46 protein-coding genes and 2 pseudogenes (2 of these 48 cut by a window edge) are annotated in these 57,671 nt (G+C 40.7%); 30 read left to right on the top strand and 18 right to left on the bottom strand.

Annotated elements, in window-relative coordinates; translation table 11 throughout:
- Window positions 1–1,235, bottom strand: partial view of a helix-turn-helix domain-containing protein gene (locus IQ244_RS11235; protein WP_193893598.1) — the 5' portion only. It extends 355 nt beyond the left edge of the window; 1,235 of the gene's 1,590 nt are visible here — the first part of the coding sequence; its start codon is at window positions 1,233–1,235; its stop codon lies beyond the left edge, outside the window.
- Window positions 1,236–2,123: 888 nt separating this feature from the next.
- On the opposite strand from IQ244_RS11235, the gene fdxB reads away from it, so the two are divergent.
- From fdxB to IQ244_RS11210, 5 genes are all read left to right on the top strand, one after another.
- Window positions 2,124–2,417: a ferredoxin III, nif-specific gene (fdxB, locus tag IQ244_RS11230; RefSeq protein WP_193893595.1), complete on the top strand. Its 294-nt coding sequence runs from the start codon at window positions 2,124–2,126 to the stop codon at window positions 2,415–2,417.
- A gap of 624 nt (window positions 2,418–3,041) precedes the next feature.
- Window positions 3,042–4,019 (top strand): cytochrome c oxidase subunit II, encoded by a 978-nt coding sequence (locus IQ244_RS11225; protein ID WP_193893592.1) that lies wholly within the window; start codon window positions 3,042–3,044, stop codon window positions 4,017–4,019.
- A 45-nt stretch (window positions 4,020–4,064) separates the two neighbouring features.
- A complete protein-coding gene (gene ctaD, locus IQ244_RS11220; protein WP_193893588.1) occupies window positions 4,065–5,744 on the top strand; it encodes a cytochrome c oxidase subunit I in 1,680 nt (559 codons plus the stop codon).
- Between the two features lie 347 nt (window positions 5,745–6,091).
- Window positions 6,092–6,682 carry a cytochrome c oxidase subunit 3 gene (locus IQ244_RS11215; RefSeq protein ID WP_193893655.1) on the top strand — a complete coding sequence of 197 codons (591 nt, stop codon included), beginning with the start codon at window positions 6,092–6,094 and terminating at the stop codon, window positions 6,680–6,682.
- Between the two features lie 285 nt (window positions 6,683–6,967).
- Window positions 6,968–7,453: a hypothetical protein gene (locus tag IQ244_RS11210; protein WP_193893586.1), complete on the top strand. Its 486-nt coding sequence runs from the start codon at window positions 6,968–6,970 to the stop codon at window positions 7,451–7,453.
- Between the two features lie 60 nt (window positions 7,454–7,513).
- On the opposite strand, the gene IQ244_RS11205 is transcribed toward IQ244_RS11210, so the two are convergent.
- Complete coding sequence (locus IQ244_RS11205) at window positions 7,514–7,669, bottom strand: hypothetical protein (RefSeq protein WP_193893583.1); 156 nt, start codon at window positions 7,667–7,669, stop codon at window positions 7,514–7,516.
- A 34-nt stretch (window positions 7,670–7,703) separates the two neighbouring features.
- Between IQ244_RS11205 and IQ244_RS11200 the strand changes: the two genes are divergently transcribed.
- Both IQ244_RS11200 and IQ244_RS11195 read left to right on the top strand, forming a co-directional pair.
- Window positions 7,704–8,315 (top strand): cupin, encoded by a 612-nt coding sequence (locus IQ244_RS11200; protein ID WP_193893580.1) that lies wholly within the window; start codon window positions 7,704–7,706, stop codon window positions 8,313–8,315.
- Window positions 8,316–8,502: 187 nt separating this feature from the next.
- A complete protein-coding gene (locus IQ244_RS11195; protein WP_193893577.1) occupies window positions 8,503–8,979 on the top strand; it encodes an ArsC/Spx/MgsR family protein in 477 nt (158 codons plus the stop codon).
- A 99-nt stretch (window positions 8,980–9,078) separates the two neighbouring features.
- Here the strand turns inward: IQ244_RS11195 and cysK are convergent, their stop codons facing one another.
- Window positions 9,079–10,023, bottom strand: a complete 945-nt coding sequence (gene cysK / locus IQ244_RS11190; protein ID WP_193893574.1) for a cysteine synthase A — start codon at window positions 10,021–10,023, stop codon at window positions 9,079–9,081.
- Window positions 10,024–11,208: 1,185 nt separating this feature from the next.
- Between cysK and IQ244_RS11185 the strand changes: the two genes are divergently transcribed.
- From IQ244_RS11185 to IQ244_RS11155, 7 genes are all read left to right on the top strand, one after another.
- Window positions 11,209–11,613 carry a hypothetical protein gene (locus tag IQ244_RS11185; RefSeq protein ID WP_193893571.1) on the top strand — a complete coding sequence of 135 codons (405 nt, stop codon included), beginning with the start codon at window positions 11,209–11,211 and terminating at the stop codon, window positions 11,611–11,613.
- A gap of 30 nt (window positions 11,614–11,643) precedes the next feature.
- On the top strand, window positions 11,644–11,925 hold the full coding sequence (locus IQ244_RS11180) for a hypothetical protein (RefSeq protein ID WP_193893568.1): 282 nt from the start codon (window positions 11,644–11,646) through the stop codon (window positions 11,923–11,925).
- Window positions 11,926–11,927: 2 nt separating this feature from the next.
- Window positions 11,928–12,239, top strand: coding sequence for a hypothetical protein (locus tag IQ244_RS11175; protein ID WP_193893565.1), 312 nt, complete (start codon window positions 11,928–11,930; stop codon window positions 12,237–12,239).
- Window positions 12,240–12,469: 230 nt separating this feature from the next.
- Window positions 12,470–12,805: a hypothetical protein gene (locus tag IQ244_RS11170; RefSeq protein ID WP_193893652.1), complete on the top strand. Its 336-nt coding sequence runs from the start codon at window positions 12,470–12,472 to the stop codon at window positions 12,803–12,805.
- Between the two features lie 12 nt (window positions 12,806–12,817).
- Entirely contained in the window at window positions 12,818–13,819 is a 1,002-nt protein-coding gene (locus tag IQ244_RS11165) for an LLM class flavin-dependent oxidoreductase (RefSeq protein ID WP_193893563.1), read from the top strand.
- Complete coding sequence (locus IQ244_RS11160; RefSeq protein WP_193893560.1) at window positions 13,812–14,183, top strand: hypothetical protein; 372 nt, start codon at window positions 13,812–13,814, stop codon at window positions 14,181–14,183. Before IQ244_RS11165 ends, IQ244_RS11160 begins: the two co-directional genes overlap by 8 nt.
- Window positions 14,184–14,275: 92 nt before the next feature.
- Complete coding sequence (locus IQ244_RS11155) at window positions 14,276–14,959, top strand: Uma2 family endonuclease (RefSeq protein WP_193893557.1); 684 nt, start codon at window positions 14,276–14,278, stop codon at window positions 14,957–14,959.
- Between the two features lie 86 nt (window positions 14,960–15,045).
- Here the strand turns inward: IQ244_RS11155 and IQ244_RS11150 are convergent, their stop codons facing one another.
- From IQ244_RS11150 to dnaK, 4 genes are all read right to left on the bottom strand, one after another.
- Window positions 15,046–16,137, bottom strand: coding sequence for an ATP-binding protein (locus IQ244_RS11150; RefSeq protein ID WP_322746051.1), 1,092 nt, complete (start codon window positions 16,135–16,137; stop codon window positions 15,046–15,048).
- 3 nt (window positions 16,138–16,140) lie between these two features.
- Window positions 16,141–17,298 carry an FIST signal transduction protein gene (locus IQ244_RS11145; protein WP_193893554.1) on the bottom strand — a complete coding sequence of 386 codons (1,158 nt, stop codon included), beginning with the start codon at window positions 17,296–17,298 and terminating at the stop codon, window positions 16,141–16,143.
- A gap of 156 nt (window positions 17,299–17,454) precedes the next feature.
- Complete coding sequence (locus IQ244_RS11140) at window positions 17,455–18,105, bottom strand: acetoacetate decarboxylase family protein (RefSeq protein WP_193893551.1); 651 nt, start codon at window positions 18,103–18,105, stop codon at window positions 17,455–17,457.
- Window positions 18,106–18,306: 201 nt separating this feature from the next.
- Window positions 18,307–20,214 carry a molecular chaperone DnaK gene (dnaK, locus tag IQ244_RS11135; protein WP_193893548.1) on the bottom strand — a complete coding sequence of 636 codons (1,908 nt, stop codon included), beginning with the start codon at window positions 20,212–20,214 and terminating at the stop codon, window positions 18,307–18,309.
- A 616-nt stretch (window positions 20,215–20,830) separates the two neighbouring features.
- Between dnaK and IQ244_RS11130 the strand changes: the two genes are divergently transcribed.
- The gene (locus IQ244_RS11130) at window positions 20,831–21,823 is read left to right on the top strand and encodes an ADP-ribosylglycohydrolase family protein (protein WP_193893532.1); all 993 of its coding nucleotides are present in this window, start codon (window positions 20,831–20,833) and stop codon (window positions 21,821–21,823) included.
- A gap of 188 nt (window positions 21,824–22,011) precedes the next feature.
- Here IQ244_RS11130 and IQ244_RS11125 read toward each other — a convergent pair whose 3' ends face one another.
- Complete coding sequence (locus IQ244_RS11125; RefSeq protein WP_193893529.1) at window positions 22,012–23,508, bottom strand: HlyD family efflux transporter periplasmic adaptor subunit; 1,497 nt, start codon at window positions 23,506–23,508, stop codon at window positions 22,012–22,014.
- Between the two features lie 88 nt (window positions 23,509–23,596).
- The gene (locus IQ244_RS11120) at window positions 23,597–24,472 is read right to left on the bottom strand and encodes an SDR family oxidoreductase (RefSeq protein ID WP_193893527.1); all 876 of its coding nucleotides are present in this window, start codon (window positions 24,470–24,472) and stop codon (window positions 23,597–23,599) included.
- A gap of 228 nt (window positions 24,473–24,700) precedes the next feature.
- Here IQ244_RS11120 and IQ244_RS11115 point away from each other — a divergent pair.
- Window positions 24,701–25,117, top strand: a pseudogene (locus IQ244_RS11115) (XisH family protein).
- Entirely contained in the window at window positions 25,105–25,446 is a 342-nt protein-coding gene (locus IQ244_RS11110; RefSeq protein WP_193893525.1) for a XisI protein, read from the top strand. Before IQ244_RS11115 ends, IQ244_RS11110 begins: the two are co-directional and overlap by 13 nt.
- A 172-nt stretch (window positions 25,447–25,618) precedes the next feature.
- Here the strand turns inward: IQ244_RS11110 and IQ244_RS32440 are convergent.
- The 5 genes and pseudogenes from IQ244_RS32440 to IQ244_RS11080 all read right to left on the bottom strand — a co-directional run bounded on the left by IQ244_RS32440 (window position 25,619) and on the right by IQ244_RS11080 (window position 32,049).
- Window positions 25,619–26,709: pseudogene (locus IQ244_RS32440) on the bottom strand (ISAs1 family transposase).
- A 603-nt stretch (window positions 26,710–27,312) separates the two neighbouring features.
- Window positions 27,313–28,581, bottom strand: a complete 1,269-nt coding sequence (locus IQ244_RS11095) for a glycosyltransferase (protein WP_193893520.1) — start codon at window positions 28,579–28,581, stop codon at window positions 27,313–27,315.
- A 145-nt stretch (window positions 28,582–28,726) separates the two neighbouring features.
- Complete coding sequence (locus IQ244_RS11090) at window positions 28,727–29,986, bottom strand: glycosyltransferase (RefSeq protein WP_193893518.1); 1,260 nt, start codon at window positions 29,984–29,986, stop codon at window positions 28,727–28,729.
- Between the two features lie 246 nt (window positions 29,987–30,232).
- On the bottom strand, window positions 30,233–31,492 hold the full coding sequence (locus IQ244_RS11085; RefSeq protein ID WP_193893516.1) for a glycosyltransferase: 1,260 nt from the start codon (window positions 31,490–31,492) through the stop codon (window positions 30,233–30,235).
- Window positions 31,493–31,581: 89 nt separating this feature from the next.
- Window positions 31,582–32,049 (bottom strand): DUF2141 domain-containing protein, encoded by a 468-nt coding sequence (locus tag IQ244_RS11080; protein WP_193893514.1) that lies wholly within the window; start codon window positions 32,047–32,049, stop codon window positions 31,582–31,584.
- Between IQ244_RS11080 and IQ244_RS32975 the strand changes: the two genes are divergently transcribed.
- The gene (locus IQ244_RS32975; protein ID WP_265578915.1) at window positions 32,048–32,176 is read left to right on the top strand and encodes a hypothetical protein; all 129 of its coding nucleotides are present in this window, start codon (window positions 32,048–32,050) and stop codon (window positions 32,174–32,176) included. The two genes, IQ244_RS11080 and IQ244_RS32975, sit on opposite strands and share 2 nt — an antisense overlap.
- Window positions 32,177–32,217: 41 nt before the next feature.
- On the opposite strand, the gene IQ244_RS11075 is transcribed toward IQ244_RS32975, so the two are convergent.
- The 3 genes from IQ244_RS11075 to IQ244_RS11065 all read right to left on the bottom strand — a co-directional run bounded on the left by IQ244_RS11075 (window position 32,218) and on the right by IQ244_RS11065 (window position 35,823).
- Window positions 32,218–33,219 (bottom strand): NAD-dependent epimerase/dehydratase family protein, encoded by a 1,002-nt coding sequence (locus IQ244_RS11075; protein WP_193893512.1) that lies wholly within the window; start codon window positions 33,217–33,219, stop codon window positions 32,218–32,220.
- A 145-nt stretch (window positions 33,220–33,364) separates the two neighbouring features.
- Entirely contained in the window at window positions 33,365–34,543 is a 1,179-nt protein-coding gene (devC, locus tag IQ244_RS11070; RefSeq protein ID WP_193893510.1) for an ABC transporter permease DevC, read from the bottom strand.
- 74 nt (window positions 34,544–34,617) lie between these two features.
- Complete coding sequence (locus IQ244_RS11065; RefSeq protein WP_193893509.1) at window positions 34,618–35,823, bottom strand: ABC exporter membrane fusion protein; 1,206 nt, start codon at window positions 35,821–35,823, stop codon at window positions 34,618–34,620.
- Between the two features lie 677 nt (window positions 35,824–36,500).
- On the opposite strand from IQ244_RS11065, the gene IQ244_RS11060 reads away from it, so the two are divergent.
- From IQ244_RS11060 to IQ244_RS11045, 5 genes are all read left to right on the top strand, one after another.
- Complete coding sequence (locus IQ244_RS11060) at window positions 36,501–37,841, top strand: ParB N-terminal domain-containing protein (RefSeq protein WP_193893508.1); 1,341 nt, start codon at window positions 36,501–36,503, stop codon at window positions 37,839–37,841.
- A 300-nt stretch (window positions 37,842–38,141) separates the two neighbouring features.
- Entirely contained in the window at window positions 38,142–38,270 is a 129-nt protein-coding gene (locus tag IQ244_RS32970) for a hypothetical protein (protein WP_265578914.1), read from the top strand.
- Window positions 38,271–38,610: 340 nt separating this feature from the next.
- Window positions 38,611–38,889 carry a hypothetical protein gene (locus IQ244_RS11055; protein WP_193893507.1) on the top strand — a complete coding sequence of 93 codons (279 nt, stop codon included), beginning with the start codon at window positions 38,611–38,613 and terminating at the stop codon, window positions 38,887–38,889.
- A gap of 263 nt (window positions 38,890–39,152) precedes the next feature.
- A complete protein-coding gene (locus tag IQ244_RS11050) occupies window positions 39,153–44,540 on the top strand; it encodes a type I polyketide synthase (RefSeq protein ID WP_193893506.1) in 5,388 nt (1,795 codons plus the stop codon).
- A 137-nt stretch (window positions 44,541–44,677) separates the two neighbouring features.
- Window positions 44,678–46,408 (top strand): SDR family NAD(P)-dependent oxidoreductase, encoded by a 1,731-nt coding sequence (locus IQ244_RS11045; RefSeq protein WP_193893505.1) that lies wholly within the window; start codon window positions 44,678–44,680, stop codon window positions 46,406–46,408.
- Window positions 46,409–46,448: 40 nt separating this feature from the next.
- Here the strand turns inward: IQ244_RS11045 and IQ244_RS11040 are convergent, their stop codons facing one another.
- A complete protein-coding gene (locus IQ244_RS11040) occupies window positions 46,449–46,715 on the bottom strand; it encodes a hypothetical protein (RefSeq protein ID WP_193893504.1) in 267 nt (88 codons plus the stop codon).
- Here IQ244_RS11040 and IQ244_RS11035 point away from each other — a divergent pair.
- The 7 genes from IQ244_RS11035 to IQ244_RS11005 all read left to right on the top strand — a co-directional run.
- Window positions 46,696–48,075 (top strand): polyketide synthase, encoded by a 1,380-nt coding sequence (locus IQ244_RS11035; protein WP_193893503.1) that lies wholly within the window; start codon window positions 46,696–46,698, stop codon window positions 48,073–48,075. The two genes, IQ244_RS11040 and IQ244_RS11035, sit on opposite strands and share 20 nt — an antisense overlap.
- A 154-nt stretch (window positions 48,076–48,229) precedes the next feature.
- The gene (locus IQ244_RS11030) at window positions 48,230–51,526 is read left to right on the top strand and encodes a PfaB family protein (protein ID WP_193893502.1); all 3,297 of its coding nucleotides are present in this window, start codon (window positions 48,230–48,232) and stop codon (window positions 51,524–51,526) included.
- A 238-nt stretch (window positions 51,527–51,764) separates the two neighbouring features.
- Window positions 51,765–53,411, top strand: coding sequence for a PfaD family polyunsaturated fatty acid/polyketide biosynthesis protein (locus IQ244_RS11025; protein WP_228058855.1), 1,647 nt, complete (start codon window positions 51,765–51,767; stop codon window positions 53,409–53,411).
- A 15-nt stretch (window positions 53,412–53,426) separates the two neighbouring features.
- Window positions 53,427–54,941: a thioester reductase domain-containing protein gene (locus tag IQ244_RS11020; protein ID WP_193893501.1), complete on the top strand. Its 1,515-nt coding sequence runs from the start codon at window positions 53,427–53,429 to the stop codon at window positions 54,939–54,941.
- A 444-nt stretch (window positions 54,942–55,385) separates the two neighbouring features.
- On the top strand, window positions 55,386–56,267 hold the full coding sequence (locus IQ244_RS11015) for a hypothetical protein (protein WP_193893500.1): 882 nt from the start codon (window positions 55,386–55,388) through the stop codon (window positions 56,265–56,267).
- Between the two features lie 43 nt (window positions 56,268–56,310).
- Window positions 56,311–57,330: a fatty acid desaturase gene (locus IQ244_RS11010; protein ID WP_193893499.1), complete on the top strand. Its 1,020-nt coding sequence runs from the start codon at window positions 56,311–56,313 to the stop codon at window positions 57,328–57,330.
- Window positions 57,331–57,384: 54 nt separating this feature from the next.
- On the top strand, window positions 57,385–57,671 hold the start of the coding sequence (locus tag IQ244_RS11005) for a hypothetical protein (RefSeq protein ID WP_193893498.1). 346 nt of this gene lie beyond the right edge of the window; 287 of the gene's 633 nt are visible here — the first part of the coding sequence; the start codon lies at window positions 57,385–57,387; the stop codon falls past the right edge of the window.

The following is a 57,671-nucleotide window of genomic DNA, read 5'->3' as shown; positions in this document are numbered from 1 at the left end:
ATCCAGAATTCTAAGGCTTCGTCAGGATCTTCAGGAATCCCCATTAACTTTGCCCACAGTGGTTGAATTTCTATTGGGTAAGTTACAGGGTCAAACATAGGTTTAACTCCCAAATGATTTAGCACTTCTAAATCACTTTCAAATGTCCGCAGTAGTCGTTTGCGTTCTTCTCGCTGGCGGGAAGCTAAGGTAACTTTTTCCCCTCCATAAGCAATGCGTAGCAAGGTAGGAACAGTGATGCGTTGTTCTCTACCCATCTTGGTTTTAAAGAGTAACCACAGCATGAGTCTGACTGCGCCTTCGTGTTGTTGCCAAATACTCATAACGGTGGTTAGCACTGTTTTTGGCAAACTACCGTATTGATAAAAGGCGATGCGTTCTTTACAGGCTTGTTTGTTTAAGAAATACTGCGCCCAGACTCCGGCTCGAATTTTGAAGGTTAGCCCAACTAAGTATTTACAGCCTCTGTCGTCTTCTTGAAAGTGATGCTGGATATGGACTAAGTGCCACAAGCGAGATTTCGTAACTGAAAATCCTTTGACGCGGCCTTGTTGAGGCCAGTCGATGGAAATCAGCAGTGAACAAGCTTGTTGGACAAGATTTTTCATTAAGGTGAGTTTGGCGGTTTTACTTAGGTCTTTGCGTTTTTCTAGCCCTAAGTATTTTTCTATTTGCCGTTCATCTAGCGAAAATTCTTGCTCCCAAGGTTGTTCTGAGGTTGTGGCGTAGGCGGCAAATATCAAATGCAGACAAGCCGCGCGGATATCCATTGTCTCAAGTGCTTCTAAATTAGTGATTAAATCACTAACTTTAAAAGGATCTTGGATGTGAAAGGCGATCGCACCTTTGCCTTGGCTGACTTGTCGGCTGTAACATAGATATCCTTCTGCGTCTTGTTCCCAATTTAAGGATGTGCGTTGAGCCAATACATTACACGCTTCCCAAATTGCGATCGCGGAAGCAAAAGGGTTATTCCTCCCATTAGAAAATAAGTCCTGACTGGTAGCATCCCTTGGTTCGACTTTGCATCTCCCCTTTTTCGCCTGCCAGGGTATGGGAGCATTTGTAGGACAAGCTATTACACACTGGGGTTCAGGATAAAAGCCCTCACAATTGTTACACAGACAAGGATCAATCCAATATTCATCATCTTCTAACTGAATCGCACCCGTAGGACATTGGGGACGGCAGTTATCACATCCAACGCAACTGTTGTTAGGAATTGTATAAGGCATAAAACAACTTCTTCCCACTTAATCGTTGAGATGTCTGGCTCAAGTCTCCCCCTGGATGTGTCCTGTTTATTCATTACTCACAACCACACTAATTACCTAGCAAGAAGCAGATTTTCTTGCCTCATCATTGCCCACATCCATATTTAGACCTCGCATCCAATTGGAGGCTATATCAGGCTTTTAAGCCGAGCCGAATATTAGTTCGTCATTAACTATAAATTTCATAAATAGTTAGATGATTTTGTTCATCATGAGCCTAGGAAATTTTCTTAAGCTTTCATATTTTTTTAATTCTCAACCTTTGATGTTTGGCAGGAAGAACTTAACCCAAGGTTTTTACCGAATATTTATACACAGAATGATTTATAAGAATAGCATTTATTAATAATTTTAATATTTAATATCAAGCTAACTGCTGCTATAAAAGTTACATTTTTACTGGAGATGCTCAAATTACCACCTGTTCTGATATTCCGGCATCTTTAGAGCTAATTAACAATACTTTAGTAATACAAATTAAAAATTTATTTATGTAACTGAATAACATATCTTTTGTATAGCCAATTACTATATTTCTCAACCTGCAAAAGAATTTCATTATTAATAGAGATAGCTATTGTTTATCAGTAATTTATTTAGCTTAGTATGTGTGTCTCGAAACCTTGATTTCTTTAACAATCAGGATTATTGCTCTTAACTAATCTAAGAATTTTATTGCTATAAGCTCTCATTTATTAATCAAAATAAAATTCAAAATTAGCATAAAAGTCATCAAACTTTAATGAAAGAAAAATTAATCGTTTGACAACAAAACAAAACAATTAGATTAAGTTAGTATGAAATTAAGTACAAACAATTTAGATAGGCAGAATCGCCGAAGGTTTATTCATGGCAGCACTAACAGGATTGACATTTGGAGGTAAAACCTGGACACCTAAATTTGCCCAGGAGATTGACAAAGATAAATGTATCGGCTGTGGCAGATGTATTAAAGTGTGTGGGTATAGTGTGCTTGATTTAAAAGCACTCAATGAAGAAGGCGAATTTGTCGAAGATGAAGATGATGATGAAATCGAGCGCAAAGTAATGGTGGTTGCTAACCCAGATAACTGCATTGGTTGTGAAGCTTGCGCCCGGATTTGTCCGAAAAACTGCTACAAACACGCAGCATTAAACAACTAAATATTTAGCGACTGTTAAGAGTTGTTGTTTTGATTAGGGGGTACAAAGCAAGGTATCTAGAGGGGAATTTATATACAGCAGAATTCAGGAGTCAGAAGTCAGAGTGAGAATAGGCTCTGTAGCTTTGATAACTTAATTATGTACTTCACTCACTTGAAATTTGCTGCAATTACTTGAACTGAGTAAAAAGTTCATGGTAAACAAATGCGTAAATTCAAAATTGTTAATTATTAACTAAATCATACTTGCTGCTAATTTTATTGTTCAATATGAGAACTAATAGTACCCTCTGAAAACAACTAACTCTTGTAGAAGTAGAAGGTACTCTTGTTGTAGTCGTGAGAAATATTTTTAAGTTTTTGGGGGAAGGATCTGAAGAGATCTGGAAAATTCCCCCAAATTTTATAGGATCTAAGATACAAAGTTAATAAGTAGAACTCAAAAGTCAAAAATCAAAGACTAGAAAATTTTGATGATGAGCTTTTGTGCGGTTTTAGATAATGGGGTTGTTGATGCCACTGAAGTATAAAAGATGAAGCCTCAAGGATAACATTTCATACTTCATACTAGCCTACGGCAAGCCACCAAAGGGTGTCTACATACTTCATACTTACAGGATCTTTTATGCAACAAATTCCTGTTTCACTATGGACGCTAGTCGCTGGCATAGTAGTTACAGCGGCTAGTGTTTGGATTGGTCACAATCACACGCTATTACCAGAACAAGCATCACTACAAGCACCTTTGGTAGACGGATTTTTCAATATCATGTTTACCATTGCGATCGCGTTGTTTCTGGTTGTAGAAGGAACAATTCTCGTTTTTTTAGTCAAGTATCGTCGCCGTCGTGGTGATGATACTGATGGTATACCCGTAGAAGGGAATGTTCCCTTAGAAATTTTTTGGACAGCCATCCCATCGGTAATTGTCATTGGTTTAGGCATCTATAGCGTAGATGTTTTTAACCAAATGGGAGGTTTTGAGCCTGGAAATCACCCTCATTCTGTGGCTCATGTTGCTCACGCTTCGGGAACTGCGATGGCGGCTACCCTCAATGATACCGCCGAAGCAACTTCAGCCCCCAGCATTGGGATTGGTGCAAAAAACAGCGACAGCAAACCCGCTGACTTGGTAGTGAACGTCAAAGGGATACAGTTTGCTTGGATATTCGACTATCCCAACAGTGGCGTTACCACTGGTGAATTACACGTTCCCGTCGGTGCTGATGTGCAGTTGAATTTGTCAGCACAGGATGTAATTCATTCTTTTTGGGTTCCTCAATTTCGATTGAAGCAAGACGCGCTTCCTGGTATCCCCACTGAACTGCGATTCACCGCCACTAAAACCGGGACATATCCGGTAGTTTGTGCGGAACTGTGCGGTGGTTATCATGGTTCCATGCGATCGCAAGTCATCGTCCATACACCTGAAGAATACGATCGCTGGTTGACAGAAAGCAAACTTGCTCAAACACCAGATTTGCAGCAAGCTGTTGCAGTTAATCCCGCCGATTTATCTACCTCTGAATTTCTTGCACCCCACATCCACAACATGGGTATAAGTGCAGCAACTATCAAGTCATTAGTCAATAGTCATGAGTAGCTGACAAATGACAAGCACAAATGACAAAAGACCAAGGACTAATTTATGACACAAGTAGAATTTCCCCCCAACACGCCACCAGATAAGAATTCATCCCCAAAAGTTAGCCACGCTGCACATCCCCAGGCGTGGAAATGGTATGACTACTTTACCTTCAACGTAGATCATAAAGTAATTGGGATTCAATACCTAGTCACGGCGTTTCTGTTTTACATCATCGGTGGATTGATGGCGATCGCAATTCGCGTCGAACTAGCCACCCCCGATGCAGACGTACTAGATCCCAATCTGTATAACGCCTTCATGACCAACCACGGAACAATCATGATTTTCCTCTGGATTGTTCCCAGTGCCATTGGGGGATTTGGTAATTATCTCATCCCGTTGATGCTTGGTGCTAGGGATATGGCATTCCCCAAGCTGAATGCAGTCGCCTTTTGGTTAAACCCACCAGCAGGATTATTACTGTTAGCCAGTTTCTTCTTTGGTGGTTCCCAATCTGGTTGGACAGCATACCCACCCCTAAGTTTAGTCACCGCGCCAATTGCCCAATCTTTGTGGATTTTGGCGATTGTGTTAGTTGGAACCTCCTCAATTTTGGGTTCCCTAAACTTTGTGATCACCATCTTGATGATGAAAGTCCCTAGCATGAAATGGGATCAACTACCCTTATTTTGCTGGGCAATTTTAGCCACCTCCGTACTAGCACTTCTCTCCACACCTGTGTTAGCTGCGGGTTTAGTGTTGCTATTATTTGACATCAACTTTGGCACATCATTCTTTAAACCAGATGCAGGCGGTAACGTTGTAATTTACCAACATTTATTCTGGTTCTATTCTCACCCGGCAGTTTACTTAATGATTCTGCCCATCTTCGGCATCATGTCTGAAGTCATCCCCGTTCATGCCCGTAAGCCCATTTTCGGATATAAAGCGATCGCATATTCCAGCGTGGCAATTTGCGTTGTCGGTTTGTTCGTGTGGGTACACCATATGTTTACCAGTGGTACACCTCCTTGGATGCGGATGTTCTTCACCATCTCCACCCTCATCGTTGCGGTTCCCACTGGCGTAAAAATATTTGCCTGGGTGGCTACCCTCTGGGGTGGTAAGATTCGCTTCACCAGCGCCATGTTATTTGCGATCGGCTTGTTGTCGATGTTCGTCATGGGTGGTTTAAGCGGCGTAACAATGGGGACAGCCCCCTTTGATGTTCACGTCCACGATACCTATTATGTAGTTGGACACTTCCACTACGTCTTATTTGGCGGTTCCGTATTTGGTATTTACGCAGGTATATATCACTGGTTCCCCAAAATGACCGGACGCAAACTAAACGAAGGCTGGGGACGCGTTCACTTTGCCCTCACCTTCATCGGCACTAACCTTACCTTCTTACCTATGCACGAATTGGGTTTACAAGGTATGCCTCGACGAGTCGCCATGTATGACCCCCAATTCATTAGCTTGAATCAACTTTGTACCATTGGCGCATTTATCTTAGGCTTATCAGTCATCCCCTTCGCCCTCAATATTCTATGGAGTTGGAGTAAAGGAGAAGTCGCAGGTGATAATCCTTGGCGGGCTTTAACCCTGGAATGGACAACCAGTTCACCCCCCATTATTGAAAACTGGGAAGTCTTACCAGTAGTCACCCACGGCCCCTACGACTACGGTCACAACATCGAAATAGCACCAACAGCCACACCAGAAGTCAGCGCGTAGTTAGAAACCTAACCCCCCAACCCCCTTCCCTACCAGGGAAAGGGGCGTAATATAGATTCCCCTCTCCTCATAGGCTACGGTGTACACACAAGTCAAAAATTTTCATGTTCAACTACATTCCGCCTTGAACTAAAGTTTCAGGCTTATAGCCAAAGTCTACTAAAGTAGACTGAAATCAATTTTTCTTTGAGTCATCTTCAGATGACTTGCGCTATGAGACTCGGAATTCATTCCGAGGCGGGACAGATGCACTCAACGAATATTTATGTGTACACGGTAGCCTCATAGGAGAGGGGTTAGGGGAGAGGTCAAATCTCACCCTTGTTAGAAATTCAGATGGTAAAAATATGACAGTCGCCACACCCAGCGAACATCACGGGGAAGAACATCATCCTGATTTGCGAGTTCCAGGACTATTAACCTTCCTCATTTCCGAATCCCTGATGTTTGGGGGATTCTTTGCTACTTACTTATTCTTTCGCGGAACCACAGCAGTCTGGCCGCCCGAAGGAACAGAAGTAGAATTACTCGTACCCACAATTAACACCATCATTCTGGTATCTAGCAGCTTCGTCATTCACTTTGGTGATGTAGCGATTAAAAAGAATGATCTTGCAGGAATGCAACGATGGTACAAAATTACCGCCATCATGGGCGCAATTTTCTTGTTAGGTCAAGTTTATGAGTACCTAACTTTGGGATATGGCATGACAGCCAACGTCTTCGCCAACTGCTTTTATCTGATAACAGGCTTCCACGGTTTGCACGTTTTTGTGGGACTGTTATTAATTTTAGGAGTATTAAAGCGATCGCAGCGTCCCGGACATTACTCCGCCAGCAAACACACCGGCATCGAAATGGCAGAAATTTACTGGCACTTCGTAGACATCATTTGGATTGTTCTTTTTTCTTTGTTATACATTCTCAATCAGTTTTAAAGATTGAGTAGGGGAGGCAAAAAGCAGTGTGGATGTTCCTCCTGCTTTATTGCCGTTGTGTTACGGCACAAAGTAATTCAATGTATAGCAATTTCCAAGCACATAAAATACACCCCACCCGCGCTGTCGCGCACCCTCCCCTTGCCAAGGGGAGGATCGGGGAGGGGTAATTTTGTACCTCACCAGAGTCGGAAAGGCTATAAAAGAAATAATTATTTTGCCGTAACGCACCATTTATTTTGATGCGTTACTCAGTGTTTTCTTCACACTTCATACTTTAAATGTATGCAAATCGATACCAATAGATTTTCTTGGTTTCAAGTACCAGAAAATGTCAAAAAGTTACTCATATTAGCAGCAGATACTTGGCATAATAATTCTGAATCCGAGAATTATATGCAACAAGCTATCACTGAAGCCGGAGACAACCCAGACATTTTAATTTCCGCCTATAGATATTTTTACTATAAAAATAATTATGTTCTCGCCTTGCAAACAACAACTAAATTATTAGATAAAATTAAAAAAGCAGAAAATTTTCCTGAAAATTGGGAACAGCTAAAACTCATACTCATAAATCGGAGGGAAGAAAGTCAAATCAGGTTGTACTTAAATGCCTACTCTGCTACTGGTTTGGTTTTGGCTAAATTAGGAAACATAGAACAAGCTAAAGAAATCAGCATCAGGGTTCAAGAAATTGACCCCAAAAATGATTATGGTGCTGGTATCCTCCTGGATATTTTGACACGTCCAGCCGAGGAAGATGATTGAATAGTCAAAAGTCAAGAGTCAAGAGTTATTTGACAAATGACACATACCAACACTCAACGGTCAAAATTTACAAACCATGATGAAGAGTTTTTCTTTTTCTCTACCCTTATCCACATTTAACCTGCCAGAAAATCCCCTTCCTAATACTGTTCCCTTATCTCCTGTTAGTCTGCCTAGTAATAATTCCCCTTGGTATGCAGCACCAGTAATTGTCATGCCTTCAACTTCTCAATTTAGATTCTAAAAAGTTATGCAAGGTAGGGATTGGCTACTTACTGGAGACGGTCAATATCAAATCTGTAAAGCTGTAAGAGCCTGGGATTTATTGCGAGAAAATTATCGCCTCTATCGTTTTTTGACTGAGGTGGAAGATGTTCTCAATGGTGTTGAGGATGAATCTAGCCGTCTACCAGAAATTAGGATGTTGGTGAGGCGCTTAATTGCCAATTCCTACTGGGTGAGAAGTCAACATTTAGAACCTTGTCCCAAAACAGGAATTTCTGTACTTCTCTTATACGATGAATTGGGTTTTCCGTTGACAGTCCAAACAGTAACTTTTGCACCAGGGACAACTTCAACGATTCATAATCATGGAACTTGGGGAGTTGTGGCGGTGTTAAAAGGTGAAGAAAAAAACACCTTTTGGCGGCGTAGTGACAACTCAAAATCTCCAGATCAAATTGAACAAACGGGAGAAATAACTTTATCCCCAGGTGATATTGTGAGTTTCACTCCCGATGCAATTCACAGCGTGCAAGCAGTCGGTGATGAACCAACTGTGACTTTTAATATTTATGGGGAAACTGATCCAAAACAACGATTTGAGTTTGATTTAGTTACCCAAACTGCACGAAAGTTTTAAGAAAGGCAGGAGGTGAAGCAGTGCGGTCTTGGGGGTTTCCCCCATGAGCAACTGCTGAACCCGAAGGGCAGAGGGCAGGAGGCAAGATAATATTTACTTACTCAGCACTCAGCACTCAATACTTAGCACTTTCTAGAGGGTTCTTTGCGTAAGTCCTAAACCATAAAGTGGATTAGGAGCGGGTACAATGGCAAGAGTAATTTTTTATGAAAAACCAGGCTGTAAAAATGGCACTAGACAAAAAGTGTTACTAACAGCTGCTGGTCATGAAGTGATTGCATATAACTTATTAACCGAGCCTTGGACAGTTCAGGGTTTACGGTCGTTTTTTGGTGATCGCCCTGTAGCTGAATGGTTTAATCGGGCTGCACCCAAGGTAAAATCTGGGGAAATTGTCCCCGAAAACATCGACGCAGAAACCGCCTTGGTATTGATGTTGCGCGACCCGCTATTAATTCGCCGCCCCCTAATTCAAGTAGGCGATCGCCGCGAAGTCGGTTTTGAAGTCGAAAAGCTTGACGCGTGGATTGGCTTAAAGCCTGTAGATGAATCCTTCCAAGCTATGAGTGAAGACTTGATGAGTAAGGATTTGCAAGGTTGCGCCCACGGTGGTCATCACCATGACCATGAACATGGCCACGGTCATGGTAATTGTAAACATTAAATTAAGTAAAAAGTAAAAGGGCAAAAGGTAAAACAGTTGATTTTATATTTTTACCGTTTACTCTTCACTTTTTACTTTTTCCTTTTAACTTTTGACTTCTTAACTAATGCTCAAATCTTGAAACATTGCTGTGCTGAGGTAACGTTCACCGAAGGAAGGCTGAATCATCACAATCAAACGACCAGCATTTTCTGGTCGTTTGGCAACTTGCAGCGCCGCACACAAAGCCGCACCGGAAGAAATTCCCGATAGTAAACCTTCTTCTTTGGCTAACCGCCGTCCATAAATCATTGCTTGGTCGTCACTAACTCTGATGACTTCATCAACCAATTCCAAGCGCAGGACATCGGGGACAAATCCTGCACCGATACCTTGAATTTTATGCGCCCCAGCTTCGCCACCAGAGAGGACAGGGCTATTGCTCGGTTCAACTGCGATCGCCTGAAAACTCGGTTTACGTTGTTTCAATACTTCCGCAATTCCGGTAATTGTCCCGCCAGTACCGACTCCAGCAATTACAATATCAACTTCTCCATCAGTATCTGCCCAAATTTCTTCGGCGGTAGTTTCGCGGTGAATTTTCGGGTTAGCTGGGTTGCGAAACTGTTGAAGCATATATGCTTCGGGTGTATTCGCCACGATTTCCTCGGCTTTGCGAATTGCGCCCCGCATTCCTTCTGGGCCTGCTGTTAATTCTAATTTTGCACCATAGGCGCGGAGCATTGAGCGCCGTTCTTGGCTCATAGTTTCTGGCATAGTCAAAATTAGGCTGTAACCACGGGCTGCTGCTACCATTGCCAAAGCGATTCCGGTATTTCCAGAAGTTGGCTCAACTAAAATAGTTTTCCCCGGTGTGATGAAACCCTCGGCTTCCGCTGCAAGTACCATACTCAAGCCAATGCGGTCTTTCACCGAAGCTGCTGGATTCATCCCTTCGAGTTTGGCAACTATCCGCGCCACTGCGCCTTCCGCTTGGGGAATTTTATTGAGTTGAACTAAGGGAGTTCTGCCGATAAGTTCTGTGACATCTTTAGCAATTTGCATAAATTAACTCCGAAAACATTTAATTTTAAAGCAGCATATTTACTTATAACAATCATTTTTGGCTAACTGCTGAGGTTAGCGATCGCCAAATCTATTTACTTTCACTAAAGCATAAATATGTAACCCCAGGAAATAATTTTGCCTGACTTCCGCTGAATTTCGTATTAACTACTACCATTGACTCACAATTTAATTATTTAAGTATTATGAGCTACTAAAATTTAGTTTATTTGCGGGAACTTAAATAGCTGAGATTCATTCTTCAGAAATATATAAAAACTCATTCCATATTTTTCAATAAAGTAATTACCAAAATCAACAACCTATATAACAATTTCCCCTAATATCTAATTTTCCCAACATAAAGCCCTAAAATGTAAATTAGATACAGTAATATTTTTAACGAATAAAATCTTGATATTTTGTGTTTATTTAATTGACTTTTTGCCAAAATCTAGTTATTTAAAACTTGAACTCTTTATTTTGAGTACAAAATTTCTTCATCAAATTTTATTAAAAAAAATCTTTTTTAACGATAGTCTGTCTAGCTTTGAGAGTGAGTACAAAAGTCCCAGAACCCCACCTCAACAACACTAGTCCCTTGACCCGGAAATACTCGTCCCTATACCCCAAGCAATTTTTGCAAAGCTTATATAGCAATTGTTTGAGGTGTTGAGTACAACCTTAATCAATTTAATAAACTTAATCCACACCTATTAAACAGCCATCGAGAAGGGCGACTGATATAAAACATATAGGATTTACGCAGAGATTCCCCTCTACCCCCCGAAATTTTCTAGCTTGCTAGTGAACTAGGGGGGACTTCTTAACCCCACATTTTTAAGTAAGAGTGCGTTAATTCAACAAGTATAAAAATATAATTTTTAGAAAAATAGGTAATTATTCACTAGTTACTTACTAGTGTCATTTAATAAACATAAGACTATATGTCTCAATTATTGATGAATATATAGAACCCATATTCTTCACTGCTTATGAGATAGAAACCAATACGGTTAATATCAGCTTTTTTGGATTTTACTGTTCCCTTATCTCTACAAGGAAACTCTCTTAAATTAACCTTATTAGGAGATCAACCATAATAAAAATTCAGCATTTACTATGTAAAACTCTCTAATCTAGACTCTAAACCCTCTAGCCTCTACCTAGCCAAGGAGAGCAAAAATGAAAGTCAAACTTCTAAATGTTCTCACAGTTTGCCTTGTAACATTAATAGTAATTTCTCCAGCGATGGTAGCCCTAAAAGTAGTTTGGGAAAAACATGGAGAGTTAGTTAAGGCACAGAATTTAATTTGTGAAGTTAATAATATTAACAAAGTAAATCAAGCCTTAGAGCCTGCGGTAACGGCTGGTGTTAATAATTGCGATCGCCCCGTCGTGAACCAATCGCCAACACCTGATTCTGTATATAAACTTGCCATTATCCTGCAATGGTTTATCTTACTAACCCCTGTGTGCATTGGGTTAGGAATTCTTGTATACGATAGATATCTAGTACATCGCGCTGCCGTATTTCAAGAACAAGTAGAAATGTTAGAAAAACTTTGGCAACAAAGTATTGAACAATAATCAATCCACGCTACAAAATTTAAAAATATCATGACTGAAGAACGGCAAGCCCAATATTTTGATTTAATCGATAAATTACTGCAATGTCCTAATGGTCAAGAACCAGAAATTTTAGAAGCACATTCAGAATTAATTGATGCTGAATTTGTAGAAGCAATGGCTAGAGTTGCTACAATGTTTGCTCATGAAGGTAATCAAGATGGCGCTCAATTTTTGTTTTTTTTAGCTCGTGAGCTTGCTAAACAATTAGGTTTATATCCAGACTTTAAAAATTCCGAAGCTGCAAAATCTGAAGTGCCAAATAAGGAGTAATCATGCTACTGACGGCTACTGATGCTGGACATATAGCGTTAGAGTTTCTCTTAGCAGACTGGAATATTCGTGACGAATACAGAGAGTGGTTTACTATTATAAAATCTCGTTTATTTGGCGAGAGTTGGTACATTGTTGAGTTGGGCGTAGAAGGCTTTCCTGATAGATGGTTTATTCAAGTTTACGATACAGGAGAATGTGACCCCAACTATACCTTTATTTCTCCTATCAGTGGCAAAGAAGGATTTTCTGACGTTTCTGATTTACCAGAAATGGTTGCTGAGGTATTAGTCGCCGAGCGAAAATCTCGCTAACAAACCTGATAATTTAAGATGAATTATCTAGAAAATCTCCAAAAGATTCAGATACCCGATTTCTTGAAGAAGTCGGGTATCTTAGTCTCTCTGAGATTATTATCGATCACAGCTTTTTATATATTATTTAACAATATTATGCAACATAGAACACCTTTTATGTCATACTTGATTGACAAATATATGTTATATTAAATAGCGTGATGAACGCTACAGAAATATCAGTTAAAATGATTACTGAAGATATCATCGCTAAGGAATTCAAAAGAATTGTCAGCGAGTATTATCCAAAAGTTGGGGAATTACTAGACGGGTGTCATGTGAAAGTCATCACCTGTTTTTGGGGAAGACCACCTAGACGTTTGCAATACATAGGTATTTACTGTTCTGAGGAAATGCTGCCCCATATTAGAGAACAACAAAGAATCCTTAGAGATATAGCAGACAATATGGGATTAGTTCAAGTAGTTTGTATGAACGCTAAACGCTTGATTCGTGACCCCAAATCGACGCTAAAAGATACTGATCCGCGCTTGTGGTTGGAGTTGCAAATGGTAGCGACCTAAAAATAGCAAATAATGAAAATTGGACTTTTCTGCAATTACGAAAATCATCACCAAAATGACCGCCGAGCAATTTTTGAGCAAGTCGCTTTAGTTAGACAAGCCGAAAGCTTAAACTTTGAAGAAGCTTGGGTGAGTGAGCATCATTTTAGTGAAATCAATATCAGTTCTTCTATGCTGTTATTGATGGCACATTTAGCGGGTGTCACCTCAACTATTCGCTTAGGTACAGCGGCGGTTTTATTGCCATTTCACAACCCGATTCGAGTAGCAGAAGATATTGCCACCTTGGATAATTTGTGTAATGGCAGATTATTATTTGGAGTTGCCAAAGGCGGCCCTTTTCCCCAGCAAAACAAACATTTTGGCATTTCAATGGGAGAATCTCGCGCCAGAATGTTAGAGGCGATCGCATTAATTCACAAGTTGTTATATGAAAATGAAGTTTCATTTCATGGACAACATTATCAATGCGATCGCCTCACAGTTTACCCCAAACCTTTGCAAGAGCAAATCCCTGTATATATAGCCAGTGGTGATGATACAAGCATAGAATTCGCCGCTAAAAATTCCTTGAGCTTAATGGGAGGGCCACCCTTTGCGCTAGAGAGATTGAAAAAGACTCTCAGCCAATATCGAGAGATTAATCCCAGCGGTGCCGAAAATTTTGTCTTAGCGCGGTTCTTCTTTGTTGGACAAACCAACGAGGCGGCTATCACCGAAGCTATGCCTTTTATCCGCCAATTTAGCCAAAAAATGCAGGCTAATTCGGCAGTAGTAATGCAGAATAGTTCCAATGGTCATAAAGCATTTGACCGCACAAACATTTGTTTTGACGAAGACTATTTGATTGAAAACTCAATCATTGGTGATGCTATCACTTGTCGAGACAAAATCAAAAAGTTTCAGGACGAATTGAATCTAGGTACATTAGCGCTCAAACCGACATCGTTTGATATGCAAAAAAACATCGAAAGTTTGCAGCGCTACAGCCAAGAGGTACGCAATTATGTCTAAATTAAACCTACTTCCACCCGATGATTTACCTCCAACCAAGGTAACAAAAGAGGATGGAATGCTACACCTAGAGCTAGAGCAATCGATTGGACGATGTTTTTATTACAGTTGCGATCGCATTACTCAAGCTTTACTCAATAGTTGTCAGTGGTATCTCACTGATAAAAACACCAAAGTGATGTTAGTAATTGATTGCCCTGACATCGTATCTTACTGGCATATAGTAAGCAATATTCCCCAATTAGGCAATAGATTAGAGCGATTTACCACTAATGCCAAAATCAAAGTTTATCCCCCTTTTGGTAAAGGTGATCCGTTAGAAATTAGCGTGAATGAAATCTCTGCTTATCGAGATTGGCTATAAGTCATATTTATTAAACTCAGAAACCCAGTTTTTTTAGAAACGCTGGGTTTTTCTTTATAATTAATAAATCCAACGCCAGTGAGATGACGGTTATGCTCTCCCCCGATCTCAAAAATGCGTTACCCAGCACTGATGAACTGCCATCCTCAGACGATACACCAGTGGATAACGAAGACCAAAACTTATTGCCCAACATTCTATTATTTTTACTCAATACTATTTGGACAAATCGGCAAAATTGGTACTTTGGTGTAGATATGGCAGTTTATCACACCACCGGAGTTAACCCCAGAGTTCCTGTAGTCCCAGATGCGTTTTTAAGCGTGGGGGTAGAACGGAGAAAAGGCAGGAAATCACGCAAAAGTTACGCAGTCTGGGAAGAGAACGAGGTAGTTCCCATCTTGACATTAGAGATGGTATCCCATACCCCAGGGGAAGAATACACCGAAAAAATGGCAATTTATGCCAAGCTTGGCGTGTTATATTACGTAATTTACAATCCCGAATATTGGCGACGAGACCAACATCAACCCTTTGAAGTGTATAAGTTAGTAGATGGTAACTATCAATTACAGATAGGTGAACCTTGCTGGATGCCAGAAATCGGTTTAGGTATTGGTCGATATCAAGGTGCAGTGGGTGGCATTCCCCAAGAATTACTGTCTTGGTATGATGAACGAGGTACGCGCTACCTCACAGCCGAAGAACGCGCCGAACATTTAGCGCAACATCTGCTATCCCTTGGCATAGATCCTGATAATCTAGCTAGTGATTGAAAATTAACTAAAATTGTCACGCTACATAACAACTAGCCCAGTATTTGCCTAGATACGGCTGATTGCAATAGGTAAATAATATACAGCTAAACCCGTTGTTGAGGAATCATAATGATAAATTCTGTACCGATACCAGGAATAGATTTATATTCTAGTTGACCTTGATGATTTTCTACAATAATTTGATAGCTAATAGAAAGACCTAAACCTGTACCTTTACCAACTGGTTTAGTAGTGAAAAAAGGGTTAAATATTTGTTGTGTTATTTTTTCATTAATTCCAATCCCATTATCGCTAATACGGATAGAAATCAAGTTATTGATTAATTCTGTAGTAATTTTGATAGTAGGAGTAAAGTTTGAGGGTTGAAGTGTAGTTATATCCGTTGTTGTAGAATAAGTTGAGTGATTAAAATCAAACTTTTGTTCTAAAGCATCAATCGCATTGCTAATAATATTTATCAAAACTTGATTAAGTTTACCTGCATAACATTCTACTAAGGGTAGATGTCCGTATTCTTTAATCACGGTAATTTCTGGATAATCAATTCGAGATTTGAGCCGATTTTGCAGAATCATCAAAGTGCTATCAATACCTTCATGAATATTGACTTTTTTTACTTCTGCCTCATCTAAGCGAGAAAATGTCCTTAAAGAACGCACAATTTCGCTAATACGCTGAGTCCCAATTTCCATAGAGTTTAAAACTTGTACAAAGTCTTTTTTGATAAAGTCTAAATCGATTGTTTTGATTTTATTTGCTATATTTAGCTCAGGATTTGGGTAACATTCTTGATAAAATTGTAATAGTTCTAAAATGTCAGAAGTATATTGAGAAACATAGTTAATATTGCCAGAGATAAAATTAATTGGATTATTGATTTCATGGGCAATACCCGCTACTAATATACCTAAAGCTGACATTTTTTCAGATGCTACTAATTTACTTTGCATAGCTTGGAGCTTTTTTAAAGTTTCTTCCAAATCTCGACTTTGCTCTTCTAAAGTTTTTTGTGATTCTCTCAATTCATCAATTACCTTCAGAAATAAAGCCTCTTTTTTTTCATTTGTTTCCTCTAATGCGATTCTTGAAGATTCAGAGCGCTCTAGTTTTTTCTGGAGAATGCGATTAGCTTTTTCTAGTTCTTTAATTTTCTGCTCATAGCCTAATTGCATCATTGTTTAATGCATTCCTATCAAAAGAGTTACAAATGTTTCATGATGCAATCTAGTTTCGCCGCCACCATTTAATGGTGAAATTTCACCATGAGTATAAAAACCACAACCTGGAATTGATTCGGTCAAACATTCTTGAGCAAGTTGATACTCTTCTATTGTGCGTGTACCTAGTAATAGCCGACGAGCTGCACAAGAAAAAAATAAAGCCGTATCTGGCTGTTTACCTGGATAATTATTTAACGCATTTAGAATTGAGGTTTTAGCAGCACCTAAAATTTCATCTCGACTAGCTTGTGCTATTTGGACAAAAGTATCTGCTGGTACTTCTCCCAAAAAAGTAATGCTACCAGTTTTTATATCATGAATACTAGGCGCACGCATATAAAATTCTTCTGCTTCTGATTCAAACACGGCTAAAGGATATTCACCAGAAGGAGAAAGACCACCTAAATAATGATGATAGAAATCTAATGCTGGTTTGCCATCAATTTCATAGAGAATATTTTTATCAACCTTAGTAACTTTGCCTTTTTTTCCTAGAGGATGCCAACCACTAGCAACTCCTTGAGAAAACAAGAATTTACCAGAGAAGATCAATAGAGGAACAGCATCATGCAGAATCTCAGTTTGAAAAAATTGATATGTTTTTTCAAATTTCCATTGATCAGCCGTTAACCCACCAAAAATAGGAATATCTTTCCCTAGAGCTAGTTTTAAGCCTTCTACAATCGCCACTCCATCAACTGTTAAACTTTCTGGAAAAGTCAAACATAATTGAGTCAGAGCTTGATTTTTAATCTTTGATTTTGCTTGTTCTACAGCTTGTTTAGTAGCTAAAATTGGGTCTTTTGATAGGTTCCTACCTAATCCGGCATAAATTTCAATTTCATCAGCACAAAATAGCATTAAAGCTATTGAATCTTGTTGAAACTTTAATAATGAAGAGATTTCGGCATCGGTTGTACCACCAATTAACTCAATTCCTGGAAAAGCTTGCACAATTTCTTGCAAGATGAGTGCATAATCAAAGTCAATTGCCGCAAATAAAATACCAGCTTGAGGAAATTTCCCACCTAAATTATCTTGACATTGCTCTATAACTTCAGTAATGGCCGCTAAAGAATCTGGATCATTACTATGGCCAACTACTACATTCAACATATATATCTGGGATTATTTTAACCGTGGGCTTATTATTCCCAAACCAGATTACTTTAATCAAGCTAACTATAAATTTATTCAGGGTATGTAAGAATTACTTAGAAATTTTTAGCAATACATCTACAATCAAAAACCATAGTTAGTGCGATCGCCATTTTACCGATAAATCACTTCGCCTACTGTTTGTCCCACAACTTCTGGACGAGCAACCGTTAATATCATCTGTTCAACACGCGCAGTTAAAAAAGGCTGACCTAACCCTATACTCGAAAAGGGACTTTCCCCAGGGACTTCTAATTGGGAACTAATCAAACCTAACAGCGCTTCACATTCAGCCGAAAATTTGAGTAACTCCACACCTTTAACACTGAAGGTAGAACCAGTCAGCCTTTGTCGCCACGCTAAACTTTGCTGAGTATAATTCAGAGTACACAACTTGCGATCGCCCTGACGCACCCTCACCCGCTTATCGTCTTCCCAGGTAAAATCGGCTAACTCTTTGGGTAATCCCCAAATCTCTCGACCACCAGCCACAGAATCAGCATTATCTACATAAATGTGCGAAATCCAAGCACCAATTTTATTTCGATAACTAACCACAGCTGGAGCAACAATTAACTCACTGTATTCCAACACAGAACCTTGGGTGTAATCAGATAAATAAACAGCAGCGAGAGTTTTACCCGGCCATACAGAAAAAATTTGAAATTCAGACGGAATGAGGGAGCGTACTTGGTTAATATTTACCAGATGTAAAGAGGCAAGAGCCTTCCCTCTAAGTATCCAAGGTGTTGCAGGATATGACATATAAAAATTTTAGATTTTGGATTGAGAATTGTTGATGACTAAAAATCGAAACAAGGCTTTTAAATCTGTAACCTATAACCCGCTCTAGCCCCAATTACTTACTATCAAATTCCCCCATAAAAAAAATCCCCACCCAGGCGAATACCTGGATGGGAAATATTGAGTAAGGAATGTCTCACCTTCCCTACAACATTGGAGGAATTATTTGCTTTCAGTGAAATCTGCGTCAATTACATCATCACCAGTACCAGAGGAAGTAGAAGAACCACTACCGCCATCTTGAGGTTCAGCGCCTGGTGCAGTACCACCAGCTTGTTGATAGATATTGCTACCAACTGCGAATAGCGCTTGTTGCAATTCTGGCGTAAGCTTGGCAATTTGCTCGTCATCTTCCTTCGCAACAGCTTCCCGCAGATCTTTTATCAAACCTTCAACTTTGGTTTTGTCAGCAGCAGGAACTTTATCACCTAATTCTTGCAGTTGCTTTTCAGCTTGGTATGCTAAGGAGTCAGCTTGGTTCTTGCGTTCAATTTTCTCACGACGCTCTTTGTCAGAGGAAGCATTTTGTTCTGCTTCGCGTACCATCCGGTCAACATCATTCTTATCTAAGGTCGAAGCGCCAGTAATGCTAATGGACTGTTCCTTACCAGTGCCTTTGTCCTTAGCAGTCACGTTGAGGATACCGTTAGCATCAATATCGAATACCACTTCGATTTGAGGCACGCCACGAGGTGCAGGTGGAATACCATCGAGGCGGAAGGTTCCCAAACTCTTATTATCGTTAGCAAATTCCCGTTCACCTTGGAGGACGTGAATTTCTACGTTAGTTTGACCATCCACTGCAGTGGAGAATACCTCTGATTTTTTGGTAGGAATTGTGGTGTTACGAGGAATAATCTTAGTCATCACACCGCCCAAGGTTTCCACACCCAAGGACAATGGTGTTACGTCTAACAACAAGATACCTGTAACATCACCAGCCAACACACCTGCTTGAATTGCAGCACCAACAGCTACTACTTCATCAGGGTTAACAGTTTGGTTAGGGTCTCTACCCAAAATCCGCTTCACCAACTCTTGAACTGCGGGAATCCGGGTGGAACCACCAACTAGTACCACTTCATCGATATCATTTTTGCTTAACTTGGCATCACGTAACGCATTCTCCACGGGAATACGAGAACGGTCAATCAAGTCAGAGCAAAGTTCTTCAAACTTAGCGCGAGTCAGCGTCGTATCCAGATGCTTCGGCCCATCCTGGGTAGCGGTAATAAATGGTAAGTTAATTTCCGCTTGGGTAACGCTGGAAAGCTCAATTTTGGCTTTTTCTGCCGCTTCTGTTAAACGTTGCAGTGCTTGTCTATCTTTGCGGAGGTCAATACCTTCGTCTTTACGGAACTGTTCAGCTAAGAAATCAACAATTTTCTTATCAAAGTCGTCACCACCAAGGTGAGTGTCACCAGAAGTAGCTAACACTTCAAATACACCGTCGCCAACTTCGAGTACGGATACGTCGAATGTACCACCACCTAAGTCAAATACCAGAATGGTTTCGTTGCTTTTCTTATCAAAGCCATAAGCCAGAGAAGCAGCTGTCGGTTCGTTGATAATCCGCAGGACTTCAATACCAGCGATTTTACCAGCGTCTTTGGTGGCTTGACGTTGGGAGTCGTTGAAGTATGCCGGAACAGTGATTACTGCTTGAGTAACAGTTTCGCCCAGATATTTGCTTGCGTCTTCCACTAATTTGCGGAGAACCTTGGCAGAAATTTCTTCAGGAGCAAATTGTTTGCCAGCGCCAGGAGAGTCTAGCTTGACGTTACCACTGCTGCTGAGGACTTTATAAGAAACTTCTGTTGCTTCATTAGTCACTTCGTCATAGCGACGACCGATAAAGCGCTTAACTGAATAAAAAGTGTTTTCTGGATTCATCACCGCTTGGCGTTTGGCGATTTGCCCCACCAGAGTATCGCCATTTTTGGCAAACGCTACTACCGATGGTGTTGTCCGAAAACCTTCTGCGTTAGCAATAACCGTGGGTTTACCACCTTCCATTACTGCGACGCAGGAGTTAGTTGTACCTAAGTCAATTCCAACTACTTTTGCCATTTTATGTGCTGGCTCCGTATAACTACAAATGAATGAATGGGAATATAAGGACTAAATCTTGAACCAACTGGTTTATGAAAGCAGTCACTTCAGCATCAATGACCTTTAGCTCGGTTTTATTGGGGTTATAGCCCCAAGTTCTGCTGATATATATACTGAGCTTGTATAGCCAGTCCATGAAGGGTGGTTTCCCGAACCTTATGGGGGACGGTTAATTTTAAAGATTTGTTTAGTTGGTTCATGGATTAATTTGCTTTCACTTCGTCTAATTTATGAGAATTAATACATTGAGTAATTAGGGTGAACCGTAATCACCATGTGGTGTTTGCCGTCTTTAAACAACATTAATTCCAGAGGTACAGAGAATAAATCAGCTATAAAACGTGTCTGTGCTTGATAAATTCAGTTAAAACGCGGATACTTATATGACTTACGGAGTTAAAGGAAAAATCAAGCTTTTGGACAAGGATGTAGGGGTATAGGGTACAGCGGTGTAGGTGTGCAAAATTCTTACACGCAGTTTAAACAGACAACTTTGGTGCGTAAGTTTTAACTTAAGATTGGGGTAGATTTTGTAGCGTTTGTGTATTAAAAATGTAATTAAAAAATACTATTTATGCGTCGTGCCTCTGGATGTTTATTTGGGTTAGCCTTTGGTGATGCCTTAGGCGCTGCTACAGAATTTTTAAATGTGGAAGAAATTCGTCGTCGCTTTCCGCCAAATGGGCCGCAAGAAATTGTCGGCAATCCCGCACGCGTAACCGACGATACACAAATGACATTAGCTTTAGGGCAAGCCCTGGTTGAAGTTGGTGTCGAAAACTTGAGTGTAGTTAGTTTAGAACCTGTTCTCAGACGCACTTTTGTTGAGTGGTTACACAGTCCAGACAATAATCGCGCTCCGGGGATGACTTGCTTACAGGCTTGTGAATATTTGGAAGCAGGTTTGCCTTGGCAGCAAGCAACTAGGCCAAACTCCAAAGGGTGTGGTGCAAATATGCGTGTCGTACCTGCGGGTTTGTTGCCCACAGATGATGCAACGCGTGCTGCGGTGGCTCAATTCCAAGCAGCCTTAACTCACAGTCATCCTACTGCCCTCGCAGCTTCCGATTTAACAGCATCAGCCATTACTTACCTTGTCAAGGGTGGTGAACCACAAAAATTACCGACTCAACTCCGCAACTATGCTCTCAGTCAGCGCTCAGTTTATCATACCGATTGGCTAGGTTATTTATGGCAGCGCCCAGGCATTGATACACCAGAAGAATTTATTAGTCGTGGCTGGGATGAGTGTTTAGAGGTACTTGACCGTCTTGATAAGGCATTAATCAACTCTAACCGCGACATTGACCCTTGTTTGGCAATAGGTGAAGGTTGGGTAGCAGAAGAAGCTTTTGCTACAGGTTTATTATGCTTTTTGTTATTTCTAGAGGAACCATTAGCTGCATTGCAACGCGCTGCAACTACATCTGGTGATTCTGACTCTATTGCTTGTTTGGCAGGTGCTTTTGCTGGGGCGTATTTAGGTATGGCTGCATGGCCAAAAGATTGGCTAGTTCGCATTGAATACCGCGACCAATTGGCGGCCTTGGGAAAAGTTTGGGATTAACAGTTATAGCAGAAGGCAGGAGGCAGAAGGCAGAAGGAAAAGTCTGACTATACTTGGCATTTAAGCTTTCAAGTTGTCATAACATATCCGACTACTGCTATGTTAATTATTTTTGAACAACCAGATACCCGACTTTTTTAAAAAAGTCGGGTATCTGAGCATATCGAGTTTTACAATCCAAAATTTTATTACCTGACAGAAAAAGCTTCACTAAATCTGCGAGTTACAGGTTCGACGATGAAAGTTAAAATTGATTTTTTGCGCGTGACGATTTCTCCTGTAGCAACCATTCCTGGCGTAAATACGACTTCTTTACCTCGCACATTTAAAGAATGTTTATTCATTTGAATTCTGGTGGGAAAAACTAACCCTAATTCTTTATCAACTACGGCATTGGGGCTAACTTGTGCCACTGTGCCAGCAATTGTGCCGAATTCTTGGAAAGGAAAAGTAGCCATTTTCACTTTTACTTTCATACCTGTACGAATGAAACCAATATCGCGGTTGAGAACTTTTACTTCTAGTTGTAATTCTTCGCCATCCGGCAAGATGGAAAGTAATTCTTCCCCTGCTTGTACAGGGCCTTTGGTTGCCTTAATTCTGTAGATTGTGCCAGCAACCGGAGCTTTGATGGTTTCACCATCTTGTTGCTTTTGCGCCTGAGCTAATTGACCGGAAACGGTGGTTAATTCTTCTTTCCGCTTATTCATCTGAGTCAAAATTTCGCTTTGACGCTCAGATGATAAACGTTGTAATTGATTACGTGAGGCTTGAAAAGCTGCTTCAGCTTGGCGGATTTCTTGTGCTTGGGCGGCAATATCTTTTGTTAAAGATAAAACGCGATCTTGTGATTCTGCAACTTTATTGTTGGCGTTAGTCACTTCATCTTCTGAGCGGGTGACATCTGTATTGGCACGATTTAATCTTTCTTGCGCTTCTAAGTAATCAACTCTGGGGACAGCGCCAGGAGTAATCAAGGTACGAAGTTTTACTTCTCGATTTTGGGCGATCGCTAATGCTTCTTTGACTCTCTCGCGGATACTTTTAGCATTAGCTAAGTTAGCTTGGGAATTCACTAAGGCACTTTTGGCAGTATCTAAATTTTCTCGCAAGCGAGCCAATCGCACTTTTGCTTGGTTGAGGAGGGCGCGTTGACGATTGGTTTCGGCTTCTGCGGCTGATTGACGCGCTTGATAATCGCCTAAACGCGCAGTTAAAAGTTCATCTTGGAGTGTCTCTCCAGTGCTTTTACCGCCGATGCGTTCTACATCCAAACGCTCTAAGTCATCTTTAATCAACTTGCTAGATTCTGAAAGGCGGTTCACGTCTGTTTTTTGGAAATCGGGATCACGTTGAATTAACACTTGATTTTTGGTAACGCGATCGCCTTCACTGACTTTCACTGCCAGAATCATCCCATTACCCAGAGATGTTAAAGGCCTAACTTGAGTTGAAGCAATTAATTCCCCTTGGGCGATCGCTACTTCATCGATTTCTGAGAAATGCGCCCAGGCGATCGTGCCAAATAAAGCTACACTGATGGTTCCGGCTAACAATCTGGTGTAAAGTGGAGGCAATTCTTGGACTGCCTTACCTAATTCATAAGACAGTTGATCCTCTGGCTTGGCGAATCGCTGTTTTGTTTGACGCGCTTGAGCAGCATTGGCAACTAGGGGAAAAGTCATAAAATTTTAATGTTATTTGTTCTTTGTCAATTGTCCTTAGTCATTAGTCCTGTGTCCGGATGCTAATAACCAAGAAATAATCTTTACTTCAAACTGCTAAATAGCGTCGGATAAAACTTTCCAAGGTTTCCAATTGAAAATTGAAAATCCTCTCTAGGTTAGCTATTTCCTCTTTTTTACAGAAAAATTCATTAGATAGCAATGTCTGATAAGTCCCCAAGGCTATTTGTGTTTGCGGATTTAACAAACCGATAATATTTCTTAACCCATCAAGTACAAATACTGGCGGGTTAATGACTATCGGCTGTTTGTTAAAAATCCGACCAAATATCCGGGGAATATCTTCCCGTTGCAAAATTTCTGGCCCCCCAACTGGCAATATTTGGTTACGCGCCTCTGGAACTTTTACAGCATCTACGATCATTTTTGCTAAGTCATCTGTACTCACAATTGAGCTACGGTTGTGGCGATCGCCAATTAGTAAATATAACCCTGTTTCTCGAAACTGTTCTGCCAATGGCAACAAATTCGATGCTAGTCCAGTTGGACGGAAAATTGTGTAATTTAAGCCACTATCGATCAAATATCGTTCTACTGCACGTTTGGCTTTAAATACAGGCGCATCTTCATAGCCGCGATCAGATCCCAACACAGAGACAAAGACAAAATGCTTGACTTGATTAGCTTTTGCTTGGTCAATCAGTTCTATATTGGCGCGGTAGTCTAGGGATAAAGCATCACTATCAGAACCGTGGGCGCTGATAATATATTTGACACCTTGACTAGCTTTTTCTATATCTCTGGCTTGGCGCAAATCACCGATGAAGATTTCTGCACCTCGGTGTTCTAACTCACTGTAACGCGAGGTAAGTCGCACAAATGCCCTTACTGATTGTTTCTGCTGGCGTAGCAGTCGCACAACACGACGACCAATTCCCCCCGTTGCTCCTGTTACTAAAAACATATAAATACCTAAAATTAATATACTTAGATTCCACTGATGGATTTTTGAACGTCAAGTATGAGCATATTTGTATATTAACTAGGACTTACGCAGAGAGAGAATAAATCATCGATTTTAGCGATCGCTCATTTACTCAGTAATAAATTAACTTAATTTTGTATTATTTGCAACTAGAATTCTTTTAGAACACCTTTGGCTAAAATAATTAAATAGATTACTCAGAGGATAATGCCAGCCAAAGATGTTTACCATGACGCAGTTAAGAATGCTTTAATTAAAGACGGTTGGAGCATTTTAGCTGATCCTTATAAAATCAAATATAAGGATACTGAATTATTTGCTGATTTAGCAGCAGAAAGACCTATTGCAGCTGAACATAATGGACGCAAAATTATTGTCGAAATTAAAAGTTTTTTAAGCCCCTCACCAATGCGAGACTTTGAGCTTGCTTTAGGACAATATATTTTATATCGAAATTTAATTAATCTGACTGAACCAGAATATCAAGTTTATTTAGCGATTAAAGATAGTATTTACGAAAACTTTTTTCAACGGGAGTCGATTTAAGATATAACTAAAATAAATCAAGTACTTGTGATCGTTGTTGATATGGAACAGGAAGAAATTTTACAATGGATAAATTAGAAAAATATCGGAATAATATTAAAAAAATATTAACAGAATATCACGAATGGGTTTCTGGTTCAGCCAATTTAGCACAAGAAAGTTGTCTTGCATTTGACGAGATACATGATCAATATTTTTGGCTGTTGATGGGTTGGGAAGGAAAGAAAAAAATCAGAAATATTCAAGTTCACATTCGCATTAAAAATAACAAGATTTATATTGAAGAAGATTGGACAGAAGAAGGAATTGCTACTGAGCTATTGAGGGAAGATGTACCAAAAGAGGATATTGTTTTAGCTTTTTATGATCTAGAAACTCGCAAGTTAACTGATTTTGCTGTTGCTTAAATTACAGTCAGGTTGAGTCGAGTGTGTTAGCGATCGCTCATTTACTTTTTAGGATTGTAATTATTTTTTGTATTATTTATAGTTTTTATCGCATCGTCTTTAGATGATGTCTGAAAAGTATTAAATCTTGTGCTTGATCCCCCCTATCCCCCCTTGAAAAAGCAGGGCTGTTTCATTCTAAAAAGGAAAAAAGTAATTTAATATCATGGGCGCAATGTCGTATTGCTTTTGTGAGGGAGTCAAAACCATGATTACGCAAGAGGTTAATCACAAAACTACGAATAATCGAGAAATTAGCAGCAGCATAGCCATCAACCATTTGGGCAGAGTCTTCATCAAAAACAACATCTTTGACCCAATGAAGACGATTTTCCACACCCCAGTGACCACGAATACCTTGAGCAAAATCGGATGAGGGAATGGTGAGTGAACTAATGTAGTAGGCTATTTGTTGATAAGGTTTACCAGTACGAGTACCAACTCGTTCGACTTGAATAATCGACTTTAAACCCACCCAATCAGTGGAAATATTGTTCAAGTTGTCAAAGACACAAACACGACGTTGAGTAAAGCGACCACTCCTTCGTTCCAAATCAGTATGTATAGTTGTGGGCTGTGAGTGCTGCATATTTTGTTGGAGTTGGTGATAAAGTTTGGGCTGATTAGCTTTAACGGCAATCACGTAATGATTGCCACTGTGGATGATTTGCTCAACTGTTTTTTTTGACAATGAAGTGCATCAAAACTAAACACTACGCCCTTTAAATCCAAGATGGCAATTAAGTTTTGAACTGTAGCAATTTCACTGGTCTGCTTATTGTCCATCGTTTGTAACCCAACAACTTGACCTTGGTGACTACTAAATATCGATACCACGCTGATAAATTTTTGATAAGCACTACTGTAGTCTTGGACTGTTGCTTTAATACTTTTACCATCAGTTGCTAACCATTCTAATTCGCTCAATTCGACGTACTGATTTGCCCATTCATTAAATACCTGTGTCAATTCCTCAAAATTCACACGCATCATCACACGGCGATTTGTCGAGTACGATGGCACTCTATCTTTTGGTATCTCTAGTATTTCGATTAATGTTTTTTCATGCCGCTTGACGAAATCTCCTAAACCTCTATAACCTACACAACCACTCATTGTTCCCATGATCACCAACACCAGTACCAGCCATAATGGGTGTCTTTGTCCTTGCTTTGTACGGAAATCTTTGACGAGCTTCAGTTGCGTAATTAAGCTGACTGCCATCACTACTCTTCAACAATACACTGACTCTCCGATTCAACCATTTTTCTTCTCAGAATGAAACAGCCCTGCTTGAAAAAGGGGGGATTTAGGGGGATCTACAAGTCTCAAATACAACACCAAAAAGTTTTCAGACATCCTCTTAGTATCAACGTAACATTCAGTGGGGTGGCAAGCCTTAAAGGTTGCATTAAAAAATTGATTTTATCCGCGCTCCCAAGCAAATATGAAAAAGCTCCATGATGACGCGCATCTTGGCTTACTCTAAAAACCTGGGATATCAAACAATACGGTTCAGTTAAGGTTAAGAGAGTTGATTTGTCAATTTCTGCTTACCTATCAGACAATAAGCAAGATTTGGGGGATTCTCCCCCAAGCCCCCTCCAAAATAATTATTTCGTTTTTTGTTGAATAATTATTTGTTGGTTTTCTTGTGATTTAGTTTTCTTATCTGAACTGTATTGGGATATCAAACGGTTTCTATAAAAAGCCAGGATTTTGGCTCTCACAAATAATCAGGACTTACAGAGCTTTGTGCGTAAGTCCTGATTATTTGGGATTGCTGTAATTTTAACTAACTTGAATTGCCCATCATCTCTGGTTAAGTTATCCCACAGTTGTAGTTTCTAGTGGGTGTGATGATTGCACCAATTCATACAGTTTGGTTTCAAACTTCTGCATACCTGCTGACCAATCAAAGTCCTGAATTGAGGTACGCGCTTGGCTCGTCATGGCTGCTTTGAGTTCTGGATTTTCTAGGATGTTAATGACTTGGTGAGCCAAATCTATAGGATTATTTGATTCACTTAAGAAACCGTTAATTCCCGGAAAAACCTGTTCTAAATTCCCGCCAGAGTTGGCTGCAACTAAAGGAGTTCCTGATGCTAAAGCTTCCATATTAGTTGTACAGAAATTCTCGGTAACAGAGGGATTGACAAATATATCGGCGCGTGCGAACCAACCAAATAGTTCTTTCCCGTGAGATTCTCCCCATACGGTAATTCCATGAGGAAATTTTTCTGCGCGTTTGCGGATTTCTTGATCTAGCGGGCCGCTACCAATAATCACTAAATGCACATCAGGAACTTTAGCTGCAATTAGAGGAAAAGCATCTATGAGTTGAGTAACGTTCTTTTCGGCGGTAATCCGTCCGACAAACAACAATGTTGGTCGATTGTCTTCAGGAATTGGGTTGTGAATGATATTCCGAGGGTGAAATTTTTCGCTGTCTATACCTTGATAGGGGACATATTCACTACGCTGACATTTGAGATTTTTGTATTTATTCAGCAGTTCTCTAGAGGGGAATAGATTGACATCATAAGCTTCACTAAACTGCTTGGTAAGGAATGGAATAATGAGACTAATCAAACTAAAGAATTGATTGCCTAAATAATATTTGATGTAGGCAACAATATCTGTATGGAACACCGAAATGATTGGTGTATGAGTTTTTTTCGCATACTCTACACCTACAGGACGACCATACCCTTGTAAAAAGCCTGAATATAATCCCCGCATTTGTGCGGCTTCTTCAACCACAATAATATCGGGTTGAAATTCTGCCAGTAATTTAGTATCACTCCAATGACGATAGTTTAATGGTTGGGGTAGAGACTTATAAAAGATTAACGGCTCTGTGGGAAATGTATAGGAAGAAAAAGCCGGAAATGATTTTAACTCATCTAGCCCTGGCATAGGGCGATCGCTCACATTTTTGGGGTATTGATCATTAATTTCTGGATGGACAAGGAAAACTTGATGTCCTTGTTCTAGTAACCAGCGAACTCTCTGATGGACTGCAACGGAAACTCCTGTCAAGAAAGGAGGGTACAATCCTGTGAACAGCGCAATGCGTAGCTGTTGCTTTTGCATAATTTTAGTTAGTTTGTAAATTTTTGCTGAGAGCTTAATCAGTCAGATTGCTCACACCGAAAAACTTCAATTGAGGATTTACGCATTGCTATAGAGATTCCCTGAATCAATTCTAAATGTAGAATTCTGACTGCTGAATTCTTCTTTAGAGAGAAATTTTGCGATCGCTTGGTTGATCTAGGCTCTGATAAGGACGATATTCTACAAGGCGGATATTCCAAGGGCCTTGAACTTTATAGCTCACACCACGCCAATGGACTGTCGGCATCTGAAATGATGCTAACATTGCTAACCCATAAATCCATTGTGTGAACGGAAGCGCGATCGCAATTTTGCCAATCACAGCTGCTGATAGTTTTGTCACCTGTTGACCTTGAGCGCGAATTTCTGGCTGTACACTCAACTCTAAAAAGAGGATGAGCATTACTAAAGCCAACATATAAATCACATACCAACTAATTGCTAAATTCGCATTATCGCCGTCCCCGATGAATAAGGCCACTAAAAACACCAGCAACAAAAGATTAGGTAGCAAAATTGTGAAAATTACATCCGTAGCTACAGCTATCCATAAAGGGTGGTACAAGCGAGAAGATAACAATTGACGTTGAAACCAGTATCTTAAACTTGGTAAATCGCACTCTTCCCGATTCAACATAATCAAAGAAGGCACAAACGCAACTCTGAGTTTATACTTACCTAAGACACTACGAATCATTGTATCTTCGCCAAAAGCTTTACTCCATTTATCTAGCAGTCCTGTTTGGTGTAGTACGGAGGTTTTGATAGCCAATGTTCCCCCCCAAGGAATGCCATAGAGAAACATTTGCACGAGTGCAGAGACGTTCCAGATATAGCGTACCAATGTACCCCAATACCGACCTGTGGGGATATACCAACGATTACCTGTTGTTGCGCCTATTTTGGGGTTATGGAGAGGGGTAACTAATTCCCGTAACCAATTGGGATGCACGACGGTATCAGCATCAACTAAAGCCACCACCTTATATGAATCATCTAGTTCTGAGACAGCTTGAATCAGAGAACTACATTTGAGACTGCAACTATTGCGGACTATATTGAGTGGTTTGATTTCTACGTTAGTTGCACCTAGTTCATTAATAGTATTGTGGGCTATTTGCCATGCAGGATCTTGAACACTATCAACAACCAACTTTAAATCATACTGAGGGTAATTCTGATGAACTAGCGATCGCAAACAATTAGGTAAAAATGGATCAGCACCACGAAGGCAAAGAATCACTGCCGTTTTGGGAAGTTCTTCGTCTAGTAACGGGTTTTGTGGTCTAGAAGTTAGACTCCACAACAACGTCAACACAGAACACACTTGAAGAGCTAACCAACCCAACAAACATCTAGACAAGAAGATGATCAATTCATTCATTTTTGATAAACTCTACGCAATTGAATCTAAAAGAAGAGTTATAAATAGCTCTTACAATCCAGCAAAATAAATAGTCAACTGATACAGGATTTACACAAAGTTTGTCAGACAATTTGAGATTTTGCGAAAAAAGGAAATATTTGGCAGAAAAATTTGAGATTAGTAGGCTGCAAATCCCCGATTTCTATGAGAAGCCGGGGATCTAGTTATTTATTCACGAATGATTTTTTTCTAGCCTCTATTCACTCACAGAGAGATTTTGCTATCTACTGGTTGATCCAAAAAATCATACGCTTGATATTCAACTAAGCGGATATTCCAAGGGCCTTTGACACGATAAGTCGCACCCCGCCATTTAATTGTTGATCTCAACAAAGAAGAAAGCATAGCTAAACCATATACCCATTGTGTTAATGGAATAGCAATCAACATTTTTAAGATTGTGCCAACTGATAATTTTGTCGCAGGCTGACCTTGAGCTAAAATTACTGGTTTAACTCCTATCTCTAGTGTCAGCATGAGTAAAAGTAGCCCAAAAGTGTAGATGCTATAAGAGCGAAATAATAAAGCTGTCATTTGCCATTGTTCATTCCACAACGACACCAGCAGTAACACAATAGTTGTAGTGGGAAATAAAATGCTAGAAATTACATCACCAACTATAGCTATCCATTGAGGATGATAAAGTCGAGAGTACAAAAATAGCCGCTTGAGATGATCGATTAAGCCTAATAAATCTGACTCTTCACGATTGAGCATCATTAAAGAAGGCACAAACTTGATTTGCATCCCATGTTTTTTGAGAACTTTATGCATCATCAAGTCTTCATTCAAGACTTTTCCCCACATATCTAGCATTCCTGTGTGGCGTAGTACTTCTGTTTTGATTGCTAAAGTACCACCCCAAGGAATACCAAATAAGAACATCTGCACAACTGTAGACACATTACCTGAGTAGCGAACTAAAGAACCCCAATACTTACCAGTTGGGATGTACCAACGATTACCAGTTGTCGCCCCGACTTTGGGATTTGCTAGAGGGCTGACTAATTCTCGTAACCAGTTAGGATGAACTACTGTATCAGCATCGACGAAAGCGACAACTTCGTAAGTATCATCTAATTCGGCAAAAACTTGCAAAAGGGCGCTGCATTTTAAGCTGCAATTGTGGCGAATTACCCTTAAATAGTTGATTTCAACGTTAGTTGCGCCTAGCTGATTGATAGTATCGTGGGCAATTTGCCACGCTGGATCTATTTGACTATCGATGACTAGCTTTAAACTATATTGTGGATAATTTTGAGTTAGAAGCGATCGCAAACATTCCGATAAAAACGGATCGGCTCCACGTAGACACAGAATCACCGCCGTTTTAGGTAACTGCTCATCGGCTAATGAGCTTTTTCGACTGAGGTGCAAGTAAAACAAAAATACAAGTGCTAGACACACCTGAATAGCCAGCCAACTCAGCAAAGACTTAGACAGGAATATCGTTAAGGCTTCCATGTAATTAGCGGGAAGGGGTTTAGAGGTGCAAGGGTGTAGGGATATCAGGGTGTAGGGGAAGTAAATTCTCCCTATCCCCCTTGTCTCTCTTATGGGTCGAGAGAATACTTCATGACGATATTGATGCTGGTGTTTTTATTGACAACAAAGCTGGCCTCACGAAACTTTGGTGTACCTGTTTGGATCGAAACAGTGGGATTTTTAGATATGCCAAAGCCTTCTTTCGGGATACCAAAAAAATCGGTATTTAATTTGTGATCGCCATTTTGATCGTCAACAATAGCAACAGCATAAGTGCCATGTTTTAATCCAGGGAATTTTTTAGTAACAGAAGTGCCTGTAATTTTAGTGCAGCCACTTTGTATTTCGCTTTTATTACTCATGGGAAAACCTTTTTCCCCTGCGTAAACCCGAAAGCATATATCACCTTTTTGGTGACGAATGTTATTAACTACAATTGTGAGAGTGGCGGTTTGTTCTGCGGTAACGGGTTTAATACAATAAATGCTGACTACAGAAGAAATGAGAAAGTAAGACCAACGTGCAATTTTACGCATGATGATTCATGAAGGAGTAATGTTGGTTGTTTTTAAACGCAAAGTCTCGCTGAGGTTAACGCGGAGTCACGCAGAGTATGAGTTCCAATTTATCGGCGTGCATCTGCGGTTAATTTTCGGTGGGTAAACTTGGTTGAAAGTAGCTACTATGAAGGAATACCCTTAAAGCTATTTCACTAGTTTCTGGATGTCAGTTTTTTGCACCCATTCTGATGTTTTGCGAAAGCCTTCTTCTAAATCAATTTTTGGTTTGTAATCTAACAATGTTTGGGCTTTAGTAATAGAATAAGCGTAGGGTCGAGTCATAAAGTCTACTGATTCTGGCAGAATATCAGCTTTTTTACGAAATAGTTTTTGTCCTTGGCTACGGATTTTGAGAAATAGCTTGATTTCATCTTTTGGGATAGACATCGGCGCTTGTAACCCTTCGGTTGCGGCCAAGCGCATAAAATACTCTTTCCAGGAAGTTTCTTGACCGTCGGTAATATTGAAAACTTCACCGTAAGCTTCTTTTTGGATGGCTAAAAAGATGGCATCAATCAGATTATCTATATATAGATGATTGATCACTCCTTTACCCTCGTTAGCATAAGCAAAGAGCTTTTGTCGCATCATCAAAAGTGGTCTGACTATCCAAGGGATACATCCAGGGCCATAGACATCGCCAGCACGAATTACAATCACACCGAAGTCTGGGGGAGAATTGAGGGGTAAAAGTTCGGCTTCAGCTTCAATTTTGGTCTGACAGTAAGGATTATTGTCACCAGATAAGCGGTCAGATTCTGTGATGTTGTTGGGATAATCAAAGCCATAGACCATCACGCTGGAGAGATGGACAAAAGTTTTTACACCAGCACTTTTGGCGGCTTTGGCTATATTGATAGTACCGCTGACATTGATTTCCCGGAATTCTTTGATGGGGCCAGCTTCTTGGGTCAATTGGGCGGTGTGGAGAACGATATCTACTCCCTGACAAGCTTTCTGAGCAATTTTCGGGTCAGTAATACTGCCGATGATAACTTCTACACCTATATTTTGGGCTATGGTGCGATCGCCTGAACTTTGTAGTCCGCGTACTTTCATTCCCTGCGCTATGGCTAACTCGGCTGCACGCAAGCCGATAAAATCATCAATCCCAGTAATCAGCAGGGTTTTGTTTTGTAGGTTCATCAGGATTTATTATCTTACTAAAGTTTGAATTTCATATAGAAGGTTGAAGGCTAAAGGATGAAAATTATTTCATACTTCATACTAGCCTTCTCCTAAAAGGAGACGCTATGCGAACGGCAAGCTGCTAAGAACATCTACATACTTCTTAGAAAATATCTGCCGGATCAGCAGAACGTAATTTGTTAATTGCCAGTGCGCCGGAAGTGATACACATCAAGACTGCGGAGATAAATACAATCAGAGCATTATTCGCCGTCATCATAATAGGTAATTTTGTAGCTTCCATTGCAAAGTCGTACAAAATGATAGAAGTCAAAAATCCTGGGATATATGAAGAGACTGCCAAGATTAAAGCTTGTTGAAAGACGACACTTAACAAATAAGAATTGGGATAGCCAATGGCTTTTAAAGTGGCATAGGCAATAAATTGAGTCGCAATGTTACTGTAGAGAATTTGGTAAACAATTACTACACCTACCACAGAAGCCATTGTCAACATTAAGTTCAGAATGAAGCCAATTGGTGTTCTGTCCGCCCAATATTGTTTCTCAAAATTTATGAAACCTTCACGTGTAAATACTAGAACATCATTTGGTAAATTGGCTTGCAAATTATCTAAAACTTTTTCTTTATCAGCACCAGGTTTTAAGGTAATCACACCAATATCAATTTTTTCTGCTGGCCGAGTATTTGGATTTATCCGCAGAAAAGTTGAGTCACTGACAATTAAATTACCATCTACACCAAAGGAAGGCCCTAAGCCGAATAATCCTCCAACTCGCACGTTGTAGCCAATTGGGCCATCAAAAGGAAAGATTTCAATTGTTTGTTCAGTATCTCCTTGGTCAAATTTGGCAGCAATTGGCCCAAACTCTGGTCGAGAATTCCGGTCAAATAGCATGACATCAGGAATTTTCAGTTTATCCAAGTTTTGCTCAATTTCTGGGATATTCATCACAGGATTTCCTGGGTCGAAGCCAATCACATATATGGAATATTTCTCCCCAGTGGCAGGATTTTTTAACTTAGCAAATTGTAAGTACATGGGGCTAACAGATTCGACACCTTCAAACCCCAAAGATTGATACAACCGAGTTCGAGAAAAGCTTTGACTAGATGTCAAAGATTTATATTGTGAACTAACTAAAAATAAATCTCCACGTAAGCTTTGATGCACTGCGGTGGCACTAGAATATAGTGCATCTTGAAAGCCTAGCTGAACAAACATCAGCAGCACAATAAAAGCAATCCCAGCTACAGCAACAACAAAACGAATCTTTTGTTGGGCTAACTGTAGCCATGCTAAAGGAATCTTAAAATTCATGGATTCACTGGTTATTTGTTATTTGTCATTGGTCGTTTGTCATTTGTTTGTAGTTATTGACTTTTGACCATTGACTATATCTGAATAGCGACATCCACTTGCAAGTTAGTCAAACGAGCTACTTTTTGGCTATCTGCGGGGTTATCGATGGAGATTTTTACCTCAATAATTCTCCGGTCTGTATCAGATCTCGGATTAAGACTAAAGATGCTTTGTTTATCAACTTGCCAACCAATTTCTTTGACAGTTCCCTGCAATTTTCCAGTAAATGCAGCGCTGCTAATGGTGGCTTTTTGACCTACACGTACTTTTTGAATATCGGTTTGATATACTTCTGCAATTACATACATTTGCGATATCTTACCGATTTCTGCAAAACCGGCGGTGTTAATAACTTCACCCGTTTTAGCGTGAATTTTGAGGATTTTACCGTCAATAGGCGCTTTGATGTAAGTTAAATCTTGGTCTGCTTTAGCTTGTTTAATTGCCGTCACAGCACTCTTAACTTCAGTTTGGGCTGCATCAACATCGACAGAACGCACTTCGCTAATGCTATTGAGTCTGGCTTTCGCTTCTGTTTGTTGGTCTTTGAGGGTGTTTTGTGTACGAGTTAGAGCAGCCTGGGCTTCTGTGAGTTGCTGTTGTGTAGTCTTGAGTTGTAAAGCTTTAGTGTCGGCAACAGAAGCCGCGATCGCACCTTGTTTGTATAATTTCTGATAGCGATCGTTCTCGGTTTGAGCATTATCTACTTCAGCTTGAATGCGGTTAATAGTTGCCTGTTGAGTTGCAACTTCTCCTTTTAATTGAGACGCTAAATTCGCAATGCTCGCTTTTTGCGCGTCGATATCTCCAGATTTAGCACCAGCTTTTACCTGTGCTAATTTAGCTTTGGCAACTTGCAGTTTATCTAAAGACTGTTGCAAAGCTGCTGTAGCACGGGCATAATCTTCTAAATACGCCAATACTTGCCCAGCTTTGACTTCATCCCCTTCTTTAACCAACAATTTCTCAACACGTACACCGTTGATAGAATTCGGTGCAGATAAATAAGTAACTTTACCTTCTGGTTGCAAACGTCCTAAAGCTGTGACTGCAAGTTTAACAGGTACAGGTTTTGGTGGATTTTCCTGAGTTGTTTGCAGAGGAACACGAGAAAATTTTGGTGCAACACTGTAGAAAGTTCCTATACCAGCAGCCGCGATAGTGATAGAAGCTGCTAACATTATTTGCCACCGACTTAGGGGTTTTGTAAACAACTGGCTGTATTTTTTTAGTGCCATATTTTTATTCCAATTTTGCTGTGCCAGAGAAAAGCCTAATACCGTTTTGGATTTGAGATTTTGGATTGGGAATTGCTTTGAGCATCTAGATTCTGCCAATCCATCTATCTGAATCATTTTTTCAATTGGTATAAATGGCTAGAATTGCAGCGATCGCATTATTAAGGCAGAAGAATGAAGCATAAGACTTCAGCCTTTTTTACTAGTGAGTTATCTCGAAATTGCTGTACGCCTTTACACCACCACTTATTACGAATTTTGCGGATAAATTACAGCAGGCGTTGCTCTAAATCTTTCTCAGTTTTATCCTAATTCCTCATCAAATCCAGTATTCTAAAATACGATAGTGCTAACTAAAAAATTTAAATTTCCTCAATTAAAGCGTTCAGGAAAATTGGATAAACTGTGTCCAATTATTGCAAAGTACTTTAATTTTGTCAACCAATTAATATTGCTGAAGTTAGCTTTTAATGACTACCAAGAAAGAAATAGACAAGACGTTACAGGTGACAGTAATCAGAATGATTTTATTTGTTACTAACAATGTGTGACCTGCAATACTTTTAATCTAGTCCAGGAACAAAATTCTCAGTTTTAACTCACTATATAAAATGCTTCATCTTGATTTTGCGTGTTATCTTGGTTGTCTTAACTGAATTTATATAAAAACAGTAATTATGCCTGCAATTTCTGTAAATCAAATTCATATAGGTTCTAATCGCCGTCCTGTCAATGCGAATAAAGTTAATGAGTTAAAAGACTCCATTAAGGCGAATGGTTTATTAAACGCCATCACGGTAGATCAGAATTTGAACTTAATTGCTGGGCTGCATCGGCTCACTGCTTGCAAGCTTTTGGGGCTGGAAGCCATTGAATGCAATGTTGTCAACTATCAAGATGCAGATCAAGCGCGATTAGCAGAAATTGACGAAAACTTGATTCGCAATGAGCTAGAACCCTTAGAACGTTCAGAATTGTGGTTAGAACGCGACCAGATTTTAGAACGGATGGGACTGCGGGCGAAATCGGGAGATAACCAGCATACCTTCAAAGGGGGTGAAATCATTTCACCCCCTCCCAAAAGAACCATCGAATTAGCGAAGGAAGTTGGCTACTCTGAGCGTACCTTTCAGCATGGGAAACAAATTGCGAAAAGTATTCATCCAGATGTCAAGCAGATGATTAAGGGTACACCCTTGGCGGATAGTCCTACAGTACTACTAAAAATCGCCAGGGCTGGTAGTGAAGAACGCACTTTAGCCCAAGAAGCGCAAAAGACTTTGGAGTTAGCCCAACAGCAGGGAGATAAACAAACCACCTCCCAGCAAACCCAATTAATTACTGAAGCCAAGAGAAAGCAAAAAGAGTTACAGATATTAGCTTTTAAAAGTGCTATGGCGGAGCGAGAAGCGAAATTAGCGCTGAAAAAAGTCCAACGCCAAGTAGAACAAGTAATTGAGCAACCCAAAGCTAATCTAGAACCCGTGATTAAACTGGGTGAAGAATGGATGCTGGGGAGACATTTAGTTTATTGTGGCGATACTTACACTTCACAGTTTCGCAATCTGTTACCTTCAGATGCAGCACTGGCGATCGCTACTGTATCCTCTACATGGCAACATAATTATTTAGTAGACGAAGCCAGGGTTGTGGCTGTCCTCCGTGCTGAAGGACAAATTTACGAGTTTTACAAAAATAACAAAATGCCGTTTCAATATGAGTTGTTATTAAATAACCTTTATATAGGCATTTTTTCTCATTATCCAATTGCTAAACCACAATCGCCAATTCAGATAGAAGGTATTGAAGGTGTCGTCAATTACTTAATTAATTTCTACACCAGTCCGAATAATTTTGTGATTGCTCCCTTTATGGGACATGGTGAAGTATTGATTGCCTGTGAAAGATTGGGACGCATCTGTTTTATTGGCGATGAAAGCCCGCAATTAGTTAGTCGTGGTGTCATACGTTGGCAACAATGGACTAGTAAGCCAGCCAAAAAAATGCTGAGTGTTTGATAAATAGAAGGCAGGAAGCAGGAGGAGAATTAAATATTAGTGAGAGCTTAGATACCCGACTTATTTAAAGAAGTCAGGTATCTGGAACACATCTTCTGTAACTGTTTTGGCAGATATTGATTTCAAGCCTGTAAATGTTTGTAATCCGTGAAATGTCATCAAAAGATTGTTTATGATGTACTTTCTAAAGATTTAATTTTTGCTTGATTCATAACTTCTTGATGTTAGTTTTCGCCTTATTTTAAAAATTCATCAAAAAGTTATGCCTGATGATGATGCTCTGTTAAAAAAGCAAGATATATGCCGATGTATTTGTTGCCGACTTATCTACTGAATACTTTGACTTTAGAAATGGCTGAGAAATTAAGCTGTGGTTGGAATAAGAAGCGCGATCGCTCAAATTATCCATTACTAAATATGAGTGATTAAATATACTTATATGCCATGTTTTGTTTAACATTGACATCAGCCAAAAGCCAGATTATTTTCTTAAATTCCCTTGAAGAAATGATTTAGTTTCTGTGAAGTGTGCTATTCTTTTTATTAATTCACCTCTTCAAAGCGGAACGGAAACAGAACACAATTATCGCGCTGGAAGATGAGAAACCTACTATACAAAGTCGCATCACCATCACCTTGTAAATGTTAAGTACTTTTGTCAAATAGCTGAGAAATTCAAAATAGAGGTGATGTTCTTTCGGTAACGAACTTGTCAGCTTTTCTGGGTCGAATTTCGTACAATATATTATCCTGGACGTTGAAACTGGCTATGGCATTTATCAAGATACAGAACGTTGTTATTAATACCAGCTACGTTGCTGCTGTTAAGCTAGATAATCAAACGAGCTTGGGAGAAAAAAGCGTTTCTGTCCTCATAGCTACTCCTAAGTTGCCAGTGTTCCAGTTGGATACAATTACACAAAACCTCTACCATTACGAATGGCTTGAATTCACTGGTCAAGCTGCTAACGCGCTTCAAGATTATTTTACCAGTTTCAACAACGTTATTGACTTGCTACCACAATATCAGGAAAAGTGTGAAGTATGAAGTATGAAGTGTGAAGTATCCAAGACTTCATTCTTAAGTAAGCTGGCGGTAATAAACACCTGACAAATAAACAATGATATTTGTCCCGACTTACTTAATGTTTCATTCTTTATATGTATCATGTGGTGTTTGTTAGGAAAAAAGCATTTAGCCTTCACACATAGGATAGCTAGTTGCTGATAACAACAGACAGATTCTTTTGATGGGTAACAAAGACTACTGTAGCTTCACCATCCACAGTAATTTAAAACTGTCTATCTCCTATGTCTGCTTATTCAATTGATACTGCCTTGGCGGAATTAGAAGCCCAGATCAACAGTTGTGAAAAGGCTTTAATTAGGTTTATAGAGGAAAAAAAGATGACGACAGACAAACCAATGTCGATTAACAAAATTAACAGACAACTGCAACAAAACCCTATAGCCATTGTTGGTATGGCTTCGCTGTTTGCCAAAGCCAGAAACTTGCGGGAATATTGGCAAAATATCATTAACAAAATCGATTGTATTACTGATGTACCCTCTTCCCACTGGAGCGTAGAAGATTACTACGACCCCAACCCCAGAACCCCAGAAGATAAAACATATTGTAAACGCGGTGGCTTTATCCCAGATGTTGATTTTAACCCGATGGAATTTGGGATTCCTCCCAGCATTCTAGAAGTAACTGATGTTTCCCAGCTATTAAGTTTGGTCATTGCCAAAGAAGCAATGGAAGATGCTGGTTATGGAGAGTCACGCGAGTTTAGCCGCGAAACTATCGGGGTAGTTCTCGGTGTGGCGATGGCGAAACAATTAGGAATGCCACTAGCTGCACGCTTGGAATATCCTATTTGGGAAAAGGTTCTTAAAAGCAGTGGTCTTTCTGACGAAGACACCAAAAAAATCGTTGACAAAATCAAAAGTGCCTACGTTAAGTGGGATGAAAACGCCTTCCCTGGAATGTTGGCTAACGTCGTGGCTGGACGCATCGCCAACCGCTTGAACTTCGGCGGAATTAACTGTGTAGTTGATGCGGCTTGTGCTAGTTCCTTTGGTGCTTTGAAACTCGCTATTAGCGAACTCATCGAACATCGCGCCGATATGATGCTGACTGGTGGTGTAGATACCGACAACACCATCATGGCTTACATCTCCTTCAGCAAAACCCCGGCGGTTTCCCCTAGTGAAAGCGTTAAACCATTCGATGCTAAATCTGATGGGATGATGCTGGGTGAAGGTATTGGGATGATTGTTCTCAAGCGTCTAGAAGATGCCGAACGAGACAACGATAAAATCTATGCCGTAATTAAAGGTATTGGTACCTCTAGCGATGGTCGCTACAAGAGTATTTATGCACCCCGCAAAGAAGGTCAAGTAACCGCCTTACGCCGCGCTTACGAAGATGCTGGCTTTTCTCCGGCTACCGTCGGTCTAATGGAAGCCCACGGGACTGGTACAATGGCTGGCGACCCCACCGAATTCGGTTCTTTAAGAGACTTCTTTGGGGTACACGACCAGAAAAGACAGCACATCGCTTTAGGTAGTGTGAAATCTCAAATCGGACACACCAAAGCTGCTGCGGGTGCGGCAAGTTTAATTAAAACTGCCTTGGCACTACATCACAAAATTTTACCGCCAACTATTAATATTACTGAGCCGAACCCCAAACTCGACATTAACAACTCGGCATTTTATCTAAATACCGAAACCAGACCTTGGATTCGTGCGGAAGGCGACGCGCCAAGACGTGCGGGTGTGAGTTCCTTCGGCTTTGGTGGGACAAACTACCACGTAGTTTTAGAAGAATACGAAGCGGGACAAAATAAACCTTACCGCATACACAGCACACCCCAAGAAATTCTGCTGTTTGCGCCTAACCCAGCGCAACTACTCAGCAAATGCGAAGCAGATTTATGGAAGTTGCAATCAGAAGGTGCTGAAAGACACTTTGCACAGTTGATGCAAGATAGTCAATCAGTAGAAATTCCCCAAACTGCTGCAAGAGTTGGGTTTGTTGCTGAGAACCTGCAAGAAGCTTGCAAGTTACTGCAAATCAGCATCGACTGGCTAAAACTTAAAGGTGCAGCCGCTTCTTGGGAACACCCCCAAGGTATTTATTACCGCGCCTCTGGGATGGAATTAGGCGGTAAAGTTGTTGCACTGTTCTCTGGTCAAGGTTCCCAATACCTAGAAATGGGTCGGGAATTGGTGATGAACTTCCCTGAGATGCAGCGCTTACATGGTTACATGGATAGCTTGTTACTCAAAGACAACTTGCAGCCACTCTCAGAAATCGTCTTCCCGTATCCAACCTTTGAACAAGCAGAGAAAAACGCTCAAATTGCTGCACTGCAACGCACAGAATACGCGCAACCTGCCATTGGTGTTTTCAGTGCTGGGTTGTATTCCATCCTGCAAAAAGCTGGCTTCAAATCTGATTTCGTTGCTGGACATAGCTTTGGTGAACTAACCGCATTGTGGGCGGCGGGTGTATTAAGTGAAGCAGATTACTTGTTCTTAGTGAAGTCTCGCGGTCAAGCAATGGCAGCCCCAGAAGACCCAGACCACGATGCAGGTACAATGTTGGCTGTCAAAGAAGACATCAACAAAATTGAACCGATACTCAAGCAGTTCCCACAAGTATCCATTGCTAACTTCAATTCGCCCACTCAGGTGGTGTTGGCAGGGCCGACCGCAGAAATCGCTAAAGTCCGCCAAGCTTTGCAAGAACACGGCTACACGGCTGTACAGTTACCAGTTTCCGCAGCCTTCCACACTTCGCTGATTGCGTTTGCACAGAAGTCTTTTGCGATCGCCACAAAATCAGTTAAATTCAATACTGCTCAACTTCCAGTTTTCAGTAATGTTACTGGCAAGCCTTATCCTCAAGATTCCACCGGAATGCAGCGCATCCTGGAAACACACCTGGCTAGTTCGGTGTTGTTTAAGCAAGAAATTGAGAATATCTACGCCGCTGGTGGTGCTTGCTTTGTGGAATTCGGGCCGAAAAGGATTTTGACTAACTTAGTTAAGGATATTTTAGGCGATCGCCCTCATATTACCATCGCCTTGAATCCTAGCACTCAGAAGAACAGCGATCGTTCTCTGCGGGAAGCAGCAGTACAAATGCGCGTCATTGGGATGCAGTTGAAAAATCTTGACCCCTATCAAGTTCAACCTGTACTACCTCCGGCGGAGAAGAAGAAAACCTTGAGTGTGCGTCTCAACGGGATTAACTACGTTTCGGAAAAAACTAGAAACGGTTTCAAGGAAGCGTTGGAGAGTGGACATAAGGTTTCTTTACCTGCTGCTCCAGTAAAAGAAAGTAGTGTTCAAGAAGTTCTAGAAGAAACGAACCACAAAGGACGCAAAGAGCGCGAAGAAGAAATAAGAGTTTTAGAGGGTTCAGGCGTGAGTCTTCCAATTACTCAACCAGAAGCAGCACCTGAAGTTACTTCCATTAGTATTACTGAACCACAACCAGAAATGAATCCTGCGATCCTTTCTAATCAACTAGCCCAGGAGTCTGATATGCCAACACCGGAAAACTTGGTAAACTACCAGCGGATGCTAGAAAGCTTAGAGTACCTGCTGACCCAATTCCAAAAGAATCAATCTGATAATTTACAAACTCACGGTCAGTATCTCAACCATCAGATGGAATACACGAAAGCATTCTTCCAACTGATGCAGCAGCAAAACGCTTTGTTTGCTAACGCCAAGTCTTCCCAAGAGGTAGCGCAACTGAAGCTAGTGGTTATGGAAGGTGTCGAACGCAGCATGATGCAGTTTCACTCTCAACAAGGTGAAACCCTCCGCATCCATGAACAATATCTTCTGGAACAGGTAGAATACGCCAAAAACTTCTTCAATCTCATTCAGCAACAATATTCACAGTTGATTGCTGGTGGTGTTGCAGTTGAACCAACCAATACCCCAGTCAACGATGCACCCGTACCTCCCACCACTAAAATTGTTGCACCAACTCCAGTAGTTGAGCCTGTAGCGAAAAACGGCAATGGTAACGGTTATGCTAAACCTGTTGAAATGCCAGTTGCACCAGCGCCTCAAGCTGTAGCAGTTGCACCTACGCCAGTAATTGAAACACCAGTTGCACCCGTACCTCAGCCTGTTGCTTTCACTCCCGCGCCAGTAATTGAAACACCAGTCGCACCTGCACCCCAGCCTGTAGTAGTTGCACCCGCGCCAGTAGTCCAAATTCCCACACCCCAACCTGTAGCGGTAATTAGCGCCCCCATCGTAGCTACACCTGCGGTTGATGTCTCCGACTTAGACAAAAATCTCCTCGCAATTATCAGCGACAAAACTGGCTACCCAGTTGAGATGCTGGAACTCGAAATGGATATGGAAGCCGACTTGGGTATTGACTCCATCAAACGAGTTGAAATCTTGGGTGGATTACAAGAAATGTATCCTAACTTACCCAAGCCCAACTTAGAAGAACTAGCGGAAAAACGCAGCATCGGCGACATCATTGCATATCTGCAATCTAATGCTTCGGGAAATCCTAGTGTCGGAGTTGCGGTTTTACCAGCAGCAGTAGTCCCAGAAATAACAGTCTCTACTACTATACCTGTAGTTCCTGTAGCACCTGCACCTGAACCAGTAGTAATTGCTGAGACTCCAGTTGTCGAAACTGTAGAAGATACCACCGATTACGCAGACATCGCCCAAACACTGCTAAATATTACCAGCGATAAAACTGGCTACCCAGTCGAGATGCTGGAACTCGAAATGGACATGGAAGCCGACTTAGGTATCGACTCCATCAAACGGGTAGAAATTCTGGGAGCAATGCAAGAAATGTACCCCAATCTACCCAAACCCAACGTTGAAGACTTGGGTGACTTACGAACCATCGGTCAAATAGTTGAGTATCTGCAACGCCTAGTTGCAGGTGAAAAAAAAAAGCCTGATTCTAACTGGGGCTTCCAGCCAGTCCAAGTAATCGATAACGTTGCGCGTCGTCCCGCGCAACTCAAAATCCTCCCACTACCCGACAGCTTAGAGTTCAGTTTACCAGAGGGACACATCTGCTTAATTACAGATGATGGCTCCCTCACCACCTCCGAAGTAGCACACTCTTTGACTGAACGCGGTTGGAAAGTAGTAGTATTAAGCTTCCCCCAAGCTATCATCGCTCAACAAACACCCTTACCTGCTGGTGTAGAACGTATCACCCTCGCAGATATGAGTGAAGAATTACTCCAACACAAATTATCCGCGATCGCAACTAATATTGGTACAATTGGCAGCTTCATTCACATCCATCCCCAGAATGTAGAACAGGACAAAGCGATAGTTAAGCATATCTTCTTTGTAGCGAAACACCTGAAGAAATCCCTCACCAAAACCGCCAATTACACCCGCAGTTCCTTCTTAACAGTAGCGAGATTAGATGGAGCATTTGGGTTAGAGCATAACACCAATTATGGAGCGATCGCAGGTGGTTTATTCGGACTCACCAAAACCCTGAGATGGGAATGGCCAAAAGTATTTGCTCGCTCCATTGATTTGAGTCCGGCGATAGATGCACAAAAATCGGCTGAACATATTATTGCGGAACTGTGCGACTCCAATCTTTATATCAATGAAGTCGCTTATGGTTCTCAAGGACGAGTTACTTTGAAGGCTTCCGTAGTTAAGTAAAGTTTCGCGCAAAGGCGCAAAGAAAGAAGGGCGCAAAAGGTTTAGGGGAGTGTAAATGCTCCCCAATTCATCAACAAATCATCTGCGTCCATCCGCGTTCATCTGCGGTTTAAATTCTAAATCTTCAATAAATAAATATGACAACAGCAACTCAAGTTCGTTCTTCATCAGTATTTCTCGTCAGTGGCGGTGCGAAAGGAATCACCTCCCTCTGCGTTAAAAAACTTGCACAACAACAACCTTGTACATTTATTCTGCTTGGTCGTTCCGAAATTTTAGAAAACGAACCAGACTTCGCCAAAGATTGTTTTGAAGATGCTGCATTAAAAAAACGCATCATGGAAAATCTTCTCGCTCAAGGTGAGAAGCCTACACCCATGAGTGTGCAGAAAATATATAACAAAATTGCTTCTAGCCGAGAAATTAAACAGACAATAGCAGAACTTCAAGCAACAGGCGCAAAAGTTGAATATCTGAGTGCTGATGTGACAAATGTTGCTGAACTACAACAAAAACTAGCAGCTACAGTTGCACGTACTGGAGCTATTACAGGCATTATTCACGGTGCTGGTAACTTAGCCGATAAATTGATAGAAAAGAAAACCGACCAAGACTTTGAAAAAGTTTATACAGCCAAAGTTAAAGGCTTAGAAAATTTACTGAATTGCGTTAACCCCAACCAACTAGAACAGTTAGTATTGTTCTCCTCCGTAACTGGATTTTATGGGAATATTGGGCAATCCGATTATGCGATCGCCAACGAAATTCTCAACAAATCAGCCCATCTATTCAAACAAAACCATCCCAATTGTCACGTAGTTGCCATCAACTGGGGCGGCTGGGATAGCGGGATGGTGACACCAGAACTCAAAAAAGCCTTCGCCGAACGGGGAATTGATATCATCCCCATAGATATTGGCGCACAAATGCTAGTTAACGAACTGCATCCCGCCCATCACGACTCTACCCAAGTTGTCATCGGTAGCCCCACAATTCGCCCACCCGCACCCTTAGATACAGAACTCAAAAGCTACCGCATTCGTCGCCGCATCTTATTAGAAGCAAATCCCTTCTTATATGATCATGTCATCGCTGGTTCTCCCGTACTACCAGCAACCTGCGCCATGTCTTGGATGATTAACGCTTGTGAAGAATTACATCCAGGTTATCGCTATTTAAGTTGTAAAGAATTCAAAGTTCTCAAAGGAATTACCTTCGCAAACTCCAACGTTAGCGAACACATTCTGGAAATTCAAGAACTTGCCAAAAGTGAATCGGAATTCGTCGAATTACAAACCACAATCTTAAGCAAAACACCAGAAGGCAAAACCCATTATCACTTCCGCGCCAATATTAAAATCGTGCGGAAAATGGCAGAAGCCCCCATTTACGAATCAATCAACCTCAGCGAAGATAACATTATCACCGCCACAGGTACAGACTTTTATCAAAAAGATAGCTCCTCATTATTCCACGGGCCAGCATTTCAAAAAATCACCAGAGTCATCAATATTACCCCCGAAAAAATCACCGCTGAATGCTATTGGGCTTCTATTTCTGCTCAAACACAAGGGCAATTTCCTATCAATTGGCATAACCCTTACTGCAACGATTTAAGCACACAACCCTTATGGTTATGGCTCAACCATTTCCATCAAGAAATCTGCCTACCAGGACAACTAACCCACTCCGAACAATTCCTCGCCTTACCTTGCGATAAAATCTTCTACGTTTCTTGCGAAATCAAAGCAAAAACAGCCACAGGCGTAACCTCCGACTATTACATTCATGACCGCGAAGGTAAAATTTACTCTCGCATCCTCGGAGCAAAAGCAGTCATTTGGCCTATGAGAATGATGAATAAATAACCGCCGATAAACGCAGAGTGAAAGGAACTTTCATCTGCGTTCAAAATAACAATAGTAAACTCATCTCTATTTCTCTGTAACTCTCCTCTTCTTTGCGCCCTACCCTGCGGGAAGCCGCTACCGCGTCTATGCGGTTCGTTAAAAAATTACTCTGGGAAAACACACCTTCCCACTCTCCGCGCCTCTGGTTACTGAGCGAAGTCGAAGTATGCGCCTCTGCGTGAGATAAATTTCCACTCCGGGGAACATCGTAAATCCAAAAGCACACCCCAACGAGGACAACAACAGTGGAAAAAATCGCCATCATCGGTATATCTTGCCTTTTTCCCGACGCGAACAATCCTGAACAATTTTGGCAGAATATCACCGAACAAAAAAGCTCAACATCAGAAGTTACCGTCGCTGAAATTGGCGTTGACCCCACAATATTTTACGACTCTGCTAAAGGCAAACCGGAAAAAATTTACTTCCTCCAAGGTGGATTTATTCGCAACTTTCAATTCGACCCCAGCGAATACAATTTACCCTCAAACTTAGTCAATAGCTTAGATAACACCTTTAAATGGTCACTGTACACAGCTAAACAAGCAGTCCAACATAGTGGTTATTTAGGTAATCAACCAGCCCTCGCCAAATGCGGCGTAATTTTAGGAACCCTCTCCCTACCGACAAAACTTTCCAATCAATTATTATCCCCCATTTATCGCCGCACAATTGATGGTGCGATCGCCGAACTTCTGCAAGACCAAGATTTTCATTTAGCTGCTATCCCTCCCGTCACCAAACCATCGCCTAAAAACGCGATGATATCTGGTTTACCCGCTGCCTTAATTGCTCAATCTCTCTCCTTATCAGGCACCCATTTTTGTATAGATGCAGCTTGTTCCTCCGCCTTTTACTCCATCAAACTAGCATCGCACTACTTACAAACAGGTAAAGCCGACTTAATGCTGGCTGGTGCTATTAGTTGTTCTGATCCTCTATTTTTGAGAATGCTTTTTTCTGGTATTCAAGGATATCCAGAAAACGGCATTAGCCGCCCCCTAGATAAAGCATCACGCGGTTTAATTACCTCTGAAGGTATCGGGATGGTAGTTCTCAAACGCTACAGTGATGCCGTCAGAGATGGTGATAATATTCTTGCTACTGTTTGCGGTAATGGACTATCTAATGATGGTAGAGGCAAACATTTATTAAGTCCCAATACAAAAGGGCAAACACTAGCTTACGAACGAGCTTATCAAGAAGCACAAATCAACCCGAAAGAAATTGATTATCTAGAGTGTCACGCTACAGGCACACTCTTAGGTGATACCACCGAATGTAATTCTGTCGAAAGCTTTTTTGGACAACATCAAGCATCACCTTTAGTTGGTTCTGCTAAATCAAATGTCGGTCATTTGTTAGTTGGTGCTGGAATGGTGAGCTTAACCAAAGCAATTTACAGCATGAATCATGGTGTGATTCCACCCACGATTAATATTGCTGAAGCTATCGGTACAGAAAATACTGTCATTTCCCCCAAAAATATTGTTAAAACAACAACACCCTGGCCTAACAATAATTCGACTAAACGCGTAGCCTTAAGTGCCTTTGGATTTGGTGGAACTAACTCCCACATCATTTTGGAAAAAACTGCAAAGGACACAAAAGACACAAAGAAATAAGAGTTTTAGAGATTTTTGCGTGAGTCTATAAAACTACTTGTCTTCTCTCTAACTCTGTGTTCTCCCGAAGTTTGCTCAACGCGGGGAACCCGCGCACGCAACTTCTCTCTGTGCCTCTGTGGTTCGTTATGAAATTCATTTTAGGTATCTAATAATGACACAAGATAATAAAAACAAAATTGCCATTATTGGCATGGATGCCTTCTTTGGCGAATGCAATAACTTAGATGCTTTTGAACGCAGTATTTATGATGGTAAACAACATTTCATACCTCTACCCGAAAAAAGATGGTATGGCATAGATACAGAAAAAGATTTACTCCAAGAGTACGGTTTAGCTGAAGGCAAAGCACCTATTGGGGCATATATCAAAGACTTTGAAATTGATACTTTAGCCTATAAAATTCCTCCCAACGAAGTCGAACAACTCAACCCCCAACAACTCTTAATTTTGAAGGTTGCAGAACGCGCCATTAAAGATGCGAAACTACCTGAAGGTGGAAATGTTGCGGTAATTATTGCGGCTGAAGCAGAGTTATCTGTTCACCAACTACAACAAAGATGGGATTTGTCTTGGCAAGTCAAAGATGGTTTGAATGCAGCGGAAATTACCTTACCACCAGAAAAGATTGCTCAATTAGAAGCCATCGTTAAAGATAGCGTTCACCAACAAGTAGAAATTGGTGAGTATTTAAGCTATATCACCAACATCATGGCGAGTCGCATATCTTCGATGTGGGACTTTACCGGGCCTGCTTTTACTCTCACATCTGTAGAGACTTCAGCTTTCAAAGCGTTGGAAGTTGCTCAAATGCTACTGATGACTGGTGAAGCTGATGCAGTTGTTGTTGGTGCTGTCGATTTGGCTGGTGGTGTGGAGAATGTGTTGTTACGCAATCAAGCCGCCAAGATTAACACTGGTGTGAATACGTTGAGTTATGATCAAAAAGCCAACGGTTGGACAGTGGGCGAAGGTGCAGGTGTGGTTGTTCTCAAACGCTACGATGTGGCACAAGAGAATGGCGATCGCATTTATGCCACTATTGACGGTATCAGTATCGGACAATCTCTTGTCAATTCAGCTAACGAAGCCCTCCATAGTGCAGGTATACAACCTTCTCAAGTGAACTATGTAGAGGTTTGCGCCAGTGGTATTCCCCAAGAAGACGAAGCTGAAATCACAGGCTTATTGCAAGCATATCCATCGGTAGGTCATGGTTTGCACAGTGCTATTGGTAGCGTTAAAGCCAATATCGGACACACTCAAGTAGCTTCGGGAATTGCCAGCTTAATTAAAACAGCATTGTGTCTCTACTATCGTTACATTCCTGGTACTCCAAATTGGTCTGGTGTAAAAACACCCCAACAATGGGAAGGAAGTCCTTTTTATGTGGCGACAGAATCTCGCCCTTGGTTCTTGGGTAAAGACTCTGACCGTCGGATAGCGGCAATTAATGGTGTGGGTTGTGATGGTACTTACGCCCATCTAATTATCTCCGAAGACCCCACCCAAGAAGAACGCCCAAGCAGATATCTGGAACAAATGCCATATCATCTGTTCCCAATAGCAGCTAACGACAAAGATAGTATCTTTGCGGCTCTAAATAGTTTGCAAAAGAGCATTGAAGCTAGTTCTTCTTTATCAGAATGTGCGAGTCAAGCCTTTGCTGCATATAAAGCTAACCCCCAGGCGCAATACGCCATAGCTATTAACGGAAGGAACAGAAAAGAACTCCTCAAAGAAATTGAGTCAGCCCGAAAAGGTGTCAAAACAGCCTTTGATAAAAGTACAGACTGGCAAACACCTGTAGGTAGTTATTTCACACCCAAGCCTCTAGGACAGTGTGGTGAAATTGCTTATGTCTATCCAGCGGCGGTAAATTCTTATGTGGGTATGGGTCGGAATCTCTTCCGCTTGTTTCCTAGAATTTTCAACGACCACATGGTGAAGAGTATACATAAGCGGGTAGCAGATGTAGAACTACGAGTGTTTCCGAGAAGTTTGAGTAAATTATCCCTTAGACAGCTAGAGACTCTAGAAAAGCAGTTGCTAGATGATTCTTTAGCAATGTTTGAAGCGGAAATGTTCTTTACCAGACTCCTCACCACAATTATTCGGGATGACTTTCAACTCAAGCCGAAGTATGTATTTGGCTACAGCTTGGGTGAAACCAGTATGATGGTAGCTCAAGGGGTTTGGAGTGATTTCTTTCAAGGTAGTAGTTCCTTTAATTCCTCAGCGTTGTTTGGGAGTAGGTTATCAGGGCCGAAAAATGCGGTGCGTGAGTTTTGGGGCTTGCCAAACACAGATAATTCAGACAAGAACTTTTGGGGTAACTTCGTCTTGATGACTAGTCCTGAACAAGTGCAGGAAGCCATCAAGAATGAGCCGCAAGTTTATCTAACACAAATTAATACACCGGAAGAAGTGTTAATTGCTGGTGAACCAGCGGCGTGTAAGCGAGTTATTGCCGCCTTGGGTTGTAATTCTTTCGTGGCTCCTTTCGATCACGTTATCCACTGTGAAACGATGAGATCGGAGTATGGGGAGTTAGTCAAATTAAATACTTTGCCATCCCAGAATTTATCAGGCGTTACTTTCTATTCGGCAGCCGAATATCAGCCTATTTTAATTGAGAGTGGGGCGATCGCTCGCCACATCGCCACCGGACTTTGCCAACAATTAGACTTCCCCCGCCTAGTTAACCGCCTCCATGACGACGGCGCAAGAATCTTCATCGAAGCTGGTGCGGGTGGTGTCTGTTCCCGCTGGATTGATAAAATTCTTGAAGACAAAGACCACATCACCGTATCCCTCAACCGTCGGGGGATGGATGACCATACTAATATTGTCAAAGCACTAGCCAAACTTCTCAGCCATCGGGTAGCTGTAGATTTATCACCACTCTATAATCTCGCACCAACAACGAAACAAAATAAAGCCACCTTACGCACTATTACCGTCGGTGGTAAATCAATTACAGCGAGTATTTTGACTGAAGAAAATCGCCAACTTTTCCAAAATTTAGCCGGGAAAGCAAAAGGTATTCAAGCTGAGAATCTGCATTCAAATATACCATTTCCCGATGAAGCTGACATCATCAAATCACTGCAAGATACTCATAAAATCTTAGGCGGTGAAATTCTGACGCAAAATGCCGAAGCTTCCAGGAAAGATATCATTGAACACGGTTTTGCAGCAGCAGAAAAATTAGAATCTTCTGAGTTAATCGCCACGCCGAACCAAGCATCTGCTATTAATCATGATTTAGATATCCAAATCAGAATGCTGGAGATAAATACCTCTCATTGTCAAAAGCTAAATGCTAATAATGCTCAGATAACTAAAGCACACACAGCTTTCTTACAAGCTCGGCAAGATTTTAGTAAGCAAATGGGTGAAATTATTCAACTGCAATTAGTTTGCGCCGAAGATTTGCTTAAAGAATAAGCTTGAATGCACGTTACCTCATGGTTTAAGGATAAAGATTTAACACACTTTATTCTTAGACCTTTCCTAAACTTTTAAAAATTCACGCAGAGGCGCAGAGACACGGAGGGGAAGAGAATTAAATGCAACATATATCACTCAAAATATCTCTCAAACTCCGCGCCTCCGCGTCTCTGCGTGAGATAAAAAAATCCGATACTGAACAATCCGAGGGATAACTACTGTGACGACCTTCGATATGCCACTTAGCATCCAAGATAATGGCTTGAGATTTTCTACCTATAACTACAATCAAAATCTTGTTTGGAAAGGTAACTTAGAAAGTATATCTTTTGATCAGCAAGCTATCAAAGATAAATTACTTACATTAGATAAACCTTGCTACATTGTGAGAATTGCCGGGAAAGTTGGTGTTACTAATGAAGGGTATTTATATCCTGTTGAAAATGGTACAACTTCACAGGTAGAATTACTAACTTCCATTGCACCAATTTCTCTCCAACAGTTAGGCGACCCCAGTTTTCTTTCTGCTTATGGTGTCAAATATGCCTACATGACTGGTGCAATGGCTGGTGGTATTGCTTCTGAAGAAATGGTGATTGCTTTAGGAAACGAAAGAATTTTAGGTTCTTTTGGTGCAGGTGGTTTACCTCCCGAAAGAATAGAAGCCGCAATTCAACAAATTCAACAAGCTTTACCCAATGGCCCCTATGCTTTCAATTTAATTCACAGTCCTAACGATATGGCAATCGAACGCCGGGCTGTGGATTTATATTTAAAATACGGGGTGAGAGTTGTAGAAGCTTCGGCATTTTTAGATTTAACACCCAATATTGTTTATTATCGACTTGCTGGGTTAAGTTTAAATGATGTCAATCAAATCATCATTAAAAATAAGGTCATTGCTAAAATTTCTCGCCGGGAAGTTGCGAGTAAATTTATGCAGCCAGCACCAGCGAAAATTATTAAGGAATTAGTTGAACAAGGATTAATTACTGAGTTACAAGCTAAATTGGCTGAGAAAGTGCCAATGGCTGATGATATTACTGTGGAGGCTGATTCCGGCGGACATACTGATAATCGTCCCTTGGTTTGTTTGCTCCCTTCACTGATTGCGTTAAGGAATGAAATTCAAGCTCAATATAATTATTCTCAACCAATTAGAATCGGCGCAGCCGGGGGAATTGCTACCCCAGAATCAACCTTAGCAGCTTTGATGATGAGTGCGGCTTATGTAGTTACTGGTTCCATCAATCAAGCTTGTATTGAATCTGGTGCTTGTGAGCATACCAAAAAACTATTAGCTCAAGCGGAAATGGCTGATGTAACTATGGCTCCCGCAGGCGATATGTTTGAAATGGGTGTGAAGGTACAAGTGCTGAAACGGGGTACGATGTTCCCCATGCGAGCGCAAAAATTGTATGAATTTTACCGCACTTATAACTCAATTGAAGAAATCCCTGCGGCAGAAAGAGAGAAGTTAGAAAAACAAGTTTTTCGGAAAACTATTGCTGAAGCTTGGGAAGGAACGGCTGCTTATTTATCACAGAAAAACCCGGAAAAATTGGGTAAAGCTGTGAATAATCCTAAGCTGAAAATGGCTTTGATTTTTCGATGGTATTTAGGTTTATCTTCTCGCTGGTCTACTGCTGGTGAAAAAGGTCGAGAAGTTGATTATCAAATTTGGTGCGGCCCGGCGATGGGTGGTTTTAATGATTGGGTGCGTGGTTCTTATTTAGCTGAACCAGAAAACCGCCGAGTTGTCGATGTTGCTGACCATATTATGCAGGGCGCGGCGTTTTCATATCGCATCCAAAATTTAAAAATTCAAGGATTGCAAATACCCGATTACTACACTCAATATCGTCCTGAAGTTTGTCAATAATTGAAAGAGGTAACAATGTCTTATAGTGCAGCAGATATTCAAGTATGGATGGTGTCTCACTTGGCTGAGTTAGTGGGTGTAGAAACCGACGAAATTGATATCAATGAAAATCTGGAAAACTATGGTTTAGACTCAGCCCAAGCCATGACTCTAGTTAGTAAATTAGAGGAATTGCTAGGGTTTCAACCATCTCCTTTATTGTTGTGGCATTATCCCAATATTGCATCTTTGTCGCAGCGTTTAGCTGAAGAATTAGAAGAACAATCGGATGTGCAAGATACAGGGAGTGTCAAGCAAACAAGTGGAAATGCGATCGCGGAAATTCCTACCCTCAATTTACAAGCTGAAGTAGTCCTCGACCCGACAATTAACCCCGGTGGCGCTGTTTACACCCCTGTAGACAAACCCAAGAAAATCTTCTTGACAGGTTCCACAGGCTTTTTAGGCGCTTTCATCATCCGGGAACTGCTAGAACAAACCGACGCAGAACTTTACTGTTTGGTACGCGCCAGCAGCCTCCAGGATGGTAAAAACAAGCTGCAAAAGAACCTAGAACAATATGCAATTGGAGAAGCTGAGTTAAATCCCCGCATTATTCCTGTTATCGGTGATTTATCGCAACCACTGTTAGGACTTGGTGCAGAACTATTCCAAGCTTTAGCTACCAACATTGACACCATCTATCACAGTGCTGCTTTATTAAACTACGTTTATCCCTACTCTGCACTGAAAACCGCTAACGTTTTAGGTACACAAGAAATATTGCGCTTGGCTTGCCAAATCAAAGTCAAGCCTGTACATTACGTTTCCAGTGTGGCTGTCTTTGAATCACCCTATTACGCTGGGAAGGTGGTCAAAGAAGATAATGACTTTAGCCACTGGGAAGGTATTTTCCTCGGTTACTCCCAAACCAAATGGGTAGCTGAGAAGTTGGTGAAAATAGCAAGCGATCGCGGTTTACCTGTGACTATCCACAGACCCCCATTAATCGCCGGCGACAGCCAAACAGGTATCGGTAACACCCACGACTTCATTAACTTAATGGTTAAGGGTTGTCTACAAATGGGTTGTTTCCCCGACGTAGAATATATGTTGGATATGTCGCCTGTAGACTATGTGAGTCAAGCGATCGTTTATCTGTCAATGCAGCCAGAATCGATAGGTAAAGCTTTCCACTTACAACATCCCAACCCTGTGACTTTAAAAGTATTGGTTGATTGGGTGAGTTCTTTTGGTTATCCAGTGCAAATGCTACCCTACGATGAATGGCAAGCAGAGTTAATTAAAAATGCTGCCTCTCCAGATAATCCTTTGTATACACTGCGGCCATTTTTGTTAGAACGCTGGTCAGAAGAACAACTGACTATTCCTGATTTGTATTTGCAAGCTAGAAGACCAACAATTAGCTGTGAAGCAACGGTAAAAGCTTTAGCAGGTAGTGGGATTTCCTGTCCGCCAATTGATTCTAAGTTGTTTATGACTTACACAGCTTATTTAATCGAAAGCGGTTTCTTGAGTATTGCTTTGTAATCATTTACAATTGATTAGATATAAAAACCCAGTTTCTGATAGAAACTGGGTTTTTATATCTAGAGATAACCAAAAAATTTACAGTAAGAATAGATATAGCTTTAACTATAAAATATCAAAGGTTCATAGTCTATGTGCTTTCCATTACTTAGCTAGATGCTTAATTAAAAATATCAATAATTTTTTGGCATTTTCGTGAGCGCTTAATATCAAGCTGTACCAAAAAAAACTTGATACATAAATCTTGTAGCCTTTGCATCCAACTATTGATTTTATATAGATTTATTCATAAAATCTTTGTTTTTATCGGAAAAAATACTTAATTTACCTACTTTTTTTAAAAGTAGTCATATCACTGTTGTAAATTTCCACCGCAAAAAATACATTAGTTAAACCATCAAAAATTGGCGCAATTTCCGACAATTTTATGCACTAATGTAACTTATGGAATCTTTTTCGGAAACTTTATTTGAACAAGCATTTGATTTTAACGAATTAGAGCAAACAGTAGCTGCTACTATTCGCCTAGCTGTAAGCAACCCAGCTTCGTTATATCTTTTTTTCCAGCGTTATACCTATTTTAATGGCTATGTATCTTCAATGATTCCTCGCCTTGTTAGTTCAATTGCTCTATCTCGTTATTTGTTTACCGAGCCGCATATACCTGTAATTGAAGAAGCAGATCGGGGTATGCAAATTGCAGCCAAAGTTATGGTTGCAGCAGCAGATGAAGGAGCTTATGGAGCATCACACCGTTCTTTAGCTCAAGCTACATTGATGACAGTGGGTAACTATGCAGGACTGTCTCCAGAACAACGTAACCAATTTTCTCAAATTCCTCCTTGGTTGCATCAAATTATCAATGCTGTCATTTCTGGCTACCAAGGGACTCCTGGTGATATAGCTTCTTTAATTCAAGCAATAGGATTTCATTCAGCGTCAGAAATCCTTGGTGATCTAGAATATGGGCTGCTAGACAAGATTATTCGTTATGAAAACCGAGGAAGCGGATTTGATCAATATCTCAGACAAGAAACTCCTCGTATCATAATTGACGGGCATCGATATGATCCTTGGTGTTACATCTTAATTCATAGCAAACATGAAGGGTCTGGTGCTGAAATTGAGCATTTTGAATGTGCTTTGGAAGCTCTAAATATGTTAGCTCCCTACCGACCTGAATCAGAACATCAAAAAATTATGGCATGGGTGCTTGAGGGTTTTCAAGTATTTGTGGATTTACAACAGTGTTTATTTAGAGAAATTTATCGTGAATGTTTAGAACTAATTGAGACCTGTGAGCCAATCAGTATGGTATCAGTTTAAGGGCAAATTTTTGATAGTTTTTTGATTATCCTAAATAGTTTATATGGTCACTACTGTTAAATTTGTTGCCCAAAACACTTATTTTGAACAACAGAAACCACTTTGGAATACCATTGCGATTGTTTATACTTTCTTGGGCTACATAGGAGGCATTACTCTCTTAATTATACCTACGATTTGGTTAAATCTATTTGGTGTTGTACTGCTAACTCACAGCTTAGTTTTTTCTGCATACCTATCACATGAGTTTATGCATAGTACTATTTTTAAACAGCGTCGTTGGAATGTGATTTTTGGTACTGCAATGCTGTGGCTTAACGGCGGATGTTATTACGGTTTTCAAGCTCTTACCCTGCAACATATTGCCCATCATCTTGACCGAGTAGATGTATTTATATTTGATATTATTGCTGCTATCCAAAAATTACCACGTTTGGTACGTCTAGGTATTTTGGTATTAGAGTGGCTTTACTTTCCGATTCTCGCCTTCTGGATGCGTTGGCGATATATTACTTCTCCGTGGTGGAATTTGGAACATCGTCAAGAGCGATCGAGGATGATATTAATTCTGGCAATTAGAGGTACACTTTTTATTTTATTGGGGTTATTTGCTTTCAAAGCGTTGTTACTTTATAGCTTCTCTTATATTGGCATGATTACAGTGCTGCGCTGGATGGATACATTTCAGCACACTTACGAAGCATTCCCTCCTGGCGCAACTTTGCCAAAACGCGATCACAACTATGAACAAGCAAATACATTTTCTAACTTACTATCGCGGCGTTACTTTTGGTTAAATCTGCTGTTATTGAATTTCGGTTATCACAATACTCACCATGCAGTGATGACATGCCCTTGGCACAGTCTACATCAGCTAGATCAAGAACTGTTTCATCATCACGAGAAGCATTACATTCCTCTTTTGACACAATTGATCAATTACCATCGATTCCGCATTACTCGCCTGTTGACAGGAATGGGACAAGTTGTTGATGAAAACGATAGCCTAAATCTCGAACACTTCTATGGCGCAATTGAAGTTTCATTTCTGACATTGTATTGAGATTATTGAAGATTGCCAAAAAAATCCAACTAACTTTTATCAGGGGAACTGAATATGACTCATTGGCAACCAACAATTGGTGCAATTGCAGGGTTTCTTTCCATACTCTGCTTTGTACCGTACATCGTTACAATTTTGCAGGGTAAAACCAAACCTAACCGAGCAACTTGGTGGATATGGGTAATCTTGAGTGCTGTAATTAGTGCTAGTTATTATTCTACTGGTGCAACTAACACAATTTGGCTACCTGTTTGTGGCGGTATTGGTCAATTGATGATTGCTATCCTCTCTCTTAAGTACGGAGAAGGGGGCTGGAGCCGGTTTGATCGATTGTGTCTTTT

It is taken from the genome of Nostoc sp. LEGE 06077 (assembly GCF_015207705.1).
Taxonomy (GTDB): domain Bacteria; phylum Cyanobacteriota; class Cyanobacteriia; order Cyanobacteriales; family Nostocaceae; genus Nostoc_B.
Note: the sequence above shows the minus strand (reverse complement) of the source record. Positions and strands in the feature narration are given on the sequence as shown.

What these genes read in the sequence shown, in the direction of transcription:
- IQ244_RS11040 (WP_193893504.1), bottom strand. Translation starts at nt 46,715, where the DNA reads ATGATGGCGATTTTTTCCACTGTTGTTGTCCTCGTTGGGGTGTGCTTT.
- IQ244_RS11200 (WP_193893580.1), top strand. Translation starts at nt 7,704, where the DNA reads ATGCAAGGTAGGGATTGGCTACTTACTGGAGACGGTCAATATCAAATC.
- IQ244_RS11110 (WP_193893525.1), top strand. Translation starts at nt 25,105, where the DNA reads ATGGATAAATTAGAAAAATATCGGAATAATATTAAAAAAATATTAACA.
- IQ244_RS11015 (WP_193893500.1), top strand. Translation starts at nt 55,386, where the DNA reads ATGGAATCTTTTTCGGAAACTTTATTTGAACAAGCATTTGATTTTAAC.
- IQ244_RS32975 (WP_265578915.1), top strand. Translation starts at nt 32,048, where the DNA reads ATGATGATTCATGAAGGAGTAATGTTGGTTGTTTTTAAACGCAAAGTC.
- IQ244_RS11215 (WP_193893655.1), top strand. Translation starts at nt 6,092, where the DNA reads ATGACAGTCGCCACACCCAGCGAACATCACGGGGAAGAACATCATCCT.
- IQ244_RS11055 (WP_193893507.1), top strand. Translation starts at nt 38,611, where the DNA reads ATGGCATTTATCAAGATACAGAACGTTGTTATTAATACCAGCTACGTT.
- IQ244_RS11195 (WP_193893577.1), top strand. Translation starts at nt 8,503, where the DNA reads ATGGCAAGAGTAATTTTTTATGAAAAACCAGGCTGTAAAAATGGCACT.
- IQ244_RS11050 (WP_193893506.1), top strand. Translation starts at nt 39,153, where the DNA reads ATGTCTGCTTATTCAATTGATACTGCCTTGGCGGAATTAGAAGCCCAG.
- IQ244_RS11210 (WP_193893586.1), top strand. Translation starts at nt 6,968, where the DNA reads ATGCAAATCGATACCAATAGATTTTCTTGGTTTCAAGTACCAGAAAAT.
- IQ244_RS11150 (WP_322746051.1), bottom strand. Translation starts at nt 16,137, where the DNA reads ATGATGCAATTAGGCTATGAGCAGAAAATTAAAGAACTAGAAAAAGCT.
- IQ244_RS11160 (WP_193893560.1), top strand. Translation starts at nt 13,812, where the DNA reads ATGTCTAAATTAAACCTACTTCCACCCGATGATTTACCTCCAACCAAG.
- IQ244_RS11175 (WP_193893565.1), top strand. Translation starts at nt 11,928, where the DNA reads ATGCTACTGACGGCTACTGATGCTGGACATATAGCGTTAGAGTTTCTC.
- cysK (WP_193893574.1), bottom strand. Translation starts at nt 10,023, where the DNA reads ATGCAAATTGCTAAAGATGTCACAGAACTTATCGGCAGAACTCCCTTA.
- IQ244_RS11155 (WP_193893557.1), top strand. Translation starts at nt 14,276, where the DNA reads ATGCTCTCCCCCGATCTCAAAAATGCGTTACCCAGCACTGATGAACTG.
- IQ244_RS11120 (WP_193893527.1), bottom strand. Translation starts at nt 24,472, where the DNA reads ATGTTTTTAGTAACAGGAGCAACGGGGGGAATTGGTCGTCGTGTTGTG.
- IQ244_RS11180 (WP_193893568.1), top strand. Translation starts at nt 11,644, where the DNA reads ATGACTGAAGAACGGCAAGCCCAATATTTTGATTTAATCGATAAATTA.
- IQ244_RS11185 (WP_193893571.1), top strand. Translation starts at nt 11,209, where the DNA reads ATGAAAGTCAAACTTCTAAATGTTCTCACAGTTTGCCTTGTAACATTA.
- IQ244_RS11080 (WP_193893514.1), bottom strand. Translation starts at nt 32,049, where the DNA reads ATGCGTAAAATTGCACGTTGGTCTTACTTTCTCATTTCTTCTGTAGTC.
- IQ244_RS11165 (WP_193893563.1), top strand. Translation starts at nt 12,818, where the DNA reads ATGAAAATTGGACTTTTCTGCAATTACGAAAATCATCACCAAAATGAC.
- dnaK (WP_193893548.1), bottom strand. Translation starts at nt 20,214, where the DNA reads ATGGCAAAAGTAGTTGGAATTGACTTAGGTACAACTAACTCCTGCGTC.
- IQ244_RS11170 (WP_193893652.1), top strand. Translation starts at nt 12,470, where the DNA reads ATGATTACTGAAGATATCATCGCTAAGGAATTCAAAAGAATTGTCAGC.
- IQ244_RS11020 (WP_193893501.1), top strand. Translation starts at nt 53,427, where the DNA reads ATGTCTTATAGTGCAGCAGATATTCAAGTATGGATGGTGTCTCACTTG.
- IQ244_RS11075 (WP_193893512.1), bottom strand. Translation starts at nt 33,219, where the DNA reads ATGAACCTACAAAACAAAACCCTGCTGATTACTGGGATTGATGATTTT.
- IQ244_RS11065 (WP_193893509.1), bottom strand. Translation starts at nt 35,823, where the DNA reads ATGGCACTAAAAAAATACAGCCAGTTGTTTACAAAACCCCTAAGTCGG.
- IQ244_RS11125 (WP_193893529.1), bottom strand. Translation starts at nt 23,508, where the DNA reads ATGACTTTTCCCCTAGTTGCCAATGCTGCTCAAGCGCGTCAAACAAAA.
- fdxB (WP_193893595.1), top strand. Translation starts at nt 2,124, where the DNA reads ATGGCAGCACTAACAGGATTGACATTTGGAGGTAAAACCTGGACACCT.
- devC (WP_193893510.1), bottom strand. Translation starts at nt 34,543, where the DNA reads ATGAATTTTAAGATTCCTTTAGCATGGCTACAGTTAGCCCAACAAAAG.
- IQ244_RS11205 (WP_193893583.1), bottom strand. Translation starts at nt 7,669, where the DNA reads ATGACAATTACTGGTGCTGCATACCAAGGGGAATTATTACTAGGCAGA.
- IQ244_RS11045 (WP_193893505.1), top strand. Translation starts at nt 44,678, where the DNA reads ATGACAACAGCAACTCAAGTTCGTTCTTCATCAGTATTTCTCGTCAGT.
- IQ244_RS11030 (WP_193893502.1), top strand. Translation starts at nt 48,230, where the DNA reads ATGACACAAGATAATAAAAACAAAATTGCCATTATTGGCATGGATGCC.
- IQ244_RS11060 (WP_193893508.1), top strand. Translation starts at nt 36,501, where the DNA reads ATGCCTGCAATTTCTGTAAATCAAATTCATATAGGTTCTAATCGCCGT.
- IQ244_RS11025 (WP_228058855.1), top strand. Translation starts at nt 51,765, where the DNA reads ATGCCACTTAGCATCCAAGATAATGGCTTGAGATTTTCTACCTATAAC.
- IQ244_RS11145 (WP_193893554.1), bottom strand. Translation starts at nt 17,298, where the DNA reads ATGTTGAATGTAGTAGTTGGCCATAGTAATGATCCAGATTCTTTAGCG.
- IQ244_RS11130 (WP_193893532.1), top strand. Translation starts at nt 20,831, where the DNA reads ATGCGTCGTGCCTCTGGATGTTTATTTGGGTTAGCCTTTGGTGATGCC.
- IQ244_RS11010 (WP_193893499.1), top strand. Translation starts at nt 56,311, where the DNA reads ATGGTCACTACTGTTAAATTTGTTGCCCAAAACACTTATTTTGAACAA.
- IQ244_RS11225 (WP_193893592.1), top strand. Translation starts at nt 3,042, where the DNA reads ATGCAACAAATTCCTGTTTCACTATGGACGCTAGTCGCTGGCATAGTA.
- IQ244_RS32970 (WP_265578914.1), top strand. Translation starts at nt 38,142, where the DNA reads ATGCCGATGTATTTGTTGCCGACTTATCTACTGAATACTTTGACTTTA.
- IQ244_RS11095 (WP_193893520.1), bottom strand. Translation starts at nt 28,581, where the DNA reads ATGCAAAAGCAACAGCTACGCATTGCGCTGTTCACAGGATTGTACCCT.
- IQ244_RS11140 (WP_193893551.1), bottom strand. Translation starts at nt 18,105, where the DNA reads ATGTCATATCCTGCAACACCTTGGATACTTAGAGGGAAGGCTCTTGCC.
- ctaD (WP_193893588.1), top strand. Translation starts at nt 4,065, where the DNA reads ATGACACAAGTAGAATTTCCCCCCAACACGCCACCAGATAAGAATTCA.
- IQ244_RS11090 (WP_193893518.1), bottom strand. Translation starts at nt 29,986, where the DNA reads ATGAATGAATTGATCATCTTCTTGTCTAGATGTTTGTTGGGTTGGTTA.
- IQ244_RS11085 (WP_193893516.1), bottom strand. Translation starts at nt 31,492, where the DNA reads ATGGAAGCCTTAACGATATTCCTGTCTAAGTCTTTGCTGAGTTGGCTG.